This window comes from Nocardioides speluncae (assembly GCF_003121585.1).
GTDB classification, from domain to species: Bacteria; Actinomycetota; Actinomycetes; order Propionibacteriales; family Nocardioidaceae; genus Nocardioides; species Nocardioides speluncae.
This window is the reverse complement of the sequence record NZ_QEOO01000022.1, coordinates 1-57,281: the sequence shown is the minus strand read 5'-3', so window position 1 is coordinate 57,281 and position 57,281 is coordinate 1. Positions and strand designations below refer to the sequence as shown.

The window sequence follows — 57,281 nt, the reverse complement described above, 5'->3', positions numbered from 1 at the left end:
CTGCTCGAGTACGTGCTCACCGAGAAGGGCCGCGAGCTTGCCGCCGTGATCGTCGCGCTGACCGCCTGGGGCGACCGCTGGGTCGCGCCCGACGGCCCGCCGGTCAGCTACACCCACACCGTCTGTCGCGGCCCGATCGCCTCACGGCTCACCTGCGCCCAGTGCGGCGACATCGACGACGCCCGCGAGATCTACGTCCGCCCTGGTCCGGGCATGCCCGAGGATCTCGCCGCGCGGGTGCGATCTCGCGAGCCCTGAGCTCGGGGCTTCCTGGCTTGAGGTGACTACCGGATTACGTGGTCACTGTCCGCGGTCGGTTGCGGTACTGCTCAAGGTCGGCGCCAATTCTTGCGCGCCGCTGTGGTCAACGTTCTGTGGTTGCGGTCCATTAGTTTCTGCGGTGGAATCGGATATCGCCGTTGGGTATTCGCTCTACCGAATATCGCGGGTCGTGGGCTCGGTGATGGTGATGGCTGCAAAGCAGTACGCCGTCGGCGAGGTTGGTCTCTCCGCCTTTCGACCATGGTTTCCAATGGTGGGCTTCAGTCCAGGTTGATGGGATCGTGCAGCCGTCGGCGCGGCACCGCTTGTCGCGTAGTCGCATGGCTTTGTGCTGTGCCCTTGAGAAGAGTCGGCGGGTGCGGCCGAGGTCGAGGATCTCGGACTTCCCACCCAGAACCACCGGCACGATCTGGGCGGTGCAGGCCAGCCGCCGGGCTTCGCACGCGGTGATCTTGTCGTCTGTACCAACCAATCCGGCAGTGGCGAGGTCCTTGGTGAGCGATTCGTGGTCGATGACGACCATCACGGTGGTCGCGTCACCGCCATGCGCCGGGAGCTTGGCCGGATCGAGGTGTTCCAGCAGCGCGCAGAACGCCTGCCCGCGGGCCCGGTGCTGCGGCATGGCGGTGGTGTGTTGGCGTGGTGAGGTGAACGCGTCCAGGTAGGTCGCCAGCCTGACCGCGGTCGCGTCGGGCAGGACCCCGGACAGGCGGGTAGTGCCGTCTCCACGCCTGGTCAGCGTCAGACTCGCGGTCTCCCAGGCTCGTTCTTCCTCGCGCTGCAGCTGCTTGGCCTCTTCGGCCTCGCCGACCTCAGGCGCGATCACGTCCAGGATCCGCCGTCCGAGCACCCGCAGCTGGTCGGGCCGGTACTCCTTAGCGGCTTCGACCAGGTGTTCCTCGGCCTGCACCAGCAGTGCCGGGTCCAGATCGCCGGGCAGCTCGTCCAGCGCGCGGGCGATCACCCGGGCCTGGGCCAGGTTTACCGCACCAGCTGCGACGCCGGCGGCGAGTCGGGTCCACCGGGTCTCGAGGTCGGCCGCCAGGTGCTGCTCCGCCCGACATGCTTGCGGGCTGTCGTGGGTCTGGTGGGTCAGCCACGCGGCCACGTCGCGGGCACCGGCGTCGGCGGCGACGTCCTCAGCGGCGGCCATCACTCGCAGCCGCAACGCGGCCAGCTGGGTCTCCAGCCGGGCGAGGGCGAGCAGGGCGTCGGCCTTCTCACTGGTCCGCATGAAGGATGGCTCTACGCCGTCAACATCCTTCAATGCCGCTTCAATAGCGGCGGCACAGGAAAGCACCGGATGTGGTGAATTGACGAGCATTCTTCCGGCACCTCCCCCATGGCGTACCGACTAATTAGGATGCCTCAATTGTACATACGTTCGAACGATAGTCAAAGGTTAGTGACCGTAACCACAGACAGTTGACCCGAGCGAACCGTGAGTCGAAAAGCAACCGAACCAAGTACCGCTACCACCGCGGACGGTAACCACGCTATTCTGTAGTTGAGCCCCCAGCGCAAGACAGCCATCAAGCCTATGAGTTCGCCGGCCGGACAGCCTGACGTCACGGGCCGGACACCGTCGACCGCTGGCATAAGTGCATGAGCCTCGTCGTCCGTCGTACCGTCGCCACTGGCGCTGTGACCGCAGCGCTTGCGGCCGCTGCCGCCGCTCCCGCCGCATGCACCCGCCCCGACGATGGCAACCCCGAGCAGCAGCGCCCGAAGGAGCCGACGCTGGTCGCCCGCGCGATCCTGCCGTCGGACGCGTACCAACCGGGCCCGCCGTCCGGGTCGCTGGTGACGCCGGCCAACGGGGTGACGCCGCCGTTCCCGGGTCAGCCGATCCCCGGCTTCTCGGGCCTGCTGGACGCCGGCCACGGCCTGTTCTGGGGGATGCCGGACAACGGGTACGGCGCCAAGGCGAACTCGCCCGACTTCCTGCTCCGGCTCTACCTGATCCGGCCGGAGTTCAAGACCGCCCGCGGCGGTGCCGGCACGATCGACGTACTCCGCTTCCTGCAGCTGCGCGACCCCAACCACAAGATCCCGTTCCCCCTGACCCGCGAGGACCGTGTGCTGACCGGCGGCGACTTCGACCTGGAGTCGGTACGCCGGGCGGCCGACGGCACCTTCTGGTTCGGCGAGGAGTTCGGGCCGTTCCTGCTGCACACCGACCGCACCGGCCGGGTTCTGGAGGCGCCGGTCCCGACGCCGGGCACGCAGTCGCCGCAGAACCCCTACCTACCCACCCCGGACGCCTGGACGATCCCGGCGAGCCGCGGCTTCGAGGGAATGGCGCTCAGCGCCGACGGCAAGCGGCTCTACCCGATCAACGAGGGCGCGCTCCGCGGCGATGCCGATCCGCGCCGCCGGGTCCTGCATGAGTTCGACATCAAGCGGCGCGCCTACACCGACCGCGAGTGGAACTACCGCACCGACGAGGCGTTCCCGAACGCCGTCATCGGCGACCTCACCGCGATCGACCGGCACCGCTTCCTGCTGATCGAGCGCGACGACGCCCAGGGTGCCGATGCGCTGCAGAAGAAGCTCTACCTGATCGACCTGCGCAAGGTCGACGGCGAGGGCTACCTGGAGAAGCGGCTGGTCGTCGACCTGCTCGACATCGCCGACCCTACGCGCATCTCGCTGCCCGCCCGCGACGGTGAGTTCGGCGTCGGCGAGACCTTCTCGTTCCCGCTGCAGTCGGTCGAGAGCGTCGAGATCCTGCGCAACGGTGACCTGGTCGTGGCCAACGACAACAACTACCCCGGCAGCAACGGCCGCTGGACCGCCCGCAACCGGCCCGACGACACCGAGATCATCGTCATCCGGGGAGCCGAGTTCGGCCAGTAGTCACGCGGTCTGACGAGATCCGCAACCCCGACTGGCGGCTTCCAGATGGCACCATGTCCGTGTGGAGTACGACGCCGTCAACGTCTACGACCTGGCGTCCTGCGAGATCCGGCAGCGACGGGAGTCGGGCTACGACGTCGCGGGCGCGGAGCAGACGCTTGAGCGGATCGATCCCGAAGACCGGGCGGCATTGCTGGCGTTTCTCGACGGCCTCGCGGCCCGGCCGCGGTTGCCAGGATGGAGGTACGACGAGCCGGACGGGCTGGAGGCGATCGTCCGGTCCCTGCCGCCTGCTCCGCCAGCACGGCCGCTGCCCGCGGCCGACCTCGACGACAGGATCCTCGGTGGCTGGCTCGGCCGGGTGGCCGGGTGCATCCTCGGCAAGCCAGTCGAGGTCGGTGACGTGTGGACGACGGCTCGTCTGCGGGAGTACCTCGAGCGGGCGGGCGCCTACCCGCTCCGTGACTACATTCCGGTCATCCCCGGCTCCGAGCACCACCTGCACTGGACCTGGCCCTGGACCACACGCGGCAACGTCGACGGCGCGTTCCGAGATGACGACATCGACTACGCGATCCTCGGCCTGCATCTACTCGAGAAGCACGGCACGGCCCTGACGACCCGCGACGTCGCGGATGCGTGGCTGGAGCTGCTGCCGTTCCGGCAGACCTACACCGCCGAGCGGGTGGCCTACCGCAATCTCGTCGACGGGGTCCCGCTCGACCGAGTGGCCAGGTATCGCAATCCCTACCGTGAGTGGATCGGCGCCCAGATCCGCGGCGACGTCTTCGGCTGGACACACCCGGGTGACCCACGCGGCGCCGCCGTCGCGGCGTACGCCGACGCCCGGCTCTCCCATGTCGGGAACGGCAGGTACGGCGAGATGTGGGCGGCCGCCCTCGTCGCCGCGGCGTTCGTGGCCGACTCGCCGTACGACGCGCTGACCCTGGCCCTGGCCCAGGTGCCGCCGAAGTCGCGGCTGGCCGAGGCGGTCGACTCGGTGATGGGACTCCATGCGGGCGGCGCGACATGGGACGATGCCGTCGTGCATATCGCCGCCGAGTACGGCCACTACCTCTGGGTGCACACCATCCCCAACGCCGCCGTCGTCACCGCTGGCCTGCTGTGGGGCGAGGGAGACGTCGCCGCGACGCTCGGCTCCACCGTTCAGGCCGGCTGGGACACCGACTCCAACGGCGCGACCGCCGGCTCTGTGATCGGGGTGATGGTGGGAGGTACGGCGATCCCCGGGCGGTTCGTGGACCCCCTGAAGGACACGGTCCGCTCTGCGCTCTTCGGGTTCGACAACGCCTCGATCGCCGATCTGGCGCGTCGTACCGTCGCGCTGGCCCGCGCCGGTCGCTGATTACGCGAGCAAGACGGCCGGGTCGACCAGCCCTGTCGGCAGCTGCGCCCCGGCGACGGTCGTCGCCTGGCCGGCGACGTCCACCGCTAGTGCGACGGCAGCGTCGAGAGTCCGGCCGGCGGCGATGGCCGCCGCGAGCGCCCCCACGAACGCATCTCCGGCGCCAGTCGTGTCCACCGGCCTCACCACCGGAGCAGCGACCTCCCCGGAGCCGGCTCGGGTCCACCACTGCGCCCCACGTGCGCCCAGCGTCACCACCACGGCACGCGGGCCGAGATCGAGCAGAACCGCGGGGCTCCGGTCCGGCGTCAGCGCCGCCGCCTCGACCTCGTTCGCTACCAGGATGTCGACCCGGGCCAGCACTTCCGCGGGCACTGCTCGCGCCGGCGCGGCATTCAGGAGGACGCGGTCGGAGAGCTCGACGAGCTTGGCGACCGTCTCCAACGGAACCTCCAGCTGCGTAACCACGACGGTTGCGCCAGCCACGAGAGTCCGGTGCCGGTCCACGTCCGCGGGAGAGAGCTGTGCGTTCGCCCCAGAACTCACCACGATGGCATTCTGGCCGTAGTCGTCGACGGTGATATGCGCCGTCCCCGTCGGCGACCGCGTCACCCGGACGGCGTTAGTGGCCACTCCTGCTTCGGCCAGGTTGGCGACCATCGCTCGGCCGTCCTCGTCATCCCCGACGCAGCCGATGAACCGCACCTCGGCACCCAGCCGCGCCGCCGCGACCGCCTGGTTGGCGCCCTTGCCGCCGGGGAACCTCGCCAGCCCGGACGCGAGTACGGTCTCACCCGCCGCGGGCAGGTGCCCGACCCGAAGCACCCGGTCCGCGTTGATCGACCCCACCACCAGCACGGACATCGCACGCGGCCTGTCGGCTCAGCCGCCGAGCTGCTTGATGGCGGCGAGGGGGATGTCGACCCAGGTGGGGCGATTGCGGGTTTCGTAGATGCACTCGTAGACGGCCTTGTCGGCGACGTACGCGTCGAGGAGCACCTGTTCGTCGGCGGTGAGCGGGCGGCCGGCGTACGCCGCGACGAAGGCGTCGCGGTTGCGGGCCGACCACTCGCGGGCCCGGTAGGCGCGCTGCTCGTCGCCCTCGATGTCGCTCTGGCCGACGGTGCGCTCGACGACGTGAGCGGCGTAGTCGAACGAGCGGAGCATGCCGGCGACGTCGCGCCAGATCGAGTCCGGCAGCATCCGCTCTGCGAGCGGCTTGGCGGGCTCGCCCTCGAAGTCGACCAGCTTCCAGCCCTTGACCGTGCGCAGCGTCTGGCCGAGGTGCAGGTCGCCGTGGATGCGCTGGATGGGTACGGCGTCGAGCGCGGCCACCGCGTCGTATGCCGCCCGCAGCGTCGTCGAGTACGCCCCGAGCTCGGGGACGATGGTGGTTGCGTCGTCCAGCCGCTCGTTCATCGCTGCGGTCAGCTCGGCGAGATCGGAGGTGTCGACCGGGAACTGCTCGGCCAGCACCACATGGGTCTCGGCGAGAGCCTCGCCGAGCCGGGCGGCCTCGGCGGCGAAGTCGCCGCCGACCTCATCGGCATGCAGGTCGGCCTCGGCGAGCAGGTTGCGGACGCTGGCGAGCGCCAGCTCCCAGCCGTCGCTGGCGGTACGCAGGAACTGCTGCAGCAGCGCCAGCTGGACCACCGAATCGGATTCCTCGTCGACGGTGTCCAGCCAGCCGTAGAGGGCCGCGACGTGGTCGGAGCCGGCCTCGGTCAGTACCTGATGGATCGCGATGTCCGGGTTGACGCCGGGCGTGACCTTGCGGAACACCTTCATCAGCGCGTCCTCGCCGTACGCCACCGACGAGTTCGACTGCTCGGCGCTGAGCAGCGTGGAGTGCACCTCGAGGTCGAGCTCGTGGCCCGGCACCCGGTGGAAGGCCAGCTGCGAACTGGCATCGACCTCGCCGGACGAGGCGGCCGCGAACGAGCGCAGCCAGCAGGCCATCGCCTCCCGGTCGTGCACCGCGTCATAGACGTACGACGGCCCGAAGTCGGCGTCGTCCCACTGGCCCACCAGCGCGTGCTCCAGCCGGTGCTGGGGCTCGGCGTAGTAGGCGAGGGGGACCTGGTAGCGCTCCGTCTCGGCGCCTCCGTTGACACCGTCGGCGTACTGGACGGTGACGATCTCGATCGCGACACGCGGGCCGGTCGACACCTGGTGTGGCACCTCGGCGACCCGGCGTACGGACGCGATGTGGAACGGTCGTCCCTTGCCCTGGAACCACCTCGCACCGCCCAGGAAGGAACCGAGCAGCTGATCGGGGCTGATCTTCGAGGTGGTCACGGTGCCTCCAGCGCCTCCGGTGTGGTCGTAAGTCTGAACCAGTAGAAGCTGTACCCAGCGAGGGTCAGCAGATACGGGAGTTCACCGATTGGGGGGAACGGTACGCCGCCGAGCAGCTCCACGGGCGATCTTCCCTCCCACCGCCTGAGGTCGAGCTCGACCGGCTGTGGGAACCGGGACAGGTTGTTCACGCACAGGATCACGTCGCCCGACCCGTCCGGCGCGGTGTACTCGCGGATGTAGGACAAGACGCTCGGGTTGGAGCCGCCGAGGTCGGTGAAGGTGCCGAGCCCGAACGCCGGGTGCCGGCGCCGGGCGTGGATCATCCGCCGGGTCCAGTGCAGCAGCGAGGAGGCGTTCTCCAGCTGCGCCTCGACGTTGACGGCCTGGTAGCCGAACACCGGGTCCTGGATCACCGGCAGGTGCAGCTTGCCGGGCGTGGCCGCGGAGAAGCCGGCGTTGCGGTCCGGCGTCCACTGCATCGGCGTGCGTACGCCGTCGCGGTCACCGAGCCAGATGTTGTCGCCCATCCCGATCTCGTCGCCGTAGTACAGGACCGGCGAGCCCGGCAGCGAGAGCAGGAGCGCGGTGAACAGCTCCATCTGGTTGACGTCGTTGTCGAGCAGCGGCGCCAGCCGGCGGCGGATGCCGATGTTGGCCTTCATCCGGGGGTCCTTGGCGTACTCGCCCCACATGTAGTCGCGGTCCTCGTCGGTGACCATCTCCAGGGTCAGCTCGTCGTGGTTGCGCAGGAAGATGCCCCACTGGCAGCCGTCGGGGATGGCCGGGGTCTGCTCGAGCACCTCAGAGATCGGGAACCTCGACTCGCGCCGTACCGCCATGAAGATGCGTGGCATCACGGGGAAGTGGAACGCCATGTGGCACTCGTCGCCGACCCAGTTGCCCTCGTCGTCGTGGGTGCCGCCGAAGTAGTCCACGACGTCGGTGGGCCACTGGTTGGCCTCGCACAGCAGCACTCGGCCGGGGTAGTTGTCGTCGACGAACGACCGGACCTTCTTGAGGAACTCATGGGTCTCGGGGAGGTTCTCGCCGTTGGTGCCTTCGCGGACGTAGAGGTAGGGGACCGCATCCAGCCGGAACCCGTCGATGCCCATGTCCAGCCAGAAGCTGAGTGCCTCCAGGATCGCCTCGTGGACCTTGGGGTTCTCGTAGTTGAGGTCGGGCTGGTGATTGAAGAAGCGGTGCCAGAAGTACTGCTGGCGGACCGGGTCCCAGGTCCAGTTGGACGGCTCGGTGTCGACGAAGATGATCCGTGCGTCCTGGTAGCGCTCGTCGGTGTCGGACCAGACGTAGAAGTCGCCGTACGGCCCGTCCGGGTCGCTCCGGGAGGACTGGAACCACGGGTGCTGGTCGCTCGTGTGGTTGGCGACGAAGTCGATGATCACCCGGATCCCGCGCTCGTGTGCGGCGTCGAGGAAGGCGTGGAAGTCGTCGATCGTGCCGACTGCGGGGTGTACGCCGGTGTAGTCGGCGACGTCGTACCCGCCGTCGCGCAGCGGCGAGGTGAAGAACGGCGGTACCCAGAGGCAGTCCACGCCCAACCACTGCAGGTAGTCGAGCTTCTCGGTCAGGCCCTTGAAGTCACCGGTGCCGTCGCCGTTGGAGTCCTGGAACGACCGGACCAGAGCCTCGTAGAAGACCGCGGTCTTGAACCAGTCGGGCGGGGGAGCGGCGGTGGTGGAACCAGACATGCCCCAACCCTAGGGGCGGGGCGCCAGGTCGCAACGACCGCCACGATCGACCTGCGGTTCAGTCACCCAACAGCTCGGTGATGCAGGAGGTCAGCCGGAGTACGTCGAGTGCGCTGATGCCCTGCGCCAGGCACTGTGCCCGCGCCTCTGCCCAGCTGAGCGGCTGGTCGGTTGGCGTCGCGGTCGGGCTGGTCGTCGGGCTGGTCGTGGGGCTGGTCGTGGGGCTGGACGGCGAGTCGGTGGGCGACGGGCTGAGCGTGGGGTCGTCGCTGGGGATGCCGTCGTGGATCGGCGTCTCGCTGTCATCCGGCGCCGGGTCCGTGGTCGGGTCCGAGCTGGGCGAGTCGGACGGCAGGCCCAGGGGGTCCGACGGGTCGCCGCTGCTCGGAAGGTCGCCGAGCGAGTCGGTTGCGTCGTCACTGGGTGCCTGGACCCGATCGCCGCTGCGGCTCGGCGGTGCATCCGTCGTACTGCTGCGCCGCTCGAACGGCGACGAGGTGGGCGCGTACGTCGCGTCGCCGGGCCCGGCCGCGGCGGACGGCCCCTGGTCAGAGAACGCGCCGACGGCCCCCAGCGAGCCGGTGACCGCTAGCAGTGCCAGCGGCGCGAGGCCCGCGATCTTGGGTGGACCGGAGGGACGCTGCGCGACCCGGGCTCCACCCGCACGGCGGGCACCCGCTGGACCTGCCGGTCCGGCGGATCTACCGGCGCGATGCGAGCCGGACACACTGGCTGCCGCGCGTTTGGGCGCAGCATGACGACCTTGAGACATGACACCTACCTTGGGAGGGTGCCTCGACCAGGTGCAGGCGAGGCAGGCGGCCCGAGATTAGTGGCCACCAGCTGGTCTAGACCGCACTCGTCCCACGGAACAGACCACCCTGTGGCTGTAACTGGGGTTGGCTCAGCCTGGCCGACGCAGGGTGAGGTTGTTGGCCCCAGGCTGCTACTGGGCGAGGTCGATGCCTAGTTCGCGTGCTGTGAGGTCGGCCAGCGACGGCAGTTGGTCGATGCTGAGGCGCGTTCCGCGGAGGCTGGCGAGTCCGACCACTTCACGAATCTCGTTGTGGCGGAGATCAGTGCCGCTCAGGTCGCAGTCTTCGAGGTGGAGCCGGCGGAGGTTGCTGTTGATGACGGTGGCCGTGTTGAGCCGAGAGCTCATGAAGGTGGCCTCAGTGAGATTGCAATCGCTCCATGCGACGGGGCCGGTTGTTCGTACGGCGTCGAGGACGGCGTAGTCGAGGGCACATCGTTCGAAGATCACGTTGGTCCACGATGTGTCGCTGAGGTGAAGCCCCGTCATCCGGCAGTCGATGAACTCGCAGCGCTCGATGACGACATCGCTGAGGCGTGCACTGGAGAAGTCCACTCGTTCCAGCCGGCATCCGGTCAGCCGCACGCCGTGCCACTCGGCTTCGGCGAGGTTGACGTCGCTGAAGGTGCTGGCCCGGATCCGACTGTTCTCCAATCGCAGCCTCGACCAGTCGGCGCCCGAGGCTGTCACTTCCAGTACGTCGCCGGTTGGTGGCTCCGCCACGGCGTCGAGGTCGCGTGGGTCGAGGTCGGGAACGACCAGCTTGGTCTGGCCAATGGTTCGCGTTTTCATCGGTCCTCAGAGTAGGTCGGTGCCGCTGACGGGCTGTCATCACGGCCCATCAGCGGCGCCGTCTGGATTATCGTCGGCTCCAGTTGTCCCACGATGGTCGGTTGTCCCAGGTCATCGCCGGCGCCACGGGCTGTGCGCTGCGCTCAGTCGGTGCCGGCTCGACCACGCCGAACGCGGCCAGCCGCTGTTGCGGCGCAGCCTCGAGGGTACGGAGAGGGCTCATGTTGTCTTCACCTCCTCTCGCACCAGGACGTCGCTAGCAGCCCGGACGAGCGCCTGCTTGGTGGTGCGGCAGTACCTCGTCTCTGTAGCTGCGAACGTGCCAAGCTCGAAGTACCGATTTCCTGCCTGAGCTCCGCGGCAGAAGGAGTAGAAGTCGCAACTGGCCGCACAGTCACGTAGCGCTTGATCGAACTCCCGCACGTAGCGAAGCGAGTGGCTCGCGACGAGCATGGCGGGCAGTGACTGGCTCAAGACATTCCCGGCAACGAAGTCGCCGTAGTTTGGGTCATCGATGCCGAGAAGTTCAGGGGAGAGCAGGACTGCCTGGCCGTTGTAGGCCACGGTCGGGATCGGATCAAAGACGACGTGGGTCTCGGCCGCGGCTGCCGAACCGAGGTGTTCAGCAAGCCGATCCAGATCGCGGATACGCAGAACTTCGCCGCCCATCCGCCGCTCCACGAGGCGTCGCCAGAAGTGGTAGGCATCTTCCTCGTCGATCTCGGGCCGGTCACTTCCCTCCTGTTCCTCAAGGTTGAAGCCAACTGACTCGCAGCCCAGTCCAGCAAAGAAGTCAGCGAGTTCGTTGACGCGATCGATAGTCGCCGGTGTGACCACGCAGATGACGCTGAAAGGCAGCCCGCTGGCGCTCAGCAGCCTCGCCCCGCGCATGGTTCGCTGCCAGGTCTCGTGTCCGCCCCAGTCAACGCGCTCCGCATTCGCCGCCTGAGGTCCGTCCACGCTGAGACCGACCCGGATGTCGTAGTGAAGGAAGAGGTCCAGCCACTCCGCTGTCAGCAGCGTTCCGTTGGTCTGGATGTTGTGGCGAACCTGGCCCGCCCGTCGCAAGGGCTCGAACGCTTCTAGCAGCGACGTGAAATGCGACAACGGAGTGGTCGTTGGCTCGCCGCCGTGCCAGACGACGTCGACTGCCGAGGATGATGCCTGTTCCGCGATAGAGGCGGCGCACGACTCAGCGACCGCCTTTGACATAAGCCGTTGCCTTTTGCGGTCCGGCAGGTAGCAGTAGGCGCAGTTCAGATTGCACAGTGTCGTCGGCTGGAGGATCAAGGTATGGAACGTCTTGGCGATCCTCGGTGGCGCGTGGGCGTCAGTCATGGACAGGTTCTCCTTCAAGGTGTCTTACGCGGTGTGGTGAAGTGGCATGGCGGAGCGGGCGCGGACTCGGGATGTTCGGCACGCCCGCTCCGCCGGTTGAGGGGACGTCATTAGCGCCGCGCCACATTCGGAAGAGTCGATCGCGGTTCGTCGAGGTAGCGAACCTTCGTAGCGCCACCGTGACCGTGCACGGCCTCAACCGCGGGTACTCCGTTCTGCCAGAAGGTGATAGAGGGATGCTCGCCCTTCCATCGGAGCGACACCGTGCCGTCGGACCACTCCACGCCCTCGGCCACATCCCCCGTGCCACTGATGCCACTGGGATCGCGGTGACGCGTCAGGATGAACACGCGGGGCACGCTGTGCGGGGCTATTGGAGAGCGGTGCGGCATGCCGTTGATGCTCTATCCGCATGGGGCCGGTGCTCATGACCGGCGGCGCATAGTCGCTTATGTCCTCGACGTCATGGATGGCGACGAAATGTCCAGCCAATGTGCGAAACTGCAGCCCGGGTTCCGATCGTGTGGCCGGAGGTGGCCAGGATGGCGTCAATCGCCGAGGGCGGGCGCACGTGTCGATGTGGTACGCGCCTTGCCCGTGACAACACAGGAAGCCTTTGCGGCGCCTGCCGGTCGACGTCTCGTGATCTCACCAGCTGTCCGCCAGCCGTACCGGCGTCCTTCTGGGATGAGCCGACCTTGAGGAACGCTCTGGCGGCCTGGCACATCGGCCGCGCGATCGCCGCTTACCGGCTACACCCATGGCACGGTGAACCGCTGCCGCAGCACGTTGTGGCTGCCTGGATGGGAACGTCTCAGGCTCGGTTGAGCCGGATTGAGAACGGGCCGCCTATCCAGGACTTAGGGAAGCTGATCGAGCTAGCGCGACTGTTTGACATTCCGGCCGGCCTGCTGTGGTTCCGGCTCCCTGGCCAGAGCGACGTGGTCCAGGAGGTGGCGCCGACTGGTGACGACCTCCAGGGTTTGGCGGACCTCGCCGCGCGTCAGTCACTTGGCTTCGCCGCGCGGGCTCGCGACCTCCCACATGACGATGCTGGGACGGACTATCTGCGTTGGGAGCTGAGCAGGCTGGCGGTCGGCTACGTCCACGCGCCGCTAAGCAGCCTCCTTCGGGGTCTCGTCGGCGCCCGTGACAACATCTTCCAACTCCTCGAAACTCAGCGTCGGCCCGACGAGATGCGCGACCTCTACTTCCTCGCTGGCACGTCCTGCCTGCTCCTCGCGCACGCGTCTCAGAACATCGGGCACCATGGGGCTGCGCTCAGCCAGCTTCGAAGTGCCTGGACCTGCGCCGATGTAGCTGGCCACGACGCCCTGAAGGCGTGGTCTCGGGGTACTGCCGCGCTGTTCCACGAATGGTCGACCGCACGCGGCTCCGCCATTGGCCTCGCTACCGCGGGACAACGATTCGCGTCCTCGCGTGAGTCGCGGATTCGGCTAGCCGCGATCGAAGCGCGTGCAGCCGCGCGGGTCGGCCAGCGCGACCAAGCAAGGAAGTCCATAGCGACCTTGCAAGCGCTCCGAGAAACAGATGCGGACGCCGACGACGTCACCGAGCTCGGTGGCATCCTCAGCTTCCCCGAAGCGAAGCAGCAGTACTACCTCGGCAGCACCTACGGTCTGCTTGGCGACCACCACCTGGCCGAGCAGTACGCCCTGTCCGCAGCCGCTTCGTACGAGACGGGTCCAGAAGCCGAGCGTTCGTATGGTGACGAGGCTCTGGCTCGCATGGATGTCGTCAACGCCCGCATTGCCGCAGGTGATGTCGACGGCGCTGTCAGTGCGTCTGCACCTGTGCTCGCACTTCCAGCTGATCGTCGAATCGAGCAGCTGGACGTTGCGACCAGCCGGACGCAACGACTCCTGGCAAGCCGGCCGATGAGCAGGTCATCGACGGGCCGTGAACTTGGCGCTGCCCTGACCGAGTTCCAGCTGAGTGGGCTTCGGCCCCAGCTACCCTCGGTGCGGTGACCGCAGACCTTCGCGCCACCTTGGTTGACGCCTCACGTCGCGCCGGCGTCGATGCGTCCGGTGCAATGCCCCTGCGGCAACACGCGAGTTCGGTCTTCCTCCTACCGGCGTGCCATATGGTCGCCCGCCTGCGCTCGGGAAGCGAAGCGACCGACGGCGCGCATCGTGCCATCGAGGTCACCAGATGGCTTGCGGACCAGGGAGTCGGTGTCACCGAGCCGGCCGACGTTGAGCAGCCACAGGTTGTCGGTCCCTATGTTGTGACCTTCTGGAACTTCTACGAGCAGGGTGACCGCAGACCGCCCGCCGCGGTTGAGCTCGGTCGGATTTTGCGGCTACTCCACGCGACGCCGCCCCCACCGATGACACTGCCGACGTTCGCGCCGCTGAGGGGTTTCGACCGTCTCGTGACCGAAAGCACCGTGCTCACCAAGTCAGAACGTGACTGGCTCCACGACCGGCGACTCACCCTGCTTGACCAATGCGAGCACCTCGACTGGGTACTTGAGCACGGCCACATCCACGGCGATGCCTATCCAGGAAACCTGCTGTGGCGCGGCGATGTAGTCGTGCTCGGCGACTGGGACGACACTGCGATCGGCCCACGCGAGCTGGACCTCGCCAACACCTATCAGGGCGCTCGCTTCGGACGTACCAGGGTGGAGCTCGACAGCTTCGCAGCGGCCTACGGCACAGACCTTTCAGGCTGGCCGGGTCTTGACGTCCTGATCGCAATTCGCGACCTGCACACGCTCGGCACGTTCATCCGGAGAGCGACGGCCGGCTCGGACGCGGCTGGGCTCGAACTCTCGCACCGCGTACAAACCCTCCGAGCCGACGACCGTACAGCTGCATGGACTGCAACATGATCAGCCGGTCCGGCGCAGGGTGAGAACCTGGCCGGTCGTGCCGGACGCAGCTGCGCTGGCTCACAGTCCCGGCTCTGGTCCGTGATCTCGTCGTGGCCTCGAACTGGTCGGCCCAGCCCAGACCGAGGTGGCACTGCCTTGGATGTTCGCTGTTGCGTCCCTCCGCCCAGATTGATGCGGGATCGAAGACGACAACCAGGTCCGGGAGGGTCGCGCCGAGTGTTGTCTCGCTGGCTCGGGCCTGGTCATGTCTTCGCAGGAAGTTCCCACGACAAGGCCATCGCGCAGAAGTCGAACGACTGGCTGAAGGCAAGTCCGAGCGCCGCTAAGACGTCGACCTCATCCAGGGCAGCCGGCCGGACAGAGACCGGATCGCTCAGCCACTCCACTGCCTGCTCGAACCAGAATCGGGGAAAGAAGACCCTCGCGTTGAGCTTGTAACGCAGATCCTTTGTGCTAGGCATCACTCCAAAGAAGTCCGGCTCAAGATGCTGGGAGGAGAATCTCTCTCCTCGCAGGTACAACGGGACCAGGTAACCAAGGGCCGTCCCTGTGTCGGCGGACAGCTCGTCGAAGATGCGGTGCACTCGATTGTTGTCTTGGTCGTGCGCCAACGCCATTCCCAGATGCACATGCGGGCTGAGCTGGTGAATAGCGTCGAACCAAGTGTCGAGAGTCAGAGACGAATCCTTCGCCACTCGGAAGCCTTCCATTACCTCGTCGAGAAGCTCGTCGAGGCGGTTGTCGTCGTGTGGAACGCCGTGGGCCCGCTCAACAGAGGCGAGCATCTGTCCCGCCATGAAGCTGTCGAGCAGCCATCGTTCGTTCCACAGTTCGATTACCTGGTCGCGGTGGCTCTCAAGCGAGCCCGCGTCGTCACTGAGGATGGCCGAGAGAGCAATACGCGCGGGTAGTCGCCACGCGAGCGCTCCGAGGCGGCGACTGCCCAATGACTGCAGAAGTGTGTCCACGCCGAGTGGTAGTCGCTCCAGGTGAGGGCTTGCCCAGCGATGCCTCTTCGGAGTTCGTACGGTCCAAACGGTGCGTCCGGCATCCGTAGCATCACTGTGTCATCGGGCAAGTGATCGCTGCCGTCGGGGCCCAGGCCCGCGCTCCGTGACAGGTCGAACAACCGTGACGCGTCGACTTGGGAACCCTCCAGCTCCGACTCGAACTCGGCGAATGCTGCAGCTCGCGCAACCAACTCCGAGTCCTTTGCGACGCGGACCTCGTCTTTGGAGAGCGCGGTCATGTTCGCCAGATCGTCGTGACGACCTGCGTGACGACGAGGGCGCCGTCCGCTTCGGCGATCCGCGATGGCCAGCCGTGATCAGTCAGCACCTCAGCCGCCGCAGCACGGGCCGCGGCGAGCACCTCTTCTGCGGGTGCCGGTCCAGACGCAGCTACTGCCGCGGCCTCCTCGACGGCGTCCATGTCGGTCGTACTCTCGGCGCGGCGCTTGGCTCGGTTCGAAAGACGTTGCCTGAGCTGGTCGCTGAGCACGTTGGAGAGGACCGGTAGCGCGACGGAGGTGAGAAGCAGCGAGAGGAACTCGACCGCCTCAGGGCCAACGTAATACCGAGTGCCGTCGTCTCGGCCGGCGTTGTAGAACATCGCGTGCGGCTCCAGCACCTCACAGACGCTGTCTGTCAGTTCATCGATCGCCATGGGGGACTCCCTCGCGGTCCTGCGGAGTAACTAGGCTCCTCCCCCGCCGCCTAGTTACACAAGCGAATACCCCCTCTCCGGTGGCCGACGTTCCGGCTGACCCACTGTGTTCATTTCGCCAGCGCCATCGGGATGGGGGCCTCCGACACTCTCCACGCCCGCATGTCAGCCGCGGCCATATCGTCCCTTTCCGGCCCGGGTGCGCCCATACCGCCGCTGATGACGCGACCCGACTCCTGCGGTTCGCGCAGCGGATCTGAAGTACCGGTGACCTCGTCCTCACCCGTGCGTCGAGCATTCCCTCTGTCGTTCCTATCCCCTCACCCAGATAGGCGTCCGATATGGAAGGACGTCGATGCAGCGCTTCAGCCTGGCCGGCGCAGGGTCAGGACGTGGGCCGGCTCGAACCCCGGGTCGAGGCGAACATAGTTGTGCTGACCCCAGGTCCAGGTCTGGTCGGTGATCTCGTCGTGGACCTCGAACTGGTCGTCCCAGCCGAGGCCGAGGGCGGGCAGGTCGAGATGGACGGTGGTCTCGCGGGCGCCGTGCGGGTCGAGGTTGACCACCACGATCACGACACTGTCGTCGCGCTTCTTGGAATAGACGATGACGTTCTCGTCGTCGGCGCTGTGAACGGTGATGTTGCGCAGCAACCGGAGGGCGGGCTGCTCGTGCCGGACCTGGTTCAGCTTGGTGAGGTACGGCGCGAGCGAGCGGCCCTCGGCCTCCGCCAGTGCCCAGTCGCGGATCCGGATCTGGTACTTCTCGGAGTCGAGGTACTCCTCGCTGCCCGGCTTGACCGCGACGTGCTCGTACAGCTCGTACCCGGCGTACACGCCCCAGCTCGGTGAGGCGGTCGCGGCGAGCACCGCGCGGATCTTGAACGCCGCCGGCCCGCCGTACTGAAGGTAGGCGTGCAGGATGTCCGGGGTGTTGACGAAGAAGTTGGGCCGCATCACCGCGGCGGTGTCGTGGGCGAGCTCGCGGAAGTACTCCTCGAGCTCCCAGCGGGCGTTGCGCCAGGTGAAGTACGTGTAGCTCTGGTGGAAGCCGATCATGCCGAGCGTGCGCATCATGGTCGGTTTGGTGAACGCCTCGGACAGGAAGATCACGTCCGGGTCGGTGCGCCGTACCTCGGCGAGCAGCCACTCCCAGAACTGCACCGGCTTGGTGTGCGGGTTGTCGACCCGGAAGATCCGCACGCCGTGCGCCATCCAGTGCCGGACCACCCGCAGCACCTCCGCGTAGATCCCGCGCGGGTCGTTGTCGAAGTTGAGCGGGTAGATGTCCTGGTACTTCTTCGGCGGGTTTTCGGCGTAGGCAATCGAGCCGTCGGCCAGCGTGGTGAACCACTCCGGATGCTCGGTGACCCACGGGTGGTCGGGTGCGCACTGCAGGGCGAGGTCGAGGGCGACCTCCAGCCCGAGCTTGGTCGCCTTCGCGACGAACGCGTCGAAGTCCTTCAGCGTTCCGAGATCGGCATGTACGGCGTCGTGCCCGCCGTCGGCGGAACCGATCGCCCACGGCGAACCGGTGTCGTGGGGGCCCGGGGTGAGCGTGTTGTTCTTGCCCTTCCGGTTGACCTGGCCGATTGGGTGGATCGGCGGCAGGTAGATCACGTCGAAGCCCATCGCCTTCACCGCGGGCAGCCGCTTGGCGGCGGTGCGCAGGGTGCCGGTGACGACCTTGCCGTATTCGTCGACCCGAGCGCCCTCGCTGCGCGGGAAGAACTCGTACCAGGCGCCGTACAGCGCCCGCTCGCGGTCGACGTAGACGGGGAACGGGCCGACGCTGCTCACCAGGTCGCGCAGCGGGTGCTCGGCGAGCGCGGCGCCGACCTCGGGAGACACGCCGGCGGCGAGCCGGACCTCGGGTGGCAGCCGGCCGTCGCGGAGCGCGGTGGCGGCGGCGGTCAGCACCTTCTTGGCGGCCGGGGTGGTCGCGGCGAGGCCGGCGGCCCGCTCCAGCAGCCGCGCACCCTCTTCCAGCATCAGCTCGACGTCGATGCCGGCGGGCACCTTGATCTCGGCGTTGTGGCGCCAAGTGGCGAACGGGTCGCCCCACGACTCGACCTCGAAGGACCACTCGCCCTCGGCGTCGGCGGCGACCGTCGCCCGGTGCCGGTCGAGGTCGCCGTCGACGGGGGACATCACGACGGGCGGCCGGCGTACGCCGTCGGGCCCGGTGAGTAAGACGCCGGCCCCCAGCTCGTCGTGGCCCTCGCGGAACACCAGCGCGGTGACGTCGAAGGGCTCGCCGACCACGGCCTTGGCGGGGTAGCGCCCGCTGTCGACGACGGGAGTGACATCGACGACGGGGATGCGTCCGATCATGCTGCCAACCCTATGGGTGGTGCAGTCGCCGGCAACCGTGCCGCTCCGTCGAGACCACCCTCCGGGCCGCGAGTGTTGGGTCGAATCTTCTTTCGGAAAGTTATCCACAACCGGGGTTCTGAGCGTGAAAATGTCGGTGGTGGCTGGTTGGCTGGAGCCATGACAGCAACCGCGTTCACCTCGACCAGCAGCACGGCCACATCGGCTGCGCTGCTGGCCGGGGTGCGCGCGGACCGCGCCGCCGCCGATGCCGCCGAAGCCCGGATCCTGGCCGCCGCGGCCGCCTGGGCAGAGATGCATCCCGCCGCGGCCGACGCGGATGCGGCGGCGTACTGGGAACACGGAGTCGGGATGCCGATGGCCGGGGAGGGCACGCCGCTGGTCGCGGAGTGGTGCGTCGCGGAGCTCGCGGCCGCGCTCGGGCTGACCACCGACGCCGGGAAGAGCCTGATCGGTCACGCGGTGGAGCTGCGGCACCGGCTCCCGAGGTTGTGGGACCGGGTCCACGCCGGCGACCTCCAGGCGTGGCGGGCCCGCCGGATCGCCGACCACACCCCGACACTGTCCCCGGCAGCCGCGAACTACGTCGACCGCCACGTTGCGCCGGTCGCCCACAAGATCGGTCCCGCCCAGACCCAGCGCCTCATCGATGAAGCCATCGCCCGCATCGACCCAGCCAGCGTGGTCGAGACCGCCGAGATCTCCGCGGATCGCCGCCACGTCACCATCCACCGCGACCAGGTGTCGTTCAACGGCACCCTGCACATCGACGCTGATCTCGACATCGCCGACGCCCACGACCTCGACGCTGCCTTGTCAGACCGGGCAGCTGTGCTGAAAAACCTGGGCTGCACCGAGTCACTGGACGTGCGCCGCTCCCTTGCGCTGGGCGACCTGGCCCGTACCCAACTCGGACTCGACCTCAAGCCGACCAGGACTCGCGAGGTTGTGCTCCACGTTCATCTCACCGACGCCGCCATCACCGGCGCGGCCGCGGACGACGTACACGTCGCGCGCCTGGAGGAAGGCGATCGGCTACTCCTGGCCGACCAGGTCCGCGACTGGTGTGGGCGGCCCGAAACCCAGGTCACCGTCAAACCAGTGATCGACCTGACCGACCGGCTCGCCACCGGCGCCTATGAGATCCCGGACCGGATCCGCGACCACGTGATCGCCCGCGACCCGGCCTGCGTGTTCCCGCACTGCACCCGCAACGCCCGGTCCTGCGACCTCGACCACATCACGCCGTACGCCCGCGGCGGGCGGACCGCGACCTACAACCTCGCGCCGCTGTGCCGACGGCATCACCGACTGAAGACCCACGCCGGCTGGCGCTACCGCCGAGACCCCGACGGTACCTACCACTGGACCTCACCCCACGGACTCGCCTACCAACGCGACCACCAAGGCACCACCCCACTCGACCCGGCTCCACCGGACCAGTAGCCACCCCGCCCCAGACCCCGTCACTTACCAGGAGGCGGGGCCAGCAGCATGCCCACGGCCGACGTCGGAGACCACTCGGTGCTTGCGACTAGTACACCTGCAGCTCGGCCGCCCGGACCGACTGACCGCGGTCGGAGGCCGACTTGCAGTCGGTGTCGTTGAGCGGGTCGTCGTCCTGGTCGCCGGCGTAGCCGGAGTAGCCGGTGCACTGGTTCTCCAGGGCGACCAGCCGGATCGCCGCTGCCCGGACGTCGGGCACGTCGAACCCGCGCAGGATGAGGTTCGGTGCGACCGGGCGCGGCTTCACCGCCGGGAAGGCGTTCGCCGAGGAGGTGTAGAACCGCTTCCACCTTGCACCAGGGCTCGCGCAGCTGCTGACGCAGGCCTCGAGAGCGAAGCGGCGTAGCGCGGTGAACCGCGAGCCCGAGTCCGGGTCGGCGGCCAGCGGCAGGTCGGTCGGCGACGCGGGGGCAGGCCTCAGCATGGCGCTTACCTGCACCCGCTTGACGGTGTGTACGCCGCCGGCCAGGTCCACGGTGACGAACGGATGCCTGGCGTCCACGTTGGTGCCGTCGTTGATGCCGGCCCAGTTGGTCGCCTCGGTGTCGTCGATAAGAGAGGCCGTGTTGATGGATCCGGGGCTGGCCGCGATCACCTTCGCGCCGGCGGTCTTCGAGGCGAGGTTGCGGGGCGCCGAGATCGCGACCGTACGCCGCTCGCCGGGCTTGACGGTGACGGTGAACCGCTTGAAGCCGTGGCCGCGCGCCTGGAAGAGCAGCTGGTAGCGGCCGGGCGTCAGCCGGACGACGTTGTCGAGCCTGGTGCCGCGCACGGTGTCGGCGACCGGGCTAACCCGGGCCTCGTAGTGCCCGACGTACACCCGGCCACCCACGCCCGCCTTGAAGGCGACTCGGGCGTTGCTGGCCTTCGGCGATGCGAAACCGGCGGTGACCGCGCCGGAGTCGGCGTTCGGTGTCCGCGCGTCTGAGCCCATGCCGCGCTTGGCGAAGGCGTTCCACAGCACGGTCTGGTTGGCGCCGCCGAACCTCATCCGGTCCGCGGCCAGGAGTGCGTCGCGAGCGTCCAGCATCGAGGTGGCGCCCTGCTGCAGCAGGAACGAGTCGAACATCAGCTGGACCCACCGCCGGTTGCCCGGGCAGCGGCTCGCGGGCAGCGGCGAGCGGGTGGCGGAGCCCTGTGCGCAGGCGAGCTGGAGCGAGCGGTTGGTGGCGGGATAACGCGCGTTCCACTTGCGCACCAGGGCCTGGCGAACGTCCCACATGGTGCCGTTCCAGATCTCGCCGTCGGCGTGCACCTCGTCGCCGGTGCTGTCGAACCCGTAGTCGCTGAAGTTCAGCGGGTTGGCGTTGATGGCGTAGTCACGGATGCCGCGGGTCTTGTTGCCGGTGGCGTACGGGCCGACCGCCCACGGGTTGGTGCCGGTCGAGTAGCCGTGGCTGACCAGGTACTCCGCCCCGACCAGGTCGCCCCAGGACTCGCCCATCGCGCCGCCGTGCTCGGAGGTCAGGCCCTCGTCCGGGCCGCCGACCATGCGGTTGGTGATCGCGTGGGTGTACTCGTGGCCGACGATGCTCATGTCGAGCGAGCCGTCGGCGCACGGTGAGTAGAACGCGCCGGCGATCGGCTGGAAGAGGTACTGGTTGGTGATGCCGGGTACGCCGTCCTGCAGCGTGATCTGGTTGGCGTTGTCGCGGCCGAGGCCACTCTGGAGACCGCCGATCGCGCCCGCCTGGACGTTGCCGATCTCGGGGTCGCCGGCCCGGGTCGGGTCGGGGTTGCGGCCCAGGTTGTCGGCCTGCAGGTTGTAGTTGCGCTCGGTGAAGCCCAGCCCGTAGGCGTAGTCGTGCATCCGGTTGTGGGACACGAAGAGGTTGCCGGTCACGGCGTTGATGTCGTTGCCGCCCGGCACCAGGGTGGTGGTCGGGTCGCAGCGCTTGTTGTTCCACTGGTCGGTGAACGCCTCGGTGTACTCACGTGTGGGTGAGACCGGCGCCTGGAACAGCCCGCCCGGCGTCAGCGGGCTCACCCACGCTTCGTGGGTCACCGCGTTGTTGCCGACAGTGGTGAAGCTCGGCAGGTGCGCGTGCGGCAGGGTGTCCCACGGCGACCCCCACGGCTGCTCCAGTGGCCCGCTCGGCAGCGAGCAGCGGGTGGCCCAGCAGCCGATGACGCTGTTGCGCGGCGTGTGGCCAGCCGACCAGTTGAGGGTCGGATTGGCGGGGAAGAAGCGCCAGCGCGGCAGCGGCACGGACGGCGGCTCCGGCGCCCCGGCGTCGGACGTGGCCACGGTGCCGGCGTACGCGCCGGGCTCGAGGAACGGCACCGTCGGCGCGTCGAACGGGCAGACCTGCGCGGAGTACACGCCCTCGGGCAGCTGGTCACTGGTGTAGAGGAGCGGCTCTGGGCTGGTCCCGGTGTCCTGCGAGGCGAGCAGCTGCCCGTCCGGCGACCACAGCTTCACCACGATGTCGTTGGTGGGTATGACGGCGCTCGCGGTCACCTGGATGGTCCGGGTGTTGTCGTCGGTCAGCGCGAACGGGTGCTTGGGACCGCAAGCCGTTGCCGTCATCGTCCCGTTGAACGGCACGAAGTCGCTGGAGTGCTCGACCTGGTTCTGCCGGTGCAGCACCTTGCCCGTTACGGCGTCGACCATCAGGGTGTACGCAAAGGCGCTGCCGCCTTCGGTGTCCACGACGTTGGCCTCGAAGACCGGTCGCACGCGGCCGTCGGCCAGCGGTAGCGCGCGCAGCCTGACCAGCTGGTCCTGGGCGAAACCGGGGACCTTCAGCCGGTTCCAGCCGAGGGCTGAGGTGGCGCGGGCGAACAGGTCGACGTCGTCCGCCGCGACCGCGCGGCCGACGTTGCGGGCCGCCGCGAGCCAGCCCTCGACCGGCGTCAGCTCGGCAGCCGGGGCCTGCTGGGCGCTCGGCACGACCGAGGAGGAGACGTAGGCGACCTTTCCGCCCGCCACCCCGACCGTCACCTGCCCACCGAGAGCGGCGGACAGGCTGCCGAACCGCTGCCGGAACAGCACCGCCCGGGCACTGCTCTGCGTGAAGGCCTGGCTGTTGACCAGCTCCAGCCGGTCGACCTGACCGGAGGTCAGGCCGAACACCACGCGGTGGCTGCGCAGCCAGGCCCGGGCAGCTGCGACCGGACTGGCGCCGGCGCTGCCGAGAGAGCCGTCGCGCGGCAGGATCGAGGCCGGGGTGCCGAACGCGTTCCAGCGGACGTCGGCGCCGAGGACGCCAACCGCGGCGCGGCGACTCGCGGTGGGTAGGGCCCGGCCCCGGGCGTCGAGGTCGGCGAGGCCGGCGGGGGAGTCGCCGAGCGTGACGACCGGCTTCGAGTCCGGAGCCGGACCGGCCGGTGCGGGCTGGCCGCCGGCGCTCGGCATCGAGACAACCAGGGCCGCGGCGAGCCCCGCGGCGATGGCCTGTGACGGCCGGATGCGGCTCCGGAGTGTGCTGATGATCGCCATACGGGATAAACGCGACCCCTCGAGCGGTTGTTACGGCGGCGCGGCAGCACCCTAGGGAGGTGTCACACCGTGGCTGGGGTTCGATCGATCAACCTGGGGGCGACGGAGCCGGTCGCCCTCACCCCCGCGCAGGGCAACCGGCTCCCGCCGATCGGGCCAGACAGCCCGGCGCTCGGCAGCCCACAGACTTCCAGTGCGCATAACCGTTCGTCCCGGATCCCGAACGATCCCGAACGAACAGGCTTAACATCTGCATATGCAAACGGGGGAAAGTGGAAGAAGTGCGCCGCCGGGACCATCGCCGGCCGCCAGTCTGGATGACCTGAGCGGTCGCCTGGTCGAGCTGCGGCAGTGGGCCGGCCGCCCGTCGTACGCCGAGATCGCCCGCCGGATCCGGCAGGACCGAGCCGCCCGCGGACTTCCGCCGGCCGAGCAGCGCGTCGGCAAGGTGACCGTCTACGACTGCTTCCGACCAGGCCGGAGCCGGGTCGATCCCGACCTGCTCGCCGACATCGTCCGCGCGCTCGGCGCGGGCAGCCAGGTCGAGGAGTGGCGTCAGGCGCACGCCGCGATCGAGGGCTCGATCTCGGCGGCCGGGCTGGCTCGGGTGCTGTCGGAGCTGCCAGCGCCAGGCATTAGGTTCGTCGGCCGGGAGGCGGAGCTGATCGAGCTGCTCGCACAGCCTCCGGGGACGGTGTCCAGCGTGGTCGGCATGCCCGGCGTCGGCAAGACCGAGCTGGCGCTGACCGTGGCCCGCTGGCTGCTGGTCGAGGGCGGGTACGACGGCGAGCTGTTCGTGAACCTGCGCGGCTACGACCCCGACCAACCGCCGGTGGATCCAGCGGCAGCGCTCGGCTCGATGCTGCGCCAGCTCGGCGTCAGCGGAGCCGAGATCCAGCAGCTCGGGGCGGCCGAGCGGTCCGCCCGGCTGCGTGCGATCACCGAGGGCCAACGACTGCTGGTGGTCCTCGACAACGCCGTCGGCGACGACCAGGTCGCCCCGCTGCTGCCGGCCGGCCCGAGCCGGGTGCTGATCACCAGCCGGCGCGCGATCGGTCTGGCCGGTCACCAGGTCAGCCTGGACGTGCTCGGTGACGAGGACTCGCTCTTGCTGCTGGCCGCCGCCATCGGTAGCGAGCGGCTGGACGCCGACCCGGTGCAGGCGCAACGGCTGGTCGAGCTGTGCGGTGGGCTGCCGCTGCACCTCGGCCTGACCGCAGCCCACCTCGCGCGCACCCGTTCCTGGTCGCTGGAGGACCAGGTGCACCGGCTGGAGTCCATCTCGCGGCACGACCTGGTCCGACCGGCCCTGGCGGCGTCGTACGACGCCCTGCCGGAGGATGCCCAGTCGATGCTGCAGCTGCTCGCGCTGCACCCCGGCGACCACGTCACGCCCTGGGCGGCCGCCGCGCTTGCCGGACAGGGGCCGATGTGGGCGGAGGCCGCGCTCGACCAGCTCGTCGCCGAGCACCTGGTCAGCCGCGACAAGCAAGGATCGGTCCGCCAGCACGACCTGGTCCGCGACTTCGCGCGCGGCCTGGTCCGCGCCGAGCTGCCGCGCAGCGCCCAGCGGCAGGCGTCGACTCGGCTGGTCCGGCACTACACCGAGGCGGTCGGCGTCGCGGACCAGCACCTGCGGGGCGGTGAGATCGACTTCGAGATCTGGCAGCCGCTGCCACCGCTGGCCGACGTCACCGCCGCCCGGGACTGGCTCGACCTCGAGGCCGGCAACGTGGTCGCCTGCGCGCTCGCTGCTCGCGACGACCAGCGCACCGACCATCTGGTCGAGCTGTCGGTGGCGATCACGCCGTACCTGGCGGGCGCGGCCCGGTTCGAGGAGGCGCGCACGGTCAACCTGGCCGTGATCGGCCTGGGGGAGGGACCCCACCGAGCCAAGGCCGCGAGCAACCTGACCGGGATCCACGACCAGAGCGGGCAGCTCCAGGAGGCGCTCTACTGGGCGGTGATCGCGACCTCCGCCGCCGACCAGAGGCGCCGCGGCGCGGCGTACAACTCGCTGGGTGCGGTGTACTCCCGGCTGGGCCGGCTGGTGGAGGCGAAGACGGCATTCGAGGTGGCGCTGGAGGCCGCGCAGGCCGACGGCAACACCCGCAGCGAGGGCGTCTACCTCGGCAACCTGGCGACCATGAACCAGTACCTCGGCGAGATCGAGCTGGCTTACCGGCTGCTGCAGACCGCGGTGGGCGTGTCCCGGGACGCCGGCGACCGGCAGAACCTCGCGTACGTCGCCAAGGCGCTGGCCGAGATCGAGCTGCTCCGCGGCAACCACGTCGCCGCGGAGGCCGAGGCCCGGACCGCCCTCGAGCTGGAGGACGCGCTGGGCCTCCAGGCCGACCGGCCGCTGACGCTGCGGCTGCTGGCCCGGATCCGGTCGCTGCGCGGCGACCACGGCGACGCCCTCGACCTCGCCGACGAGGCGGTCGGCCTGGCGCACGCCGCCGGCCAGGACACCTACGAGGCGCAGTGCCTGGCCGTGAAGGGTCAGGTCTGTGCCGCGGCCGGGCGGGCGGGCCAGGCGCGGGCGACGTTCGTCATGACCATGGAGCGAGCACAGGTCAGCGGCGCGCGGTGCGCGGAGGCGGACTCCCACATCGGTCTCGGCGAGCTGCTGCTCGCCGACCAGGAGCTCGACCAGGCGCGCGCCCTGCTCGAGACCGGGCTGCTGGTGGCCCGCGACATGGGCGACCCGTACCGCGAGGCGCGCGCCGAGGTTGGCCTCGGCGACTGCGCCCGGGCCGACGGCGAGCCGAGCCGGGCGGTGACGTCCTGGCGCGCGGCGTACGACGCCTACCTCCGCCTCGGCAGCCCCGAGGCCGGCCAGGTCGCGGACCGGCTTGCCTCCGTTTCCGGCTGAGCGGGCAATTCGGGCAGGGTTGTCGGGCGCTCCCTGACCTTGTTGGGTGTTGCAACGGCCGACAACGTCAGGAATCCCCGGTCAGCCGGGGATTCCGCCACCACCTCTTGGAACGATCCAAGTAGATGCGTTACGGTCATCCGCGTGCGCGCCATTCGACGTTTCACCGTCCGTCCTGTCCTGCCCGAGAAGCTGACCGCTCTCGGCGATCTGGCGATCAACCTTCGCTGGTCCTGGCACCCCGAGACCCAAGACATCTTCCGGGCCATCGACCCGGAGCTGTGGGAGTCGACCAACCAGGACCCGGTACGGCTGCTCGGGTCGGTCGGTCGCGAGCGGATGGAGGAGCTGGCCGCCGACCGGAAGTTCCTCAAGCTGCTCGACATCGCCCGCACCGACCTCGACGAGTACCTCACGGGCGACCGCTGGTACCAGCGGCACGGCCAGGACGACGGCCCCGCGCCCGCCTCGATCGCCTACTTCTCTCCGGAGTTCGGGATCACCTCGGTGCTGCCGCAGTACTCCGGCGGCCTCGGCATCCTCGCCGGCGACCACCTGAAGTCGGCCTCCGACCTCGGCGTACCCATCGTCGGCGTCGGCCTGCTCTACCGGCACGGCTACTTCCGGCAGATGCTGTCCCGCGAGGGCTGGCAGCAGGAGACCTACCCGGTTCTCGACCCGCACGGCCTGCCGCTGTCGCAGCTGCGCGAGGAGGACGGCTCGGCCGCCCAGGTCGCGATCCCGGTGGCCGGCGGCGGAGAGCTGTGCGCCCGGATCTGGGTTGCCCACGTCGGCCGGGTGCCGCTGCTGCTGCTCGACTCCGACACCGAGGACAACCCCACCCCGCTGCGCGACGTCACCGACCGGCTGTACGGCGGCACCGGCGAGCACCGCCTGCTGCAGGAGCTGCTGCTCGGCGTCGGCGGCGTGAAGGCGCTGCGTGCCCACTCCCGGATCACCGGTGCACCGGCGCCCGAGGTGTTCCACACCAACGAGGGCCACGCCGGCTTCCTCGGCCTGGAGCGGATCCGCGAGCTGACCGTCGCCGAGGGCGGCCCGGGCCTGGACTTCGAGACCGCGCTGGAGGTGTCCCGCGCCGGCACCGTGTTCACTACCCACACTCCGGTCCCGGCCGGCATCGACCGGTTCCCCAAGGAGCTGATCGGCCAGTATTTCGGCGGCAACAGCCCGACGCCGGGCCTTCCGGTCGACAAGGTGCTCGCGCTGGGCGCCGAGGACTTCGACGGTGGCGACCCGGGCGTCTTCAACATGGCGGTGATGGGCTTCCGCCTGGCCCAGCGCGCCAACGGCGTCTCGCAGCTGCACGGCGAGGTGTCGCGCGGCATGTTCAACGGCCTGTGGCGAGGCTTCGACGCGGCGGACGTGCCGATCGGCTCGATCACCAACGGTGTGCACGCCCCGACCTGGGTGGCCCGCGAGGTGTTCGAGCTCGCCGAGAAGCACGGCTCGCCCGACTACCTCGACGACCCGGATGTCTGGCGGGCCGTCGAGAAGGTCTCCTCCGACGAGATCTGGCGTACCAAGCGAGAGCTGCGCGCCCGGCTGGTCGCCGACGCCCGGCGCCGGCTGCGCAAGTCGTGGGAGCAGCGCGGCGCTGCCCCGGCCGAGCTCGGCTGGATCGACAACGCGCTCGACCCCGACGTGCTCACGATCGGCTTCGCGCGCCGGGTGCCGTCGTACAAGCGGCTGACGCTGATGCTGCGCGACCCGGAGCGGCTCAAGCGGCTGCTGCTCCACCCGGAGCGCCCGGTCCAGCTGGTGATCGCCGGCAAGTCGCACCCGGCCGACGACGGCGGCAAGAAGCTGATCCAGGAGATGGTCCGCTTCGCCGACGACCCGGAGGTCCGGCACCGGATCGTGTTCCTGCCCAACTACGACATCGCGATGGCGCTGCCCCTCTACCCCGGCTGCGACGTCTGGCTCAACAATCCGCTGCGCCCCTACGAGGCCTGCGGCACCTCCGGCATGAAGGCGGCGCTGAACGGCGGCCTCAACCTGTCGATCCTCGACGGCTGGTGGGACGAGTGGTACGACGGCAACAACGGCTGGGCGATCCCGTCCGCCGACGGCGTCGACGACACCGACCACCGCGACAACATCGAGGCCACCGCGCTCTACGACCTGATCGAGAACGAGGTCGCGCCGCGGTTCTACGACGTCGACGGGGCCGGGCTTCCGTCCCGCTGGATCGAGATGGTCCGGCACACCCTGCGCTCGCTCGGCCCGAAGGTGCTGGCCAGCCGGATGGTGCAGGACTACGTCCGGCAGCTCTACGTGCCGGCCGCAGAGACCTCGCGGGCGGTCAACCACGACTTCGGCGGCGCCAGCGCGCTCGCGGCCTGGAAGCAGCAGGTGCGGGCCGCCTGGAGCGGCGTCCGGGTCGAGCACGTCGAGTCCTCCGGCGTGGCCGACGACCCCGAGGTGGGCTCGGTGCTCTCCGCGCGGGCGTTCGTCGCGCTCGGCGAGCTCTCGCCCGACGACGTCGACGTCCAGCTGGTGCACGGCACGGTCGCCCACGACGACGACCTGGTCGATACCGAAGTGAGCTCGCTCAAGCTGGCCGAGTCGTACGACGACGGCCGGCACCGCTTCGAGGGCGACGTACCACTGGCTCGCACCGGCCCCTTCGGCTACACCGTCCGGGTGCTGCCGAAGAACCCGCTGCTAGCCTCGCCCGCCGAGCTCGGAGTCGTCGCGCTGCCCTAGTCGCCGTCCGGCGATGAGATTGGGCGGCCGCGCCGGTCTGACCAGAAGAACCCGACGCGGAGGAGACGCCCCATGACGAGCACGACCACCACGACCAACCACACGATCGACGTCCCCGGCGCCGTCGTGGCCTACGACGTGCACGTGCCGGAGACACCCGGTCCGCACCGGCCGGTCATGCTGTTCGGCTCACCGATGGGCGCATCCGGGTTCGAGCAACTGGTCGAGCACCTCGACGACCGGACCGTGATCACCTACGACCCGCGCATGGCCGAGCGCAGCAAGCTCGACGACGGTGGTGAGGTCAGCTTCGAGATCCACGCCGACGACGTCTACCGCGTGGTCGAGGCGACCGGGCTGGGTCAGGTCGACGTGTTCGCGTCCAGCGGCGGCGCGGTCGTCGCGCTGCCATGGCTGCTGGCCCACCCGGAGCAGGTCGGCACAGTCGTCCTCCACGAGCCGCCGTTGACGGCCCTGCTCGAGGACGGACCCGTCCTCGAGCGGATCAACCGGGACATCGTCGAGACCTATCAGCGCAGCGGTCAGGGTCCGGCGATGGCGAAGTTCATGGTGCTGGTCATGCACGACGGCGTGTTCGCCGACGACTTCCTCGACCAGGCGGCGCCACCGCCCGAGCAGTTCGGCTTCTCCAGCGAGGACGACGGCAGCCGCGACGACCCGTTGCTGGGTTACAACATGGCGATTGCGCCGTACCACCCGGACGCCGAGGCGCTCCGCGGGTCGGGTGTGCGGATCGTGCCAGCGGTCGGCGCGACCAGCGGAGCCGGGATGCCGCGACGCGGGGGAGAGGCGCTGGCCGCGCTCCTCGGCATGGAAGCGGTCGAGTTCCCCGGCGACCACGGCGGCTTCGCTGCCAACGAGTGGTCACCTCAGAACGACCCGGCGGCCTTCGCCGCGAAGCTGCGCGAGGTCTTCGCGGGCTGAACTTCGTAACCCACCGCCAGTTGGTCAGTTGTCCAATCAAGGCGGGTGGCTCGGCGCCCGGAACTGCTGGCGATGGGATTGCCGATGTCGCGACGTGTCGTTCCGCTCCGTTCTCTGTCCGCGCTGCTGGCACCCGCCCTGGTCACGCTTCTCGTGGCCGTGGTGGCGCCGGTGCTCCTGCTGTCGACGGCATCGCCGGCGGCGGCCCACATCGAGCGGCCGGCGTACTGGCCGGACCCGGCGCCGGACTGCACGGTCAAGCCCTGCGCCGGCGGCAAGGTGCCCCGGGCGCGCAGCCTGTTCACGGCGCTCGACAAGTCCCGGACCGGTCGCACCCGGGTGGTCTGCCAGGGCCACCGCACCGATCGCCCGGCGGCCAACCCCTCGCTGGGGCGGCTGCAGCGGTCGCTCGCCTACGCCCGTGAGCACGGCTACAAGTTCCGGCCGACCGAGCGGCCGCGGCGGCTGACCGAGAAGCACGCGCGGCAGCTGTGGCGGTTCAACGTCCGGCTGCTCCGAGCCTGCACCTACCACCACATCCAGGCCGCAGTCACCGACTCGGGCAACAACGACCGGGTCGTGGTGCTGCCCGGCGTCTACACCGAGCCGAGGTCACGCGCTTTCAAGACCCACGACCCCGCCTGCGACAAGTACGAGAGCTTCAGCGACTTTCCGCGCACGGCCGGCGCCGCGACGTACAAGTACCACTACTACTGCCCGAACGACGCCAACCTGATCGCGGTGATCGGCCGCAAGCCGGGGACCAAGGCCCCGCCGCAGCCGCCGAGGCTGGACCGTCGCGGGATCCCGGACCTCGGCCCGTGCATCCGCTGCAACCTGCAGCTGGAGGGCTCCGGCCTCGGGTCACAGGACGTCGTCGTCGAGGCGGGCCGGGCAGCGGCCGGCAACGGCGGGCCATCCGGCGTCGGTGCCGCGAAGGACGTCGGGATTGCGGCACAGCGCGCCGACGGGTTCGTGCTCCGCAACGTCACGGTCCGGCACGCGCGCGAGCACGGGATCTACGTGATGGAGACCGACGGCTACCTGCTCGACCGGTTCAGGTCCTTCTACAACGGGCTTTACGGCACCCTGACCTTCGTCTCCGACCACGGCGTGCACCAGACCTGCGAGGCCGCCGGCCACGGCGACTCAGGCGTCTATCCTGGAGCGCCCCCGGAGACCGGCGAGCAGCGAGCGCCGGGCACCAGGTTCCGCTACAACCAGCAGGTACGCCGCTGCGATCTCCACCACAACCTCGCCGGCTACTCGGCGACCAGCGGCAACGCCGTGTGGGTGCACCACAACAACTTCTACGACAATGCGCTCGGCCTGCAGACCGACGTAGTGACCGCAGCCGGCCACCCTGGCTTCCCGGACGACTCCCAGCTCATCGAGCGCAACTACTTCTACTCCAACAACTTCAACCCGTACGCCGCCGACTCGGACGTGAAGCCCGCGTTCCCGTTCCCGGTCGGCACCGGTATGTGGATCGCCGGCGGGAACAACCACCAGGTCCGTAACAACCGGTTCTGGAACAACTGGCGGCGCGGGGTGATGCTGTTCGCCGTACCCGACCTACTGATCTGCGGGCCCGACTCGGGCAACCAGCAGGCCGGGTGCGACCCGCTGATGACCTCGACCTCGCACCGCAACCGGTTCCATCACAATGTGATGGGGCGGGCTCCGGACGGACGCACGCTGCGCAACGGCACCGACTTCTGGTGGGACTCCTTCCCGGGCAACCAGGCCAACTGCTGGTGGGCCAACTCCGGGGTCGGCGGCGCGCCGACCACCTCTCCGCTGCTGCTGCCTGACTGCTTCGGTGGCACCAACCCGGCGCTCAGCCTGGGCATCGGCGACGTGGTCAACCAGGGCGAGCTGATCTCGTGTCTGCTCGCCTTCGAGGCCGACGGCGCGGAGCCGCTGTGCCCGTGGTTCACGTCGCCGCCGCGACCCGGCGCTCGGGCCGCCGCGGTCGATGACCGGGAGGCCGAGGCCTTCCGGGAGACGTTCACCAGGTTTTGCGAGGTGTACGCCGAGGCGGCGACCTGCCGGGAGACCCGGTGAGACGGCTCGCCGTCGCCGCGCTGATCGGCCTGGTGCTGCTCGCCGGCGCCTGGCAGGTCCGCGGCGCGGGTGCGGAGGAGGCCCGTCGCGGCGACGGCCTGGCCGGGCTGCACGCGCAGGCGGAGCAGGCGGCAGCGGCGCCGTCGTACGCCGAGATGCAGGTGATGGTCTGTCAGGACTGGCGCGACGCCGCACCGGTGCGCCGCCGCGTGATCGTCTCGGCGCTGCGCAGCGTGCTCGGCGGCGAGATCACCGGCATCGGGTTCTCGGGCCGGGCCCGGGTGCTCGCCGACGACCACGCGGTGCGGCTCTTCGACGCCCACTGCGGCCACGACTACGCGCGCCACTTCCTGCTCTACAAGCTCTACGGGCAGGCGTCCGGCTTCGCCGGAGTCGCTTCCTGAGCCCGCTCGTCGCAGGCGCGGTGCTGGTCAATCGGATCCGCTCGGTGGCCTGAGCGTCAGCCCGGTGATACGGGCGACCACCAGCGCCAGGTAGAGCATCCCGACGATCTGCTCGATCATCACCACAGACCGCGCGTGCGGCCGGACCGGGACGATGTCGGACAGTCCGGTGCTGGTCAGCGTGGTGACCGACAGGAAAAGCAGGTCCATCCAGGTCCGCTGGTCGGCCGGGTCGACCGCGGCGGTGAAGGAGTCGGGCCAGATCAGCTGGGTCGCGGCGTACAGGTAGGCCCACGCCCAGGCCAGCACGGTGAAGGTCGCCCCCGTGGCGAACAGCTCGTCGACCGTGATCACCGCATCGGCGAACATGTACCGGATCAGCGCGAACCCTGTGTAGAGATAGAACGCCGCGTGGACCACCGCCGACCACAGCGCGATCGTCTCGTGGTGCGGGTAGACGCCCTCCAGCACCGTGAGTACGACGAGCGGCACGCCCAGCACGATCGAGATCCACGTCAGTGCCGGCGTCAGCCGGACCGCGGCCACCGCCAGGCCCAGGACCAGCAGCCCGATCAACCCGAACAGCGCTCGCCCGAGCGACTGGTCGCCGAGGAACGGGTAGACGACGATGCTCACGATCTGCACGGCCAGGAGCACGCCGCACGGGTGCCGTCGCGCGGTCTGGAACCAGTTGCTCACCGCAGCAGGCTAAGGGTCACGACCAACCTCCCGGCTAAGCCGCGCGCAGGACAAGCACCGACCGGGCGTCCAGCTCCAGCTGCTGGCCGGCGGTGATCAGGGTGCCGGCGGGGAGCTTCGGGTCGGTCGACAGTGCAACCTCGCCGGTGTGCACCCAGTCGTTCGCGGGGAGGGTGAGGGTGGCTGGCTGGGCGTCGGCGTTCAGCCAGATCACGAACGACTTGTCACGCTGCTGCTCGCCGCGCGGGCCGGGGGAGCGCAGCGGCGCGCCGGAGACGAACATGCCGAGCACCTGCAGCCCCTCGTCGTACCAGTCGTCGCCGGTCATCTCCCGACCGGTCGGGTGCAGCCAGGCCAGGTCCTTCGGTCCGCCCTCGATCGCCGGCCGGCCCTCGAACCAGTGCCGCTGCCGCAGCGCGGGGTGCTCGCGGCGCAGCCGGAGCGCGGTCTTGGTGATCTCGTAGACGTCCAGCCAGGCGTCGTCGGGCCGCCAGTCGATCCAGGAGGTCTCGTTGTCCTGGCAGAACGGGTTGTTGTTGCCGCGCTGGGTGCGGCCGCGCTCGTCGCCCGCGGTGATCATGGGTACGCCGTTGGCCAGGCACAGCGTCGCCATCAGGTTGGCCGCCTGCCGGTGCCGCAGCGCCACGATCTCCTGGTCCTCGGTGTCGCCCTCGACTCCACAGTTCCAGGACCGGTTGTTGTCGGTGCCGTCGCGGTTCTCCTCGCCGTTGGCCTCGTTGTGCTTCTGCTCGTAGGAGACCAGGTCGCGCAGCGTGAATCCGTCGTGGGCGGTGACGAAGTTGACCGAGGCGTACGGCGCGCGGCCGTCGTCGGCGTACAGGTCCGAGGAGCCGGCCAGCCGGGTCGCGACGGTGCGGATACCGGAGGTCTGGCCGCGCCAGAAGTCGCGCATGGTGTCGCGGAACTGGTCGTTCCACTCCACCCACGGCGGCGGGAACTCGCCGACCCGGTAGCCCTCCATCGACACGTCCCACGGCTCGGCGATCAGCTTGACGTTGCGCAGCACCGGGTCCTGCCCGATCGCGGTCAGCAGATGGCTCTCCATGCTGATCTCGTGGTCGACGCGGGTCAGCGCCGAGGCCAGGTCGAACCGGAAGCCGTCGACGTGCATCTCGGTGACCCAGTAGCGCAGCGAGTCGAGGATCAGCCGCAGCATGGCCGGCGTACCGGCGTTGACGGTGTTGCCGCAGCCGGTCACGTCCCAGTAGGAGTCGTCGAACGGCTCGCCCGCGCTCTTGAGATGCGACCGGTGGTAGTAGGCACGGTCGTCGAGCCCGCGGAACGACAGCGTCGGCCCGGTCGGCCCCGACTCGGCGGTGTGGTTGTAGACGACGTCGAGCAGTACCTCGAGACCGGCGGCGTGGAACGCCTTCACCATCTGCTTGAACTCGGTGACCTGCTGGCCGCGGTCGCCGGTCGACGAGTAGCCGTTGTGAGGCGCGAAGTAGCCGATCGAGTTGTAGCCCCAGTAGTTGACCAGGCCTCGCTCGGCGAGCGACGGCTCGCTGAGGAACTGGTGGACCGGCAGCAGCTCGACCGCGGTCACCCCGAGGTCGCGCAGGTAGTCGGTGACCGCGGGCGTGGCCAGCCCGGCGTAGGTCCCGCGCAGCTCCTCAGGCACCCGGTCGTGGAGCGCGGTCATCCCCTTGACGTGCATCTCGTAGATCACGGTGTCGCGCCACCGGCGCCGGATCGGCTGCTCGCCACCCCAGTCGAACTCGTCGTGCACCACGACGCTGCGCGGGACGTACGGCGCGGAGTCGGTCCGCTCGAGCTGCTCCGGGGCGTCCCACTGGTAGCCGTAGCCGGCCGGGTCGAGGGTCAGCGTCCCGGAGACCGCCCGGGCGTAGGGGTCGAGCAGCAGTTTGGACTCGTTGAACCGCAGCCCGTGCTCCGGCTGCCACGGCCCGGCCGCCCGGAAGCCGTACTGGGTGCCGGGCGCGATGCCCGGCAGCTCGCCGTGCCAGATCCCGAGGGAGACCTCGGTGAGGGAGTGTCTGGTCTCCACCCCTGCATCGTCGAAGACGCAGACCCAGACCGCGGTCGCCGCTGGTGCGTGGACGGCGAAGTTCGTCGACTCCGCTGACCAGGTCGCGCCCATCGGGTAGTGGCGGCCCGGCCAGACCGGCAGCGTCTCACCGTCGGATTTCCACATTCGTCGGTCCCTCTCCGAAGATTTCTCTGGAAACGCTAGAAATACCGACGGCGCCGCCTGATCATGAGCGGGTGCCGGCCAGTGGGGGCCGTCACATGCGAAGCCCACCAGAGGAGAGCGCCGTGCGTTCATTTCGTGTCTTGACCATAGGGGTTGCCACCGTCAGCGCAGCCGCGGTGTGCGCCGCCGGGCCGACCGGTGCGGCGCCGTTCACCGCCGACAAGCCCGGCAGCGGCTCGTCGACCGGCACCGGCACGGTGTTCATGGTCAACCCGGTCCAGTCGAGCGGTGACCAGACCCTCCAGGACCAGAAGGACGCCGCGTCCGCGGTCCCGGCGTCGGCGTACACCACCGTTCAGCTCCGCAACCTCGACGGGTCCGGCAATCTCGTCGGCAAGTGGGCCCAGATCCAGTCGAGCACCGGTACACCGGCGTACTCCTCGACCAACACGTTCAACTACAACCGGAAGGATGACCAGTTCGAGCAGGTGATGGGCTACTTCTGGGTGAACGAGACTCAGGAGTACTTCCAGTCGCTGGGCTTCCGCAGCACGCTGCCCGGGATCCTGGAGGAGTCGTTCCACGTCAAGATCAACCAGTACGGCGGCGACAACTCCTACCAGACCGACAAGCCGTTCCGGATCCGGCTCGGCAAGGGGGGCGTGGACGATGCCGAGGACGCCGAGGTGATCATGCACGAGTACGGCCACGCGGTGCATGCCGACCAGGTACCCGGGTACGGCGGCAGCCTGGACGCCGGCGCGATCGGTGAGTCGTTCGGCGACTACCTGGCCGTCACTGTCGGCCTCAACGCCGCCGACCGGTACGGCTGGCCGGTCGGTGCCGAGGAGGCGTGCCCGATGGACTGGGACGCGACGTCGTACACGGCTGCGCCGCACTGCATCCGCCGCTTCGACCTCAACATCACCGTTGCCACCCGACGGAACCAGGTTCACTACGACGGCCAGATCTGGAGCCAGGCCCTGTGGGAGATCCGGCAGGGCTACGGCGCGCTCGGGCTGAGCATCGAGGACTGGGACACGACCTACATCGACTCCCAGTTCGACTACGCGGCGGACACCTCCTTCTCGGACGCGGCCAAGGCGACGTACCAGAACGCGCTGGCGCGTGACGGCCAGGCCGCGGCCAACCTGGTCAAGGCTCGGTTCGCGGCCCGCGGCATCACCTTCTGAGCCGGCTGCAGGATTCCCCGGGCGCCCGGGGAATCCTGCGCCTGGCCGGCACTGCAGCGCCTGCCAGGTGCATGAGCTGCCTGCCAGGTCGCGGTCTGTCGACCCCGCACAATCCCGCTAGGCTCTGGCCCGACGTGTAGTTGCGGCCGACAACATTGAGGAGCAGGCGTGGGCGAGTTCGTGAACCTTGAGGTAGCCGACGGGGTCGGGACGATCCGGCTCGACCGGCCCAAGATGAACGCACTCAACGTGCAGGTGCAGGAGGAGATCCGCGCCGCGGCCATCGAGGCGACCGAGCGCGACGACGTCAAGGCGGTCGTGATCTACGGCGGCGAGCGGGTGTTCGCGGCTGGCGCGGACATCAAGGAGATGCTCGACATGTCCTACACCGACATGGCCGATCGCTCCGGGCCGCTGCAGTCCTCGCTGGGCGCGGTGGCCGCGATCCCGAAGCCCGTGGTCGCCGCGGTCACCGGCTATGCCCTCGGCGGTGGCTGCGAGCTGGCGCTGTGCGCCGACATCCGGATCGCCGCCGACAACGCCACCCTCGGCCAGCCCGAGATCCTGCTCGGGATCATCCCGGGCGCCGGCGGCACCCAGCGGCTGACCCGCCTGGTCGGGCCGAGCAAGGCCAAGGACCTGATCTTCACCGGCCGGTTCGTCAAGGCCGACGAGGCGCTGGCCATCGGCCTGGTCGACCGCGTCGTACCCGCCGACCAGGTGTACGACGAAGCCGTGGCCTGGGCAAAGCAGTTCGCCGGTGCCGCGACGTACGCCGTCCGCGCGGCGAAGGAGGCCATCGACCGCGGGCTCGAGGTCGACCTGGAGACCGGGCTGGAGATCGAGCGGCTGCAGTTCGCTGCGCTGTTCGCGACCGAGGACCGCCGGATCGGTATGTCCTCGTTCGCGGAGAACGGGCCGGGCAAGGCGAAGTTCGAGGGCAGATGATCCCGTAACCCGGGCGCGTCTGAATCGATAACCTAAGAACTGGGAGAGCCGGTCCCGCTGTCTGGGCGTGGCCGGAGACGAGAAGAGGCAGCTGTGGCTGACGAGAAGACCGACGAGAAGCATGCCAAGGAGAGGATGGCGATCCCGCTGGACGACATCCGTAACCGAATCGCGCAGGTCGTGTGGTTCGTATGCGTGGCGGCGGCGCTGCTGTTGGCGGTGGGCGCGCTCTGCATCGCGCTGAAGGCCAACCAGAACAACAGCCTGGTCGAGTTCGTGCTCGACTGGGCCGATCGCGTCGACCTCGGCGTGTTCTCCCGGGTGAACGGTGTCTGGGAGGCGGACGCGGGCAAGAACGAAGCGATCAAGAACGCCCTGGTCAACTGGGGTCTCGGTGCCATCGTGTGGCTGGTGATCGGCCGGTTCGCGGACCGCGTCATCCGGCCTTAGACCCCGGCCTGGCTCCGGGATTTTCTAGAACTCGTTCCACTCGTTTGGCCCGGTGTGATTAGGTCGGCTCACCGTGAGTCGCGCTGAGGGAGCGCGGCCCGGTTCTGCACGCTTGGAGGGAGCGAAGCATGAGCCTGCGCACACGCTTGTCAACGAGGGTCGCCGCAGTGGCGGTCGCCGCCCTGGCCGGTGCCGGCCTGACGGTCGGCCTCACTACCGCACCCGCGGGAGCAGCCAGCGGCACCATCACCTACACCTGTACGACGGCACTCGGCGCCAGCGACATGGCGGTGACCCTGGACAGCACCCTGCCGGCCCAGATGGCACCCGGCGCGACCGCGAACTACGACCTCGCCGCGGGCGTCACCGTGCCCGAGGGCCTGGTCAACGCGGCGCGTGACGTTCTGCAGGCCGCGACTGTCGAGGGCAGCGTGGCGGCGACCGGTGACATCAACGGCGCACCGGTGACCGGCAACCTGGCCATCCCGGTGACGAACCTGCCCGCGTCCGGGTCGCTGCCGCTGGCGGCGAACGGCACCGGCGGCCAAGTGGCGCCGACCGCCCCGGGCTCGCTGGTGCTCAAGGCCGGTAACTTCACCGCCGACCTGATCTTCAAGAAGGCAGACGGGTCGCAGGCGTACTTCATCGACGACATGCCGTGCGTCGTCAAGGCGGCCACGCCGGCGCAGAACACCACGGTCGACACGGTCAAGGTGGTGGCCCCGTCTACCACCACGCTGGCGCTCGCGCGCAGCACCGCGGCGTACGGCCAGGCGACCACGGCGACGGCCACGGTGAGCTCCGCGTTCACCGCACCGGCCGGCTCGGTCGTGTTCACCGTGGGCGGCAAGACGATCACCAAGGCGATCTCGGCCGGTAAGGCGACCGTGACGTTGCCCACGTTGAACGCCGGGAAGACCTATGCGGTGAAGGCGACGTACAAGCCAGCCAGCAGCGCGCCGTACACGGCCAGCTCGGCGACCAAGTCGCTCAAGGTGGTGGCGGACTCGACCAAGACCACCGCGGTCGCGCCGGACATCAAGAAGGGCGGCAAGGCCCGGGCGGCGGTCACGGTGAAGTCCGCGCACGGCAAGACGGTCACCGGCAAGGTCGAGGCCAAGCTGTTCAAGGGCACCAAGCTGCTCGGCAAGGTCACCGTGGCGCTGAAGGGCGGCAAGGTGACCGTGGTCTTCGGCAAGCCGCTGACCGTCGTCGGCACCGGCTACAAGGTGGTCGTGAAGTACCTGCCGTCGACGAACTTCAAGACCTCGACGGACAGCGACCCGTTCCGGGTCAAGCCGTAGCTCAACGCACGTTTCACAGCGGCCCTGGCGGGATCACGCCGGGGCCGCTGTGTGATTGACTCCACCTGTCGCGCGGTACCGCTCACGGCGTACCCGCCGGTAGCCTCACGACCACACATCGAGTGCACAGGAGGGGCCGCAACGGCCACACCACCATGAACATTGTTGTCTGTGTGAAGCACGTACCCGATTCCACTGCCGACTGGCAGTTCGAGTCGGACAACACCGTCGACCGCGTGAGCGTCGACGGCCTGCTCTCCGAGCTTGACGAGTACGCCGTGGAGCAGGCGCTCCAGGTCAAGGAGAAGCAGGGCGACGCCGCCGAGGTTACGGTGACCGCGCTCAGCGTGGGTCCGGAGAAGGCTGCCGACGCGGTCCGCAAGGCCCTCCAGATGGGTGCCGACAAGGGCGTCCATGTGGTCGATGACGCGATTGCCGGTTCGGACGCCATTGCGACCTCGCTGGTTCTCGCCAAGGCGATCGAGAAGCTCGGCGCCGAGTCGAAGGTCGACCTCGTCGTCTGCGGCATGGCATCGACCGACGGCGGCATGAGCGTCGTCCCGGCGATGCTGGCCGAGCGGCTGGCGCTGCCCCAGGTCACGCTCGCGTCGGTGATCGAGACGCAAGGAGCGCAGGTCCGGATCAAGCGGGACGGAGACGTAGCGACCGAGGTGATCGGTGCGACGCTGCCGATCGTGCTGTCGGTGACCGACCAGTCCGGTGAGGCGCGCTACCCGTCGTTCAAGGGGATCATGGCGGCCAAGAAGAAGCCGTTCGACACCCTGTCGCTGGGCGACATCGGCGTCGACGCCGGCCAGGTCGGCCTGTCGGTCGCGTACTCCGCGGTCGAGGCCACCGAGGCCCGTCCGCCGCGCACCGCCGGCGAGATCGTGACCGACGAGGACGGGTCGGGCGCCAAGGCGCTGGTCGACTTCCTCGCTGGCAAGAAGTTCATCTGAGGAGTCCGCTGATATGACTGAGATTCTGGTACTCGTCGACCACCTCGACGGAGCTGTCCGCAAGCCCGCCTACGAGCTCCTCACCATCGCTCGCCGCCTCGGTACGCCGTCGGCGGTCTTCATCGGTGGCGCCGACAAGGCGGCCGGTGCGGTCGAGTCGCTGAAGAAGTACGGCGCCGAGAAGGTGTATGTCGTCGACGACGCGCAGCTCAAGAGCTACCTGGTGGCCCCGAAGGCCGAGGCGCTTCAGCAGATCGCCGCTCAGGCCTCGCCCGGCGCGATCCTGATCACTTCGTCCGGCGAGGGCAAGGAGATCGCGGGCCGGCTGGCGATCAAGCTCGAGTCGGGCCTGATCACCGACGCCGTCGACGTACAGGCTGGCGACGGTGGCCCGGTCACCACGCAGTCGGTCTTCGCCGGCAGCTACACCGTGCAGGCCAAGGTCACCACCGGCACGCCGATCATCACCGTCAAGCCGAACGCCGCCGCGCCGGAAGAAGTTGCCGGAGCGGGCGCGGTCGAGCAGTTCGCGGCCACCGTGTCCGACGCAGCGAAGGGCGCCCAGATCGTGGCCTCGCAGCCGCGTCAGTCCACCGGTCGTCCCGAGCTCACCGAGGCCGCGATCGTGGTCTCCGGTGGCCGTGGAACCGGCGGTGACTTCAGCGAGGTCGAGTCGCTCGCCGACGCGCTCGGCGGTGCCGTGGGCGCCTCCCGCGCGGCCGTCGACTCGGGCTGGGTGCCGCACTCGACCCAGGTCGGCCAGACCGGCAAGACCGTGTCGCCGCAGCTCTACATCGCCGCCGGCATCTCCGGTGCCATCCAGCACCGCGCCGGCATGCAGACCTCCAAGACGATCGTGGCCATCAACAAGGACGAAGAGGCCCCGATCTTCGAGCTGGTCGACTTCGGTGTCGTCGGCGACCTGAAGGCGGTGCTCCCCGCCGTCACCGAGCAGGTCACCGCCCGCAAGGGCTGACCCGCCCCCGCCGACCCGGCCGGTCTTCACGCACAAACACGCCGACCCGGCTCTTGTTCACGTAAAGCGTGTGAACAAGAGCCGGGTCGACGTCATTCTGAGCCTGCGAAGACTGACGTCAACCCGGAGCTCCGCTGGCGGCGTCGTATTGCGTCAACTCAGGCCAGGTCAGCGCGTTTGTCAGTGCGGGTGGGGCTCGGCGGTGCCGTGCTCCTTGATGATGCCGACCTGCGGGATGTGCACGGTGCGGGCACCGGGCTTGCCGCCGATCCAGATCCGGCGCAGCCGGACGTTGTTGTTCTTGTTGGACTCGTGCAGTGTGCCCATCGGGTTGGCCTCGACCGCGATGTAGTACACGCCGTTCGGCAGGCCCTTCAGGTTGAAGGACTGGCCGGCCCGGAACTGCTGGTAGGTGTCGCCCGAACCGGCCGACAGCACCTCACGGATCGACAGCGAGTCCTTCTCGCCACAGGAGGTGTGCAGGTCGGTGTTCTCCGGCCGCCAGTCCGCGCCCGGCACGGTGTAGTCGACCGCGTCGGTGTTCGCCAGGCAGAACGACTCCTTGCGCGAGCGGACCGCATTGGTCTTGTCGGCCTTCAGCAGCCGGTAGCGCGCGAAGTCCAGGAAGTGCCAGTGGTTGTGGGTGGGTGCCGCGTGCCAGTGGAACTTGCCGACCTTCTCGTAGCCGGTCTGCTCGCCATCGCTGTCGAAGAAGTACTGGTAGCCGTCCATGTGGTCCTCGCCGCGCTTGCGGAAGCCGTCGACTACGAGCGGGCTGTTCCCGGCATTCCACACGTTCGCGGAGAACCGCAGGTAGTTGCCGCCCTCGTTCACCTGGATCCCGAATGCCGGCAGTGAGCGCAGGTCGGGCAGCGGGCCGTCGATGCGGCCACCACGGGCGCTGCTCGGCTCCTGCGCCGCGGGACGGGCGATCGCGCCGTCCGAGCGGTTGTCAGCGCCGCGCAGCTCGCCCTCGCCCGTGCCCTTCTTGATGACGAGTGGGAAGCTTCGGCTGCCGACGCTCTGCGGTACGCCGAAGAGCTTGCGGTACTTGGCGTCGACGGCGACCGTCACGCGGTACTTGCCGTTGGCCAGCTTCATCTGGCTGGGCAGGTCGAGCCGGGTCGCCCACCCCTTCTGGAGGCCCTGCACCGAGCCCGTGGTGTAGGGGTTCGACGGGCAGCCCATGGGGTACGGCGATCGCGCGTCCGCGTCGGGGTTGACGCGCTCTCCGTCGCCGTTGAGACACACGGTGTGTGCCTTGCTGTGCACGATCTTGCCGGCCTGATTGCGGACGGTGACCTTGATGAAGTTCGGTACGCCGCGGAAGTTCCACATGGTGCCGGTGGGGAGCTTGACGGTGCCGGACTTGCGACGCCACTCGGTGACGATCCGGTCGTCGTAGGTCTTGCGCTGGGACCAGAGCTCGAACGGCTCGTTCTGCGCCACCAGACGCAGCCCGAGGTCGACGTACACCCGCTTCTCGTTGCCCCAGCGGAAGGCGGTAGCGCGCCCCGGGGCCGACAGATAGAACGGTGCGCTGGCGGCGGCTGAGGTGGCGGCGGGCGTCGCGGGTGACTCGGCCTGGGCGGCGGGGTTGCCGGCCGGCCCAGCTGCGAGGACGAGCGCCAACGGGGTGATGGCTAATGCGGTAAGACGATGGTGCACGGTGATGGTTTCCCTTCCCGGAGACTGTGCGTGTTCTTTGTACGACGCAGCCGAAGCCCAGTCGGTTGCCCAAGAAGAGGTCACGGTTTGGACCGAGCCCTTCTTGAGCGGGTGCGGGCACAGGGCGTGCTGGCGGGCTCTCCGCCGGCTACGCGCCGCGATACACGCACGCTGGCTGCGTTGTCCTCGGTCGACGGGCCTCCGGCCCGCCTCCCTCGTCCGCCTTGCCATCGCACGCGTCTCACGACGCTCGCTACCGACGGAGAGCCCGCCAGCACGCCCTACGCTGGCCGCATGGCAATCGAGACCGACGTCAAGGCGGCGGCGGAGCGGGCGAGGGTGGCCAGCCAGTCGCTCGCGCTGGCCACGCGGGCGCAGAAGGATCAGGCACTGCAGGCGATGGCCGACGCGCTGGAGGCGGCGCAGCAGACCGTCCTGGCCGCCAACGCCGAGGACGTGACCCGTGCCGAGCAGGACGGCACCGGCGCCCACATCGTCGACCGGCTGCGGCTGACCGAGGACCGCGTCGCCGCAATGGCGCAGGGCCTGCGTGAGGTCGCCGGCCTGCCCGACCCGGTGGGCGAGGTGGTCCGCGGGAGCACCCTCGCCAACGGCCTGGAGTTGCGTCAGGTCCGGGTGCCGTTCGGAGTGGTCGGCATCATCTACGAGGCGCGCCCCAACGTCACCGCCGACGCCGCCGGCATCTGCCTGAAGTCCGGCAACGCCGTACTCCTGCGCGGGAGCTCCAGCGCGCGCTCGTCCAACGCCGCCATCGTCGAGGTGCTGCGCGGCGCGGCCGAGGCCGCCGGGCTCCCGGCCGACGCGGTGCAGCTGGTGCCGGGGGACAGCCACGACTCGGTCAAGGCGCTGATGCGCGCCCGCGGCCTGGTCGACGTCCTGATCCCGCGCGGGGGAGCGGGCCTGATCCGCAGCGTGGTCGAGGAGTCTACGGTCCCGGTGATCGAGACCGGCGTCGGCAACTGCCATGTGTACGTCGACGGCGCGGCCGACCTGGCCAAGGCGCTGTCGATCGTGGTCAACGCCAAGACCCAGCGCACCAGCGTCTGCAACGCCGCCGAGTCGCTGCTGGTGCATGCCGACATCGCCGACGAGTTCCTGCCGCAGGTGATCGAGGCGCTCCAGGAGCGCGGCGTGCTGATCCACGGCGACGACCGGTTCGCCGAGTACGACGGTGTGGTCGCGGCCACAGACGAGGACTACGGGCGGGAGTACCTCGGCAACGAGATCTCCGCGAAGGTGGTTGCCGGCATGGACGAGGCCGTCGTACACATCAGGACGTACAGCAGCCAGCACACCGACGCCATCGTCACCGAGGACCAGACCGCCGCCCGGCGCTTCGTGGCCGCCGTCGACTCGGCTGCGGTCGTCGTCAACGCCTCCACCCGCTTCACCGACGGCGGTGAGTTCGGTTTCGGCGCCGAGATCGGGATCAGCACCCAGAAGCTGCACGCCCGCGGCCCGATGGGGCTGCCGGAGATGACGTCCACCAAGTACGTCGTCACCGGCGACGGCCACGTGCGGTAGTGGTCACGCCCGGACGTCACCACTAGTCGTTGGTCGCACCAGATACCTTCACTTCGTGAAGGCGATCCTGGCGACGCTTGTGTACGCCGCCCTGGGCTCGGTCATCCCGATCCTCAACATCGAGGTCTACCTGGTCGGGATCGCAACCCAAATCAGTCCGGCCCAGGCGATCCCGGTCGCGATCGCGGCCGGCATCGGCCAGGCGGTCGGCAAGCTGGTCTGGTACTACAGCGTGGTCAGGTCGATGGACTCCGCGTGGATCCGGCGCCGGCTGGAGAACCCGAAGCGCCAGGAGCAGCTCAAGCTCTGGGAGGAGCGGATCGGTGGTCGCCCGTGGCTCGCCGCGGGCGTGCTCTTCGTCTCCGGCCTGATCGGCTTCCCGCCGCTGATGATCACCGGCGTCGTCGCCGGCGTGATCCGGATGAACGTCGTGGTCTTCCTGACCTCGATCGCGCTCGGCCGTGGCCTGCAGTCCTGGCTGATCCTGGCCGGCCTGACCGCCGTCTTCCACTGACCTGCTGGTTGGTGCGCGGCGCTAGCCGGGAGCGCCGACAACGCCGGTGGTTGCCCACAGGTAGGATCTCGCCCATGTCGCTGAGCACCGTTGTCCTTGCCGCGTCGGAGACCGCCGAGCACTCCGAGCCAGCCATCAACCCGTACGTCGTGGGCGGGATCGCGCTGGGCATCCTGCTGCTGATGTTGCTGGTGACCCTGTCGTTCGGCGCCGGCCGGGAGCACAGCTGAGCACCTCCGCCGCTCCAACCGACCAGGGCACACGGGGGCGCCGCGTCGGGGTGATGGGTGGCACCTTCGACCCCATCCATCACGGCCACCTGGTCGCCGCCAGCGAGGTCCAGGCGTGGTTCGACCTCGACGAGGTCGTGTTCGTGCCCACCGGTGACCCCTGGCAGAAGTCCGACCGAAAGGTCTCGCCCGCCGAGCACCGCTACCTGATGACGGTGATCGCGACCGCCGCCAACCCGCGGTTCACGGTCTCGCGGGTCGACATCGACCGCGACGGGCCGACGTACACCATCGACACCCTGCAGGACCTGCGCACGCAGATGCCGGATGCCGAGCTCTACTTCATCACCGGCGCCGACGCGCTGGCCGACATCTTCACATGGCGTGACGCGAGCGAGCTGTTCGAGCTGGCCAACTTCGTGGGCTGCACGCGCCCCGGCTACTCGATGGACCTGAAGACGCTGGAGAACATCCCGGAGGACCGAGTGACGATTGTGGAGATCCCGGCACTGGCGATCTCGTCCACCGACTGCCGTGAGCGGACCGGCCGCGGCGAGCCGGTGTGGTACCTGGTGCCGGACGGTGTGGTCCAGTACATCGGCAAACACCACCTCTACGTGAACACACGGGGGGCTCCGCCCCCCGTGGACCCCCCGACAGCGAACGAGGGTCACCGTGTCAGCGACTGAGCACGCCATCGAGCTGGTCCACACCGCGGCCCGGGCCGCGTCGGAGAAGCTGGCCCAGCAGATCGTGGCCTTCGACGTCTCCGAGCAGCTGGCGATCACCGACGCCTTCCTGATCGCGTCGGCGGCCAACGACCGCCAGGTCAAGTCGATCGTCGACGAGATCGAGGACAAGCTGCGCGAGATCGGGGCCAAGCCAGTACGCCGTGAGGGCGAGCGCGACGGTCGCTGGGTGCTGATGGACTACGGCGAGATCGTGGTCCACGTCCAGCACGAGGAGGAGCGCGCCTACTACGCGCTCGAACGGCTCTGGCGCGACTGTCCGACCATCGACCTGCCGCCCGACGTCGTCTCGGACGTCCGATGAGTGCCGCCGCTTCGGGCCGCCGGGTGCTCCTGCTCCGCCACGGCCAGACCTCCTGGAACGCCGTCCAGCGCGGCCAGGGGCACGCCGACATCGAGCTCGACGAGACCGGCCATGGCCAGGCCGCCGCCGCGGCGCCGTACCTCGCGGAGTACCAGCCGACGATGCTGTGGTCCTCCGATCTCGCGCGCTGTCGGCAGACCACGCAGTACGTGGCCAAGGAGACCGGCCTGGAGCCGGTGTACGACGAGCGGCTGCGCGAGTACGACCTCGGGGAGCGCACCGGGCTGACGCTCACGGAGTTCGAGGAGCGCTATCCCGCCGAGTTCGCCGAGTTCGCGGCCGGTGGCTGGCAGGCGGTGCCAGGCGGGGAGACGGTCGCCGAGGTCCGAGCGCGTACCGAGGCCGCCCTGACCGACGTGCTCGCCGTGCTGCCGGACGGCGAGTCGGCGGTGATGGTCAGCCACGGCGGTTCCCTGAAGTGCGCCATCGCGGCCGGTCTCGGCTGGACCGACGAGCAGGCTCTCAGCCTGGCCGGCCTCGCCAACTGCGGCTGGGTGGTCCTGAAGCAGGCCGCGCTCGGCGACCCGTTCCGGCTGGCGGCGTACAACCTCACCGCGGCTCGTTAGCTGGCCACCCCGATTTCGCATCCGGGTAGGTAGTTGGCTACGATTCCACGACGTTGCGCCGCTTTCGCGCGGGGCAATGGGGCTGTGGCGCAGCTGGTAGCGCACCTCCATGGCATGGAGGGGGTCAGGGGTTCGAATCCCCTCAGCTCCACGTTGTGTGATGTCCCGCGACACCGTTGACAGGTGTTGCGGGACATCGTCGCATTTCAGGTCTTCTTTGGTGGGCCTGGTGGGCGGCCGAGTGGCTGATAGTCGCGGTTGGGTCGAGGTTCAGTTCGCGGCGAATCGATCCTGCAGGCGCTGGAGCCTAGCCGAGGAAGTTCATGATCGCGGCGACTTTGGCGGTGGTGATGACGTGCCCGGTGTTCGGGAGTACGCAGAGCTGTCCGTGGGGCAGGTGCCGGTAGGCGCGGATGCAGTCCTCCACTGGCGAGTGTTCGTCACGGTCGCCGACGAGCACAAGGGTCGGCACATCGATCGAGGCGAAGTCGTTGAAGCCGTAGCCGGGCCAGTGCTGGGCGGCCTCGAAGAAATGACGCAGCATGGTCTGCCAGTGGCCGGGTCCTCCGGCGGAGTCGTGGTCGGCCTTGATCAGCGCTAGGACGCCGCGCATGGATGGGTCGGCTGCGAAGGACGCTTCTACCGTGCTTGGGTTGGCCTCGGTGGCGTCCTCGCTCCCGCCGAAGACGTGTCGGAGCATGGGGAACGACTTGGACTCGGGGTCGAAGATGTCGCGCCCCGCGTCGTTGACCAGTGCTCGGAGGATGCCGGGGTGTCGGATCGCGGCGATGGTGGCGATCATGCCGCCGTTGCTGAATCCTGCAACCGCCGGGCGGTCGAGTTCGAGGGCGTCGATCAGCGCGGCCACGTCGTCAGCCAGAAGGCTCATCGACACCCGGCCGCCCCCGTCGTGTCGAGTCAGGCCGTAGCCGCGCACGTCGGACGCGATGACATGGAACCTCTCGCTCAGGGCTGCCAGGTGGGTGCCGTACGAGAGCGGGGTTTGGTCCCACAGCGGGTTGGTGCTGACCAGGGCGCCGTGAAGCAGGACCAGGTCGGGGGAGGGGGGCGAGCCGGCCTCGCGGTAGTGGATGTCGATCCCGTTGGCCCGGACGGATTTGGTCTGGACGGCTGCTGTGCGTGACGCGCGGCGCCAGTCGTGGTCCCGGTGGTGTTCATCGTTGTTCCCTTCGCGGTCGCCCTGGGGGTGGGATGACACGTTAGGCAGCGGGACGGGGCCAGCGGATCGGGTGAATGCCCTAACTTTGGTCGAAGTTTCGTCGGCCGGTTCGTAGTCGGACACCAGGCCGTGCCGCATCGCGAACAGTCCGGCGGTGGCTCGGTTGTTGGCGCCGGTCTTGGTGAAGATGTGTTCGACGTGGGTGCCGACGGTCTTAGGCGACAGGACGAGTCGGCCGGCGATGTCGCGGTTGCTGAAGCCCCGGGCGAGCAGGCGCAGTACGTCGACCTCGCGGGTGGTCAGTCCGGCCGGCCAGGCGCGGCGTCTGGGCACGCGGTGTCCGGCGGCGCTGAGCACGGCCTCCACAGCATTGGCCTCGAGCGCGCCGCTGCGCACGTCGTCGCGCAGAAGGGTTGCCGCATCCTGTGGGTCGGCTGCGGGCCGGTGCGGACGCTCCTCGGTGGCGGTCGCGTAGCGGTCTGCGGCGGCCAGGATCCGGCCGGTGATCGGGATCGCGGCCCCGGCAAGGCCCCGTGGGTAGCCGGTGCCGTCGAGTCGTTCGTGGTGGAGCACGGCGATCGCCCCGAGCTCGGCCAAGTGGTGGGGAGAACGCGAGCATCCGCTCGGTGAGATAGGGGTGGGTGCGTACCCGCTCCCGTTCGGCGAGCGTGAGCGGTGATCGCTTGTCCCAGATGCCGTTGGACACGCCGAGACGGCCCAGGTCATGTACCAGCGCCGCACGGCGCACCCGGTCGGTGTCATCGGGGGCGAGGCCAAGTCCGTCTGCGGCGGCCCCGGCCAGCTGGGCGACGCTGCGGGCGTGGCCGATGAAGTATGGCGACTTGAGGTCGGCGAAGTCGCCGATCGCAGCCAGCACGTGGTCGAGTTCGGCCTTGTGGATGGTTCGAGCCAGGCCAGGCTCGCTGTCGAGGACCTGCGCCCAGTGGCTCTGCTGGTCCAGGCCGTCGAGGACGGCTCTGCGGTTGGCGCACAGCAGGTCAACGAGGTCGGGGTCGAACTGTTTGCCGGCGCGTTCGCGGGCCATGCGCAGGGCGGCGTGTGCGCCGCCCATCCGCTCGAACGCGGCGACCACATCGGCGAGATAGACCAGCCGGGAGGTGAGTCGGATCTCCTCGCCCCGGAGTCCCGCGGCGCCGCGGCCGTCCCAGCGTTCGTAGCTCTCGACCAGGCTGCGGCGCACCTCCTCGCCCAGGCCGAGCTGCTGTGCCAGCGCGTCGGTGGCCTTCCAGTGGCTCTCCAGGGTCGAGGAGAACCAGCGCAGCCCGGCGACCGGGAACGTGACCGAAGCCCGCACCTTGTCGGTGAGCGAGCCGCCGCTGCCCAGCTGTCGCACCAGGAAACGGGCCAGGTCTGCTGCACCGTCGCCGGCGAACATGGCCTCGCGCTTCACGACCTGAGTCTAGGCGGGGCCCGAACAGACTGAGCCCGAACAGGCAATCTCCGAGGTTAGCCGGGCGGTGCGGCGTCGCCGTTCGGCTGTACGACGTACCAGTTGCCGCCGTTCAAGAACACGTCGTGGCACTTCACCTCGCCCCTGCCTTCGTGGGCGTAGTAGTAGAGCGGGTGGTCGTTGTAGGTCACCTGGACGGTGCCGTCGGTGCGCTTGGTGGTGCCGAGCAGGGGGGCCCGGACGCCGGCGCCGGCCACCGGCTTGCCCTCGGTCAGGACGGGCGGCCAGGCCTCCGCGCAGGCGTCGTAGCAGGCCGGTTTGCTGGTGGACTCCACGTCGAACAGGTAGATCGCCTGACCCCCGCCGTCGAACAGCATCGACCCGAACTCGCTGTCCTCCACCACAATCCGCGGCCCGGATGGACCGCTGGCCTGCGGCGGGCTTTCAGGCGGTGCCGTCGTCGGGGTGCTCGGTGGCTGGCTGATGGTCGGCGTGCCGGCGCCGTCGCTGGCGGTCGGGTCCGCCTGGTTGGTCGCGGACTCCGGATCTTCGCCGCAGGCGGCCAGCAGTGTGAGACCGAGCGCCAGCGCACAGAGTCGGATGATCATGACTCGCAGTCTTCACCCTCGTATCCGGACTCGTGCGGCGCCGATGGTGACGATCTGCTTACGGATGCCGAGTCCGGTCGTTGGCTTTGGTGCGGCGTCGGTGTCCTGATCGCCGCCGCCCGTTCGTCAGTAGGTTGGAGCGGGAAGCGCCCGCGTCACCGAGGCGAGGAGTCCAGATGAACCAGTACCTGCTGTCCGTGTACGACGTGGAAGGCAGCGTCGCCGGCGCACCCACGACACCGGAGGAGATGCATTCGTTCATGGCCCGGGTGATCGCGCTCGAGGAGGAGATGGACACCGCGGGCGCGTTCGTGTTCGGCGGCGCTCTTCACGGTCCGGACGCCGCGACCGTGGTGAGCGGGGGGACCGGCCTCGACAAGGTGACGACCGACGGCCCGTTCGTGGAGGCCAAGGAAACACATCGGCGGCTTCTACATCATCAACGCCGAGAATCTCGATGAGGCTCTGGACTGGGCCAGCAAGGTCGTGGAAGCGACCAACCACGCGATCGAGGTGCGTCCGTTCCGAGCCACTGGCCGGATCCCGGCGCCGTAGCCGTATGACAGCCGGACCCCGGCCGATGGACGATGTCGAGAGCGCGTTCCGCCAAGCCCACGGTCGGGCAGTGGCGACGCTGGTCCGCGTCTTCGGCGACATCTCGCTGGCCGAGGATGCCGTCCAGGACGCGTTCGTCGCGGCGATGCAGCGGTGGCCGCGAGACGGGATTCCGGACAATCCCGCGGGCTGGATCGTAGTGACTGCCCGCCACCGCGCGATCGACGCCGTACGACGCGGCGAGCGTGGCCGAGAACTGCATCAGCAGATCGCGGCCACCCAGCCGGCCGGCGAACCCACCCAAGCGCCGGGGGAGGACCTCGGTCTGATGCGCGACGACCAGCTTCGGCTCATCTTCACCTGCTGCCACCCGGCGATCAGGGTGGAGCACCAAGTGGCCCTCACGCTCCGCCTGATCGGCGGGCTGTCGCCGGCAGAGGTCGCGCGTGCCTTCCTGGTGAACGGGGCGTCCATGTCCAAGCGCCTGGTACGAGCCAAGTACAAGATTGCCGCGGCGCGCATTCCTTACCGCGTGCCCAGCGACGCCGAGCTCCCGGCGCGGCTGAGGGCCGTGCTGTCGGTGCTCTACCTCATCTACACCGCCGGCGCGGACGACGCCGACGAACGCGGCGACCTGCGAGGCGAGTCGATCCGGTTGGCGCGGCTGCTGGTCGCGCTGATGCCCGACGAGCCGGAGGCGGTCGGCCTGCTCGCCCTGATGCTGCTGTGTGAGGCCAGGGTGCCGGCTCGGCACGGCGGTGACGTCGTACTGCTGCGCGACCAGGACCGCTCGCTTTGGGACCGCGGATTGATCGAGGAGGGGCACGACCTGGTGCTGGCGTGTATGCAACGGGCACGGATGGGTCCTTTCCAGCTCCAGGCCGCAATCCAGGGCGTCCACTGCGCGGCACCGACCTTCGAAGACACCGACTGGCCCGCCATCGTCAGGCTTTACGACCGGTTGCTGCTGGTCATGCCGACACAGGTGGTCGCCATGAACCGCGCCATCGCCGTGGCTGAAACCGAAGGGCCCGCGGCCGGCCTCGGCCTCCTGGATGCCGTGGCAGTTGAGCTCGACGGCTACCACCTGCTCCACGCTGCGCGGGCGACGCTTCTGGAGAGGCTTGGACGGGCAGCCGAGGCAGCCGAGGCCTACGACCGTGCCGCCGAACTGGCGACGACCGACAAGGACGTCGGGTTCCTATCCCGTAAACGCGACGAGGCCGCCGCGAACTGAGCGCGGTCGCGATCACGCCGGCTGAGGCCCGGCCGATCTCGCCGTACCGGGATGCGCAACGATGAGGGTCCGTCAGCCGAGCCGGTCAGCTCGCGCTACGCCGGCCACCCTGGGAAGAGGAACCTGATGACCGCCGAGCCCCCTGCGCATCGGCCCGCCGGCCCGCTGTCCGGTGGTGATGTGATCCCGCTGGGGGAGGCGAGCCGGGCGTGGTTCGCGATCTCGTTGCAGACCTTTGGAGGTCCGGCCGGGCAGATCGCGGTGATGCAGCACAAGCTGGTCGATGAGAAGCGCTGGATCGGTCAGCAGCGGTTCATGCACGCACTCAACTACTGCATGCTGCTGCCCGGCCCTGAGGCACAGCAGCTGGCCATCTACACCGGCTGGCTGCTCAATGGCACCCGAGGTGGTCTGATCGCGGGCGGCCTGTTCGTGCTGCCCGGTGTGGTGGCGCTGCTGGCTCTTTCGGCGATCTACGTGCGGTTCGGCGAGACCGACGTAGTGTCGGCGCTGTTCGCCGGCGTCGCCCCCGCGGTTATCGCCATCGTTGTCCAAGCGGTACACCGGGTGGCCAAGCGCTCGCTGAGCCACCCGGGGCTGATGGCGCTCGCAGTGGGTGCGTTCCTGGCTCTGACCGTGTTCGCGGTGCCGTTCCCGGTGGTGGTCTTCGGCGCCGGGCTGGTCGGCTGGCTGCTCAGCCGCCGGATCCCCGAACTCGCCACCCTGAAAGGGCACGCCGCCGCCGACGGACCAGCCCCGCTCATCAGCGATGAGGCGCTGCATCACGAGCTGCCCTCGCGACGCCGATCCCTCACCATCATTGCTCTTGGGCTGGCCTTGTGGTTCACCCCGGTGCTCGCCGTCGCGGTTTTCATCACCTCCACCGACGTCTTCGTCGACCAGGGCCTGTTCTTCTCGGGTGCGGCGGTCGTCACCTTCGGCGGCGCGTACGCCGTACTCGCCTACGTAGCCCAGCAGGCCGTGAACGTCTACGGCTGGCTGGCTCCCGGCGAGATGGTGCGCGGCCTTGCGCTCGCGGAGACCACGCCGGGGCCGTTGATCATGGTGGTGCAGTTCGTCGCGTTCGTTGGCGCGTACCGCAACCCCGGCTCGCTCGACCCGTGGTTCGCAGCCGTTCTCGCCTCACTGCTGGCAACCTGGGTCACCTTCGTGCCCTGCTTCCTGTTCATCCTGCTCGGCGCGCCCTACGTGGAACGACTGCGGCACAACCGGCACCTGACCGCCGCCCTGGCTGGCATCACAGCGGCGGTGGTGGGTGTCATCGCCAACCTCGCGGTCTTCTTCGCTCTACACAACCTGTTCGACCGCCAAGACACCGTCGACCGGGGTCCGGTCCATATCGAGGTGCCGGTGCTGACCGCCTGGGACCCGACCGCCTTCGCCATCACCGGCGTCGCCCTGGCAGCGATGTTCCGGCTGGGCTGGACTCCGCTGCGCACCCTCGGCCTCTGCGCACTGATCGGCATGGCGCTCTACCTGGCCGGGCTGATCACCTGATCCGGCCGCCCCGGAGCCAGCCTGCCTATTGACAAATTTTCCTGTCAATAGGCAGGCTGGTCGACATGAAGTACCTCGACGAGCCCGACCAGGTCCGGGTGGCGCTGTCGCCGATCCGGCGGCGGCTGCTCGAGCTCTTGCGTGAACCGTCCTCGGCGAGCCGGCTGGCCGAGGAGCTGGACCTGCCCCGGCAGCGGGTGAATTACCACCTCAAGGAGCTGGAGAAGGCCGGGCTGGTCGAGCTGGTCGAAGAGCGGCAGCGACGCGGGTTCACTGAGCGGGTACTGCGCGCCTCGGACGCCACGCTCGTAGTCGATCCGGGGGTGATGGGTCGAGCGCCCGAAGCGGTCCAGGACCAGTACGCGGCGGAGCATCTGATCGAGGTGGCCGCCGGGACCGTGCGTGACGTCGCGCGGATGCAGACCAGGGCCGGCGAGGCCGGGCAGCGGTTGCTGACCTTCACGGTCGAAGCCGAGGTCCGGTTCGCCGAACCAGGTGATCTCCACCGGTTCACCGAAGCGCTCACCGAGGCGGTCCGCCAGACCGTGGAGACGTTCGATTCCCCCGGCGGCCGCCCCTTCCGACTGATCGCGGGCGGCCACCCGGCGCCGCGGAAACCAACCACCGAAGGAGAAACCGATGACTGACACCCCAACGATCCAGGTCACCGTGGCCGCGCCGGTCGACACCGTCTGGGCCGCGCTCCGGGACAAGGACAAGATCCGCCACTGGCACGGCTGGGAGTTCACCGGCGGACCGGACGGCAGCCTCGACCAGGAGATCGACCTGATCTACTTCACCGACGTCACTGTCGGCGAACGCGCGGTCGCCCTCAATGGCGGCGACCGCGTCGAGCTGGCGCAGGTCGAGGGCGGCACCCGGGTCACCCTCACCCGTGCGCCTCGCGGCGATGACCCTGACTGGGCGAGCTACTACGACGACATCACCGAGGGCTGGATCACCTTCATGAACCAGCTGCGGTTCGCGGTCGAACGGCACCCGCACGACGTCCGCCGGACCGTCTTCCTATCCGGCACAGCCACAACCTCACCGCTGTCCGCGCTAGCTATCGCTGAGCTGTCTCCCGGCGACAAGTACGAGCTGGACCTCCCGGGCGAGACCGCGACCGGCCAGGTCTGGTACCGCTCGGAGCATCAGCTAGGCCTCACAGTGAACGGCTGGAACGACGGTCTTCTGGTCCTCAGCCACAACCCGACCAGCCATGCGTCGATGGCGCTGCTCAGCCTGTACGCGATCGACGAGAGCCGTCACACGGAGCTGACCAAGCAGTGGCACGTCTGGTGGACCGACACAGTGCTGCCCTAGCCCGGGTGCAGCCAGGACGCACTGCCCCGACCGCGTGACGGACCTCGACGACGCAGCCGCCACGGGAAGTGCGGTAGTTCCCCTCCTGACAAGGAGAGTCCCCGCCACCCACGCTGGAGGTCACGTCGCCGGAACAACGACAGGAAGGGTTTCCATGAACGTCGCCCAGTCAACCGAGCGCATCTGGAAAGATGTGCCGTCGCTGTCCAGCGCAAACGAGCTATCGCGGCGGAGTCTGATCGGCCACCTCGGCATCGAGTTCGTCGAGGTCGGTGAGGACTATCTGAAGGCGCGGATGCCGGTCGACGACCGCACCCGTCAGCCACTCGGGCTCCTCCATGGCGGAGCGTCGGTGGCGCTGGCAGAGACCCTTACCAGCTGGGCGGCGACCCTCACTGTCGACCCCAACGAAGCCACCTGTGTCGGGATGGAGATCAATGCCAACCACCTTCGGCCTGCTTCTTCCGGATGGGTGACCGGCACTGCCCGACCGATTGCCCTCGGCCGTCGGACCCAGGTCTGGGAGGTTCGGATCAGCGACGATGAAGGCCAACTGATCTGTGTCTCCCGCTGCACCATGGCCGTCATCCGCAGACCGACCAGTGGTGACCCGTCCGTTGTTCCGAGTGTTGGCCGTGCGTAGGTCGCCCGGCGTACGCGGAGCAGCCGTGCAGAATGGGGCCATGCCGCAGCGCATCGATTCCACGGCTCTGGCCGATGGCACCGAGATCGCTTATGGGGTAGTCGGATCGGGGCCCGTTCTCATGTATGTGCCGGGCTGGTTGACCCATCTCGAACTGAGCTGGGCGCTGCCGGACGAGCGCGACTTCTACCAGATGCTGGCCAAGAATCGGACGCTGGTGCGGTACGACAAGGCCGGCTGCGGGCTGTCTGGGACGTCGAGCCGAGCCCCCTCGATGGAGCTGGAGCTGGAGACCCTGCACGCGGTCGCAGCTGCTGTAGGGGCCGACCGGTACGAGATGTTGGGTGTGTCTCTTGGGGCACCTGTTGCCGTGGCGTGGGCGGCGTCGCACCAGGACGATGTCACCCGGCTGGTGCTGTACGGCGGCTGGGTGCGCGGTCACGATCTGACCTCCCCGGAGACCAGGGCGCATCTCCTCGGGCTGATCGCCCAGCACTGGGGCCTCGGCTCTGATCTGCTCGCTGAGATCTTCGCTCCGGATGCAGACACGGCAACCAGGGAGGCGTTCCGGGAGTACCAGCGGGCCGCAGCCACCCCCGAACGGGCCCGCGCGATGCTCGAGCTTGCGCATCGGATCGATGTGTCCGACCTCCTGGGTGCCGTCGACGTTCCGACGCTCGTGGTGCACCGCGAGCGCGACCGCGCCACGCCGCTGGCCCAGGCGGAAGCGCTTGCCGCCGGCATCCCCAGCGCCAGCCTTGCGGTGCTCGCTGGGCGTGACCACCTGCCGTACATCGGCGATGCTCTAGGCCTCGCCACCTGTGTTCGTGGCTTTCTCGGGCTTCCGCCTGCCCAGCGGCCTGTTGAATCGGCGCTGACCCCACGTCAGCACGAGGTCGCCGCATTGGTGACCGAAGGCCTCACCAACCGTGAGATCGCCGCCCGGCTCAGCGTCAGCGAGCGCACTGCTGAGTCCCACGTCGAACGCATTCGCATCCGGCTCGGATTCCGGTCGCGCGCCCAGATCGCGGCGTGGGTGACAGCCGGCGGCCCGGATCGGATGGCCTCCCTCCGCCAGGCGCGGCACTGACTCGCCGGTCCCGTCCTGGTCTCGTTCGAAAGTGCGGTAGTTCCACGGCTGACCGCCGCGGCGAGAGCGGGGACGATCGGACACGTGACTGATCAGTACCCGCGCCGGGCCGCTACGGCAATCCGTGCCTTCTCCGTGTTCGCGTACCTCGCATTCTGGGTGTCGGCCGGGTGGGGGATCGTCTTCCTCGCCGACGTCCGTCTCCTGCCGACCGTCGACACGGCCGGCACTCGGTCGGGTACCGCGGCCGTGGCGGTTGACCTGGCACTGCTGCTGGTGTTCGCCGTACATCACTCTGTGGCGGCGCGACCGAGCGTGAAAGCACGGCTGGCCCGATTCGTGCCAGCGCCGATGGAGCGCAGCCTGTTCGTGCTGGTCGCCAGCGGCTGCCTGGCTCTGGTGTTCTGGCAGTGGCAGTCGTTGCCGGCGACGGTCTGGCACGTCGACGCTCAGCCCTGGGTGGCCGTGCTGTGGACGACCTACCTGGTCAGCTGGTTGGGCGTGATCGCCTCGACGCTGCCAACCGGTCACTTCGAGTTCCTGGGGCTTCGCCAGGCGGGCTGGTTCCGGCGCGATCGCACACCTGCACCGTCATCCCTCGCCGTCGGGTCGATCTACGCGTGGGTGCGCCACCCGATGATGTTCTTCCTGCTGATCACCTTCTGGGTGACGCCGCACATGTCCGTGGGACACCTGCTGTTCGCGCTTGCCGGTTCCGGCTACATCGGCGTCGGCATCCTCTTCGAGGAGGCCGACCTACGCCGCCAGTACGGCGCGGCCTACCGGGACTACGCCTCCCGGGTGCCCGCGCTGCTTCCGCGCAGACCCCGATCGGGACGCGTTGGCTCCGAGGTCGTGCCGGACCAGCCGCACCGTTGATCTGGTCCCGAGGTTCTTGGTCGTCGGTTGATCGCTTGGTGCCGGTCGGCTACGGGACCGGGAGTGCGGCGACTGATCATCGTCGCCATCCGTGCGGGCTATCGTTCCAGGCGCTGGTGGTTGCTGGAGCCGTGGCTCGGCTTGCGGCCCTCGTCGTCGTTCTCGAGTTCGGCGGCGATGGACACGGTGAGGCCGCCGAGCAGGA

General features: G+C 69.1%; 50 protein-coding genes, 1 tRNA gene and 1 pseudogene (1 of these 52 running past the window's edge). 34 read left to right on the top strand and 18 right to left on the bottom strand.

Annotation, left to right across the window (positions count from 1 at the left end; genetic code table 11):
• Nucleotides 1-258, top strand: the 3' portion of a protein-coding gene (locus DDV73_RS12495; protein WP_109507583.1) for a winged helix-turn-helix transcriptional regulator. 228 nt of this gene lie to the left of the window's left edge; the window shows 258 of its 486 coding nt (coding positions 229-486); its start codon lies off the left edge, out of view; it ends in the stop codon at nt 256-258.
• Nucleotides 259-388: 130 nt separating this feature from the next.
• Here the strand turns inward: DDV73_RS12495 and DDV73_RS12490 are convergent, their stop codons facing one another.
• Complete coding sequence (locus DDV73_RS12490; RefSeq protein ID WP_240617263.1) at nt 389-1,516, bottom strand: HNH endonuclease signature motif containing protein; 1,128 nt, start codon at nt 1,514-1,516, stop codon at nt 389-391.
• A 371-nt stretch (nt 1,517-1,887) separates the two neighbouring features.
• Between DDV73_RS12490 and DDV73_RS12485 the strand changes: the two genes are divergently transcribed.
• Nucleotides 1,888-3,141, top strand: a complete 1,254-nt coding sequence (locus DDV73_RS12485) for an esterase-like activity of phytase family protein (protein WP_109507581.1) — start codon at nt 1,888-1,890, stop codon at nt 3,139-3,141.
• A gap of 61 nt (nt 3,142-3,202) precedes the next feature.
• The gene (locus DDV73_RS12480) at nt 3,203-4,507 is read left to right on the top strand and encodes an ADP-ribosylglycohydrolase family protein (protein WP_206050840.1); all 1,305 of its coding nucleotides are present in this window, start codon (nt 3,203-3,205) and stop codon (nt 4,505-4,507) included.
• Here DDV73_RS12480 and DDV73_RS12475 read toward each other — a convergent pair whose 3' ends face one another.
• The 7 genes from DDV73_RS12475 to amcB all read right to left on the bottom strand — a co-directional run bounded on the left by DDV73_RS12475 (nt 4,508) and on the right by amcB (nt 11,461).
• Nucleotides 4,508-5,371 (bottom strand): ribokinase, encoded by an 864-nt coding sequence (locus DDV73_RS12475; protein WP_109507580.1) that lies wholly within the window; start codon nt 5,369-5,371, stop codon nt 4,508-4,510.
• A gap of 18 nt (nt 5,372-5,389) precedes the next feature.
• Nucleotides 5,390-6,805, bottom strand: coding sequence for a maltokinase N-terminal cap-like domain-containing protein (locus DDV73_RS12470; RefSeq protein ID WP_109507579.1), 1,416 nt, complete (start codon nt 6,803-6,805; stop codon nt 5,390-5,392).
• Nucleotides 6,802-8,517: a maltose alpha-D-glucosyltransferase gene (gene treS, locus DDV73_RS12465; RefSeq protein ID WP_109507578.1), complete on the bottom strand. Its 1,716-nt coding sequence runs from the start codon at nt 8,515-8,517 to the stop codon at nt 6,802-6,804. The genes DDV73_RS12470 and treS overlap by 4 nt, the downstream gene beginning before the upstream one ends.
• Nucleotides 8,518-8,575: 58 nt before the next feature.
• The gene (locus tag DDV73_RS12460; RefSeq protein ID WP_154402749.1) at nt 8,576-9,289 is read right to left on the bottom strand and encodes a hypothetical protein; all 714 of its coding nucleotides are present in this window, start codon (nt 9,287-9,289) and stop codon (nt 8,576-8,578) included.
• A 174-nt stretch (nt 9,290-9,463) separates the two neighbouring features.
• The gene (locus DDV73_RS12455) at nt 9,464-10,123 is read right to left on the bottom strand and encodes a pentapeptide repeat-containing protein (protein WP_109507576.1); all 660 of its coding nucleotides are present in this window, start codon (nt 10,121-10,123) and stop codon (nt 9,464-9,466) included.
• Nucleotides 10,124-10,190: 67 nt separating this feature from the next.
• Entirely contained in the window at nt 10,191-10,346 is a 156-nt protein-coding gene (locus DDV73_RS27935; RefSeq protein ID WP_154402748.1) for a hypothetical protein, read from the bottom strand.
• Nucleotides 10,343-11,461: a cyclophane-forming radical SAM peptide maturase AmcB gene (amcB, locus tag DDV73_RS12450; protein ID WP_109507575.1), complete on the bottom strand. Its 1,119-nt coding sequence runs from the start codon at nt 11,459-11,461 to the stop codon at nt 10,343-10,345. The genes DDV73_RS27935 and amcB overlap by 4 nt, the downstream gene beginning before the upstream one ends.
• 698 nt (nt 11,462-12,159) lie before the next feature.
• Here amcB and DDV73_RS12440 point away from each other — a divergent pair.
• On the top strand, nt 12,160-13,452 hold the full coding sequence (locus DDV73_RS12440; protein WP_154402747.1) for a helix-turn-helix domain-containing protein: 1,293 nt from the start codon (nt 12,160-12,162) through the stop codon (nt 13,450-13,452).
• Nucleotides 13,449-14,321: an aminoglycoside phosphotransferase family protein gene (locus DDV73_RS12435; RefSeq protein ID WP_154402746.1), complete on the top strand. Its 873-nt coding sequence runs from the start codon at nt 13,449-13,451 to the stop codon at nt 14,319-14,321. The genes DDV73_RS12440 and DDV73_RS12435 overlap by 4 nt, the downstream gene beginning before the upstream one ends.
• A 245-nt stretch (nt 14,322-14,566) precedes the next feature.
• Here the strand turns inward: DDV73_RS12435 and DDV73_RS12430 are convergent, their stop codons facing one another.
• From DDV73_RS12430 to DDV73_RS12420, 3 genes are all read right to left on the bottom strand, one after another.
• On the bottom strand, nt 14,567-15,292 hold the full coding sequence (locus DDV73_RS12430; RefSeq protein ID WP_109507571.1) for a hypothetical protein: 726 nt from the start codon (nt 15,290-15,292) through the stop codon (nt 14,567-14,569).
• A 277-nt stretch (nt 15,293-15,569) separates the two neighbouring features.
• Nucleotides 15,570-15,989, bottom strand: a complete 420-nt coding sequence (locus DDV73_RS12425) for a hypothetical protein (RefSeq protein WP_109507570.1) — start codon at nt 15,987-15,989, stop codon at nt 15,570-15,572.
• 365 nt (nt 15,990-16,354) lie between these two features.
• The gene (locus DDV73_RS12420; RefSeq protein WP_109507569.1) at nt 16,355-18,322 is read right to left on the bottom strand and encodes an alpha-1,4-glucan--maltose-1-phosphate maltosyltransferase; all 1,968 of its coding nucleotides are present in this window, start codon (nt 18,320-18,322) and stop codon (nt 16,355-16,357) included.
• Nucleotides 18,323-18,481: 159 nt separating this feature from the next.
• Here DDV73_RS12420 and DDV73_RS12415 point away from each other — a divergent pair, with 159 nt between their 5' ends.
• Nucleotides 18,482-19,768 (top strand): HNH endonuclease signature motif containing protein, encoded by a 1,287-nt coding sequence (locus tag DDV73_RS12415; protein WP_161962372.1) that lies wholly within the window; start codon nt 18,482-18,484, stop codon nt 19,766-19,768.
• A gap of 88 nt (nt 19,769-19,856) precedes the next feature.
• Here DDV73_RS12415 and DDV73_RS12410 read toward each other — a convergent pair whose 3' ends face one another.
• Nucleotides 19,857-23,270, bottom strand: coding sequence for a M36 family metallopeptidase (locus DDV73_RS12410; protein ID WP_109507567.1), 3,414 nt, complete (start codon nt 23,268-23,270; stop codon nt 19,857-19,859).
• A 256-nt stretch (nt 23,271-23,526) separates the two neighbouring features.
• On the opposite strand from DDV73_RS12410, the gene DDV73_RS12405 reads away from it, so the two are divergent.
• From DDV73_RS12405 to DDV73_RS12385, 5 genes are all read left to right on the top strand, one after another.
• A complete protein-coding gene (locus tag DDV73_RS12405) occupies nt 23,527-26,145 on the top strand; it encodes an ATP-binding protein (RefSeq protein WP_109507566.1) in 2,619 nt (872 codons plus the stop codon).
• Between the two features lie 144 nt (nt 26,146-26,289).
• Nucleotides 26,290-28,872: an alpha-glucan family phosphorylase gene (gene glgP / locus DDV73_RS12400; RefSeq protein WP_109507565.1), complete on the top strand. Its 2,583-nt coding sequence runs from the start codon at nt 26,290-26,292 to the stop codon at nt 28,870-28,872.
• Nucleotides 28,873-28,944: 72 nt separating this feature from the next.
• Nucleotides 28,945-29,817: an alpha/beta fold hydrolase gene (locus tag DDV73_RS12395; protein WP_109507564.1), complete on the top strand. Its 873-nt coding sequence runs from the start codon at nt 28,945-28,947 to the stop codon at nt 29,815-29,817.
• An 84-nt stretch (nt 29,818-29,901) separates the two neighbouring features.
• On the top strand, nt 29,902-31,884 hold the full coding sequence (locus DDV73_RS12390) for a right-handed parallel beta-helix repeat-containing protein (RefSeq protein WP_109507563.1): 1,983 nt from the start codon (nt 29,902-29,904) through the stop codon (nt 31,882-31,884).
• The gene (locus tag DDV73_RS12385) at nt 31,881-32,288 is read left to right on the top strand and encodes a hypothetical protein (protein WP_109507562.1); all 408 of its coding nucleotides are present in this window, start codon (nt 31,881-31,883) and stop codon (nt 32,286-32,288) included. The genes DDV73_RS12390 and DDV73_RS12385 overlap by 4 nt, the downstream gene beginning before the upstream one ends.
• Nucleotides 32,289-32,315: 27 nt before the next feature.
• Here the strand turns inward: DDV73_RS12385 and DDV73_RS12380 are convergent, their stop codons facing one another.
• The gene (locus DDV73_RS12380) at nt 32,316-32,987 is read right to left on the bottom strand and encodes an ion channel (protein WP_109507561.1); all 672 of its coding nucleotides are present in this window, start codon (nt 32,985-32,987) and stop codon (nt 32,316-32,318) included.
• Nucleotides 32,988-33,021: 34 nt separating this feature from the next.
• Entirely contained in the window at nt 33,022-35,163 is a 2,142-nt protein-coding gene (glgX, locus tag DDV73_RS12375) for a glycogen debranching protein GlgX (protein ID WP_109507560.1), read from the bottom strand.
• A 140-nt stretch (nt 35,164-35,303) separates the two neighbouring features.
• Here glgX and DDV73_RS12370 point away from each other — a divergent pair, with 140 nt between their 5' ends.
• The 6 genes from DDV73_RS12370 (at nt 35,304) to DDV73_RS12345 (ending at nt 40,993) form a co-directional block, all read left to right on the top strand.
• Entirely contained in the window at nt 35,304-36,356 is a 1,053-nt protein-coding gene (locus DDV73_RS12370) for a M4 family metallopeptidase (RefSeq protein WP_206050839.1), read from the top strand.
• 168 nt (nt 36,357-36,524) lie between these two features.
• Nucleotides 36,525-37,304, top strand: coding sequence for an enoyl-CoA hydratase/isomerase family protein (locus DDV73_RS12365; RefSeq protein ID WP_109507559.1), 780 nt, complete (start codon nt 36,525-36,527; stop codon nt 37,302-37,304).
• Between the two features lie 135 nt (nt 37,305-37,439).
• Nucleotides 37,440-37,754 (top strand): hypothetical protein, encoded by a 315-nt coding sequence (locus DDV73_RS12360; protein ID WP_109507657.1) that lies wholly within the window; start codon nt 37,440-37,442, stop codon nt 37,752-37,754.
• A 128-nt stretch (nt 37,755-37,882) separates the two neighbouring features.
• Nucleotides 37,883-39,058 (top strand): Ig-like domain-containing protein, encoded by a 1,176-nt coding sequence (locus tag DDV73_RS12355; protein WP_109507558.1) that lies wholly within the window; start codon nt 37,883-37,885, stop codon nt 39,056-39,058.
• A 173-nt stretch (nt 39,059-39,231) separates the two neighbouring features.
• Complete coding sequence (locus DDV73_RS12350) at nt 39,232-40,017, top strand: electron transfer flavoprotein subunit beta/FixA family protein (RefSeq protein ID WP_240617262.1); 786 nt, start codon at nt 39,232-39,234, stop codon at nt 40,015-40,017.
• A gap of 13 nt (nt 40,018-40,030) precedes the next feature.
• Entirely contained in the window at nt 40,031-40,993 is a 963-nt protein-coding gene (locus tag DDV73_RS12345; protein ID WP_109507556.1) for an electron transfer flavoprotein subunit alpha/FixB family protein, read from the top strand.
• Nucleotides 40,994-41,173: 180 nt separating this feature from the next.
• On the opposite strand, the gene DDV73_RS12340 is transcribed toward DDV73_RS12345, so the two are convergent.
• Nucleotides 41,174-42,625, bottom strand: coding sequence for a lysyl oxidase family protein (locus DDV73_RS12340; RefSeq protein ID WP_161962371.1), 1,452 nt, complete (start codon nt 42,623-42,625; stop codon nt 41,174-41,176).
• 330 nt (nt 42,626-42,955) lie between these two features.
• Here DDV73_RS12340 and DDV73_RS12335 point away from each other — a divergent pair, with 330 nt between their 5' ends.
• The 7 genes from DDV73_RS12335 (at nt 42,956) to DDV73_RS12310 (ending at nt 46,780) form a co-directional block, all read left to right on the top strand.
• Nucleotides 42,956-44,206, top strand: coding sequence for a glutamate-5-semialdehyde dehydrogenase (locus DDV73_RS12335; protein ID WP_109507554.1), 1,251 nt, complete (start codon nt 42,956-42,958; stop codon nt 44,204-44,206).
• Between the two features lie 55 nt (nt 44,207-44,261).
• On the top strand, nt 44,262-44,720 hold the full coding sequence (locus tag DDV73_RS12330; protein WP_109507553.1) for a VTT domain-containing protein: 459 nt from the start codon (nt 44,262-44,264) through the stop codon (nt 44,718-44,720).
• Between the two features lie 74 nt (nt 44,721-44,794).
• A complete protein-coding gene (locus tag DDV73_RS28430) occupies nt 44,795-44,950 on the top strand; it encodes a hypothetical protein (protein WP_170126024.1) in 156 nt (51 codons plus the stop codon).
• Nucleotides 44,947-45,639 carry a nicotinate-nucleotide adenylyltransferase gene (gene nadD / locus DDV73_RS12325; protein ID WP_109507552.1) on the top strand — a complete coding sequence of 231 codons (693 nt, stop codon included), beginning with the start codon at nt 44,947-44,949 and terminating at the stop codon, nt 45,637-45,639. Before DDV73_RS28430 ends, nadD begins: the two co-directional genes overlap by 4 nt.
• Nucleotides 45,626-46,003 carry a ribosome silencing factor gene (rsfS, locus tag DDV73_RS12320; protein ID WP_109507551.1) on the top strand — a complete coding sequence of 126 codons (378 nt, stop codon included), beginning with the start codon at nt 45,626-45,628 and terminating at the stop codon, nt 46,001-46,003. Before nadD ends, rsfS begins: the two co-directional genes overlap by 14 nt.
• Complete coding sequence (locus tag DDV73_RS12315) at nt 46,000-46,629, top strand: histidine phosphatase family protein (protein ID WP_109507550.1); 630 nt, start codon at nt 46,000-46,002, stop codon at nt 46,627-46,629. Before rsfS ends, DDV73_RS12315 begins: the two co-directional genes overlap by 4 nt.
• A 78-nt stretch (nt 46,630-46,707) precedes the next feature.
• Nucleotides 46,708-46,780, top strand: a tRNA-Ala gene (locus DDV73_RS12310).
• Nucleotides 46,781-46,936: 156 nt separating this feature from the next.
• Here the strand turns inward: DDV73_RS12310 and DDV73_RS28425 are convergent.
• On the bottom strand, nt 46,937-47,947 hold the full coding sequence (locus DDV73_RS28425) for an alpha/beta fold hydrolase (protein ID WP_338066395.1): 1,011 nt from the start codon (nt 47,945-47,947) through the stop codon (nt 46,937-46,939).
• Between the two features lie 24 nt (nt 47,948-47,971).
• A pseudogene (locus tag DDV73_RS29610) lies at nt 47,972-48,611 on the bottom strand (HD domain-containing phosphohydrolase); the annotation flags it as partial.
• Between DDV73_RS29610 and DDV73_RS29170 the strand changes: the two are divergent.
• Entirely contained in the window at nt 48,534-49,253 is a 720-nt protein-coding gene (locus DDV73_RS29170) for a hypothetical protein (protein WP_240617260.1), read from the top strand. The pseudogene DDV73_RS29610 and the gene DDV73_RS29170 sit on opposite strands and share 78 nt — an antisense overlap.
• 23 nt (nt 49,254-49,276) lie before the next feature.
• On the opposite strand, the gene DDV73_RS12295 is transcribed toward DDV73_RS29170, so the two are convergent.
• On the bottom strand, nt 49,277-49,828 hold the full coding sequence (locus DDV73_RS12295; protein WP_109507547.1) for a COG4315 family predicted lipoprotein: 552 nt from the start codon (nt 49,826-49,828) through the stop codon (nt 49,277-49,279).
• Nucleotides 49,829-50,004: 176 nt separating this feature from the next.
• On the opposite strand from DDV73_RS12295, the gene DDV73_RS12290 reads away from it, so the two are divergent.
• The 9 genes from DDV73_RS12290 to DDV73_RS12255 all read left to right on the top strand — a co-directional run bounded on the left by DDV73_RS12290 (nt 50,005) and on the right by DDV73_RS12255 (nt 57,076).
• The gene (locus tag DDV73_RS12290; RefSeq protein ID WP_206050837.1) at nt 50,005-50,289 is read left to right on the top strand and encodes a YciI family protein; all 285 of its coding nucleotides are present in this window, start codon (nt 50,005-50,007) and stop codon (nt 50,287-50,289) included.
• Nucleotides 50,249-50,383, top strand: a complete 135-nt coding sequence (locus DDV73_RS29720; protein WP_206050844.1) for a YciI family protein — start codon at nt 50,249-50,251, stop codon at nt 50,381-50,383. The genes DDV73_RS12290 and DDV73_RS29720 overlap by 41 nt, the downstream gene beginning before the upstream one ends.
• A gap of 4 nt (nt 50,384-50,387) precedes the next feature.
• Entirely contained in the window at nt 50,388-51,620 is a 1,233-nt protein-coding gene (locus tag DDV73_RS12285) for an RNA polymerase sigma factor (protein WP_338066394.1), read from the top strand.
• Nucleotides 51,621-51,746: 126 nt separating this feature from the next.
• Nucleotides 51,747-53,138 carry a chromate efflux transporter gene (gene chrA, locus DDV73_RS12280; protein WP_109507656.1) on the top strand — a complete coding sequence of 464 codons (1,392 nt, stop codon included), beginning with the start codon at nt 51,747-51,749 and terminating at the stop codon, nt 53,136-53,138.
• Between the two features lie 65 nt (nt 53,139-53,203).
• Nucleotides 53,204-53,785 (top strand): winged helix-turn-helix domain-containing protein, encoded by a 582-nt coding sequence (locus DDV73_RS12275; protein ID WP_109507545.1) that lies wholly within the window; start codon nt 53,204-53,206, stop codon nt 53,783-53,785.
• Nucleotides 53,778-54,464, top strand: a complete 687-nt coding sequence (locus DDV73_RS12270) for an SRPBCC family protein (RefSeq protein ID WP_109507544.1) — start codon at nt 53,778-53,780, stop codon at nt 54,462-54,464. The genes DDV73_RS12275 and DDV73_RS12270 overlap by 8 nt, the downstream gene beginning before the upstream one ends.
• 154 nt (nt 54,465-54,618) lie before the next feature.
• Complete coding sequence (locus DDV73_RS12265) at nt 54,619-55,107, top strand: hotdog fold thioesterase (RefSeq protein ID WP_109507543.1); 489 nt, start codon at nt 54,619-54,621, stop codon at nt 55,105-55,107.
• A gap of 40 nt (nt 55,108-55,147) precedes the next feature.
• Nucleotides 55,148-56,197: an alpha/beta fold hydrolase gene (locus tag DDV73_RS12260; RefSeq protein ID WP_109507655.1), complete on the top strand. Its 1,050-nt coding sequence runs from the start codon at nt 55,148-55,150 to the stop codon at nt 56,195-56,197.
• An 84-nt stretch (nt 56,198-56,281) separates the two neighbouring features.
• Nucleotides 56,282-57,076, top strand: a complete 795-nt coding sequence (locus DDV73_RS12255; protein ID WP_161962370.1) for an isoprenylcysteine carboxylmethyltransferase family protein — start codon at nt 56,282-56,284, stop codon at nt 57,074-57,076.
• The last annotated feature ends 205 nt before the right edge of the window (nt 57,077-57,281 follow it).

Coding starts and splice junctions, on each gene's coding strand:
- DDV73_RS12490 (WP_240617263.1), bottom strand. CDS start 1,516: ATGCGGACCAGTGAGAAGGCCGACGCCCTGCTCGCCCTCGCCCGGCTG.
- DDV73_RS12485 (WP_109507581.1), top strand. CDS start 1,888: ATGAGCCTCGTCGTCCGTCGTACCGTCGCCACTGGCGCTGTGACCGCA.
- DDV73_RS12475 (WP_109507580.1), bottom strand. CDS start 5,371: ATGTCCGTGCTGGTGGTGGGGTCGATCAACGCGGACCGGGTGCTTCGG.
- treS (WP_109507578.1), bottom strand. CDS start 8,517: ATGTCTGGTTCCACCACCGCCGCTCCCCCGCCCGACTGGTTCAAGACC.
- DDV73_RS12460 (WP_154402749.1), bottom strand. CDS start 9,289: ATGTCTCAAGGTCGTCATGCTGCGCCCAAACGCGCGGCAGCCAGTGTG.
- DDV73_RS12455 (WP_109507576.1), bottom strand. CDS start 10,123: ATGAAAACGCGAACCATTGGCCAGACCAAGCTGGTCGTTCCCGACCTC.
- DDV73_RS27935 (WP_154402748.1), bottom strand. CDS start 10,346: ATGAGCCCTCTCCGTACCCTCGAGGCTGCGCCGCAACAGCGGCTGGCC.
- amcB (WP_109507575.1), bottom strand. CDS start 11,461: ATGACTGACGCCCACGCGCCACCGAGGATCGCCAAGACGTTCCATACC.
- DDV73_RS12425 (WP_109507570.1), bottom strand. CDS start 15,989: ATGGCGATCGATGAACTGACAGACAGCGTCTGTGAGGTGCTGGAGCCG.
- DDV73_RS12420 (WP_109507569.1), bottom strand. CDS start 18,322: ATGATCGGACGCATCCCCGTCGTCGATGTCACTCCCGTCGTCGACAGC.
- DDV73_RS12415 (WP_161962372.1), top strand. CDS start 18,482: ATGACAGCAACCGCGTTCACCTCGACCAGCAGCACGGCCACATCGGCT.
- DDV73_RS12410 (WP_109507567.1), bottom strand. CDS start 23,270: ATGGCGATCATCAGCACACTCCGGAGCCGCATCCGGCCGTCACAGGCC.
- DDV73_RS12405 (WP_109507566.1), top strand. CDS start 23,527: ATGCAAACGGGGGAAAGTGGAAGAAGTGCGCCGCCGGGACCATCGCCG.
- DDV73_RS12395 (WP_109507564.1), top strand. CDS start 28,945: ATGACGAGCACGACCACCACGACCAACCACACGATCGACGTCCCCGGC.
- DDV73_RS12390 (WP_109507563.1), top strand. CDS start 29,902: ATGTCGCGACGTGTCGTTCCGCTCCGTTCTCTGTCCGCGCTGCTGGCA.
- glgX (WP_109507560.1), bottom strand. CDS start 35,163: ATGTGGAAATCCGACGGTGAGACGCTGCCGGTCTGGCCGGGCCGCCAC.
- DDV73_RS12360 (WP_109507657.1), top strand. CDS start 37,440: ATGGCGATCCCGCTGGACGACATCCGTAACCGAATCGCGCAGGTCGTG.
- DDV73_RS12355 (WP_109507558.1), top strand. CDS start 37,883: ATGAGCCTGCGCACACGCTTGTCAACGAGGGTCGCCGCAGTGGCGGTC.
- DDV73_RS12345 (WP_109507556.1), top strand. CDS start 40,031: ATGACTGAGATTCTGGTACTCGTCGACCACCTCGACGGAGCTGTCCGC.
- DDV73_RS12335 (WP_109507554.1), top strand. CDS start 42,956: ATGGCAATCGAGACCGACGTCAAGGCGGCGGCGGAGCGGGCGAGGGTG.
- DDV73_RS28430 (WP_170126024.1), top strand. CDS start 44,795: ATGTCGCTGAGCACCGTTGTCCTTGCCGCGTCGGAGACCGCCGAGCAC.
- DDV73_RS12315 (WP_109507550.1), top strand. CDS start 46,000: ATGAGTGCCGCCGCTTCGGGCCGCCGGGTGCTCCTGCTCCGCCACGGC.
- DDV73_RS28425 (WP_338066395.1), bottom strand. CDS start 47,947: ATGCGGCACGGCCTGGTGTCCGACTACGAACCGGCCGACGAAACTTCG.
- DDV73_RS29170 (WP_240617260.1), top strand. CDS start 48,534: ATGTACCAGCGCCGCACGGCGCACCCGGTCGGTGTCATCGGGGGCGAG.
- DDV73_RS12295 (WP_109507547.1), bottom strand. CDS start 49,828: ATGATCATCCGACTCTGTGCGCTGGCGCTCGGTCTCACACTGCTGGCC.
- DDV73_RS12290 (WP_206050837.1), top strand. CDS start 50,005: ATGAACCAGTACCTGCTGTCCGTGTACGACGTGGAAGGCAGCGTCGCC.
- DDV73_RS12285 (WP_338066394.1), top strand. CDS start 50,388: ATGACAGCCGGACCCCGGCCGATGGACGATGTCGAGAGCGCGTTCCGC.
- chrA (WP_109507656.1), top strand. CDS start 51,747: ATGACCGCCGAGCCCCCTGCGCATCGGCCCGCCGGCCCGCTGTCCGGT.
- DDV73_RS12275 (WP_109507545.1), top strand. CDS start 53,204: ATGAAGTACCTCGACGAGCCCGACCAGGTCCGGGTGGCGCTGTCGCCG.
- DDV73_RS12270 (WP_109507544.1), top strand. CDS start 53,778: ATGACTGACACCCCAACGATCCAGGTCACCGTGGCCGCGCCGGTCGAC.
- DDV73_RS12265 (WP_109507543.1), top strand. CDS start 54,619: ATGAACGTCGCCCAGTCAACCGAGCGCATCTGGAAAGATGTGCCGTCG.
- DDV73_RS12260 (WP_109507655.1), top strand. CDS start 55,148: ATGCCGCAGCGCATCGATTCCACGGCTCTGGCCGATGGCACCGAGATC.